A 57,671-nucleotide genomic window follows, 5' to 3' on the forward strand; every position below is an offset into this window, starting at 1 on the left:
AAAGTCACCTTTTAATATCTTAACCTCTCCAGTTATGACTTCTTGTACACGTTCTTGTGCTTTTTCCAACATCGGCTGACTTAAGTCAACCAAAGTACAGTCAAAACCGGACATCTTTTGCGCTAATTTAACAGGGTAATTACCCGCGCCACAACCAATATCTAGCACGTGATTTAATTCCGGATACACAGCGACAATACCATCTGTAATCAGTTCCATATTAAACAAAGCATCTAAAGTCGTCTGCTGTCCTGTGTCAAGATTTGAAAACCGTGTTACATCCTGGTCAAACCGTTCTTCAATTTCTTTTAGCGTTGATTTATATTCCATCTTTCTAATTTTTAATATTTTCAAATCTAAAACATTGAATAATACTTTAAAAATACTATTTTAGGCAATTATTAATACCTTTCAAGTATCGATGGAATTAAGACATTTACATTATTTTAAAGCAGTGGCAACGGAGTTACACTTCGGTCGTGCGGCAGAAAAATTGCATATTTCTCAACCGCCCTTAACCCGTCAGATTAAAGATCTGGAAAAAGAATTAGGGGTCATTTTATTTTACCGAAATAATAAACGCGTTGAATTAACAAATGCAGGACGTTATTTTTTACAGGAATGTGATCAACTGATGCAGCAGCTGGAAAAGGCTAAGCTCATGACCAAACAATTACATCAGGCTATTTCAGGAGATTTCAGACTCGGTTACATCAGTTCGACCCCAAAGAAAATGTTGGCTAAGATATTGAAACAAATCAAAAATGATTTTCCCTACTTGCATGTCTATCTGTATGAGACCTCTTCTCAGAAACAAAAAACGGCATTAGAAAATGGGAAACTTGATTTAGGAATACTACGAGCACCTATCTTTACAACTAATCTTCAGGTGTATTCTTTGTTTAAAGATTCCTTTTGCTTAGCAACGCCTAAAAAGTGGGGTAAGGACATTCATGCACTTACTTTAATGCAAGAAGATTTTATTTCGTACAATTCAAGTTATGCTGATGATTACCACAATCAGATCATAGCCTGTGCAAACCGGATCGGTTTCCATCCACAAATTGTACACGAATGTAACACCATGCATTCCATATTAGAATTGGTGGCGAATGGATTAGGTATAGCATTTGTTCCAACTTCGGTAGCAAAACAGAATACCGAATTGCCATTAGAATTTCATGCTTTAAAAGAACAGGATATTCAGACGGAGGTCATATTAGCTTATGACAACAAAAGTCAACATCCCGTTTTACAGCAATTTATTACATTAATTAAAAAATATTATACCGCTTAACGCATAGTTATAAGCTCTGAATTATAAAACAGATCAGTTGATCAAAGAAACATCTGATCTGTTTTTTTACAACTCACGTTCTACTCCCAGGCCAAATAAAGCAAAATCATATTTAACCGGATCCAGTGAATCTAACTTTCTCAAATTTTCAGTAAGCTCCAGCGCTGTTTTCCAGTTTACCTTATCCAAGGTTATTAATCCAAATTTACGAGCGACACGCTCGACATGAAGATCACATGGACAAATAAGATCCTTCTGATTTAAACGACTCCAAATCCCAAAATCTACTCCTTTATCATCATGACGTACCATCCACCGCAGAAACATATTAATCCTTTTAACAGTAGATTTCTGTATTGGAGAACTAATATGCTTTCTCGTTCTTAATGGATAATCAGGAAGAGAAAAAAAGTAATTTTTAAACTCATCTAAAGACTTTTCAAGTACAACTGTACCCGTATTTTCCTGTCCAATTAAAAATGCATCTTCCAAAGAGGAAAAATGATTATAATGATAACGAAAAAACTGAATAAAATACAGAAGATCAGTATCGTTAAAAGTACGATGCTTAAATCCGAGCAACTGCTTTAAATCAACCTCCTGATGATTCATGATGAAATCATGTGGACTTCCATCCATACGTTCAATCAACTCTGTGCATTTATTAATGATGGTCTTCCGTTGTCCCCAAGCTAATATTGCAGCAATAAACCCCATGATTTCCACATCCTCTTTCTTTTGAAAACGATGCGGAATACAAATCGGATCATTCGGAATGAAATTGGGTTGATTATACTGTTCGACTTTTTTATCCAAAAAATCTTTAATATTAAAATCTGCCATCTATTTAAATAAAAACCATCAGTTCCTCCCAATAAAATTATCAGAAGGAACTGACGGCTAAAACTTTTTAATCTATTATTAAACTAACGCTTGTTCCAGATCAGCAATCAAATCGTCAGCATCCTCGATCCCAACTGAGATTCGGATCAAATTATCGACCACACCTACTTTTTCACGTATTTCTTTTGGAATAGATCCGTGGGTCATTGTTGCTGGATGATTAATCAGAGACTCCACTCCTCCCAGTGACTCAGCAAGTGTAAACACTTTAAATTGCGAAGAAATGCGAAATGTTTCCTTTAGATCAGCACCTTTTAAAACAATAGATATCATACCGCCGAAATCACGCATTTGTTTTTTAGCAATATCATGTCCAGGATGATCTTCAAATCCTGGCCAATAAATTTTCTCCACTTTTGGATGATTCCTAAGATATTCAGCAACTTTACGTCCATTAGCACAATGTGCCTCCATACGTAAATGTAGTGTCTTGATGCCACGAAGCGCTAAAAATGAATCCTGTGGTCCAGGAGTTCCGCCTACGGCATTATAAAAAAAGAATAATTGTTTGTATAACTCGTCTGAATTCATAACTAGTGCCCCCATAACCACATCCGAGTGACCATTAATATATTTGGTAGCTGAGTGCATAACAATATCAGCACCAAGGTCCAAAGGATTTTGTAGGTATGGAGAAGCAAAAGTATTATCAACTACGTAAAGCACTTTCTTATCCTTAGCAACCTGGCCAATAGCCGCAACATCCGCAATCTTCAATGTCGGATTAGTCGGAGTTTCTACCCAGATTAACTTCGTTTTGTCCGTTATCGCTTCCCGTACAGCATCAGCATCTGAAGTATTTACAAATTTAAAAGTGATTCCATAGGCTTCATAAACTTTAGTAAAAATACGGTAGGAACCACCATATAAATCGTCTCCCGTAACTACTTCGTCTCCTGGTTTCAATAGACGCAAAACACAATCCGTAGCGGCCATACCACTTGAAAAGGCTAAACCATGCTGACCATTTTCTAAAGCAGCTAAACAGTCTTCTAAAGCTTTCCGTGTAGGGTTTGTTCCTCTTGAATATTCGTAACCTTTATGCTCACCTGGAGAAGCTTGTTGATAAGTAGAAGTCTGATATATAGGAGTCATCACTGCACCCGTTGTAGGGTCCGACTGTTGACCAGCATGAATCGCTTTGGTTGCAAATTTATATGCCATATTATTTAATATTTATATTAATTCTGAAAAAGTAAATTTATTAAAAATCTAACGGAGATTCATATTTAAAAGTATAATTCAAGTCATTTTGCAAACGATTTGACTTTACTATTTTCTGAAATGAATCACTATTATTAAAAGCAGTTGGTAGCTCAAAACCGTATTTCTGTGCTGATGCTTCGACAACAGCTTGCTTTAATGGATGATGAGGACATACCACGTTGTATATTTTATAGTTTAAAGGCTTTACAAAACCCTCACTTATCAGCGACGCAACATCTTTCAAATGAATAAAATTGGCAGGCTGTCCGCCTGTAGTGCATTCTTTCTGCTGAAAATATTTAGCAAAAATGCGATTTTGACCAAACAGGCCTCCTAAACGGTAGATATGCGTATTTGGAAATAAACCGATAGATTTTTCAGCAAGCAGTAATTTGGACTGTAGTTCATCTTCTTCAAAACTATTCTCATCTATTTCTTTCGAAACATCGGGATATATTCCAATCGAGCTTAAAAATATTAATTTACGATAGTGTAAACTGGATAGAAAGTTACTTACTCGAAGGAACCTTTTAGTCAGGTCTTCTATTGTTGATTTATTTGTTGCAGGAACACTCACCAAGATATAATCAAAGTCTTTTGGCAAATTAATAGCAGGAGTTAGTGGTTCGTCGAAATTTTGCTCAAATGCAAAAATACCATCGGTTAATAACCGATGGTATTTTTCTGCTGTAGTGGTAGATGCCCAGACTTCATGTCCTTCTTTCAACCATAAATTAGCGACAAACTCTCCTACCCATCCACAACCTAATATGAGATAACGCATGAGTGATTGATTATTGATTAATACGCTTTTGCGAATAAAACACGTTTTGTCGAAGGCTTACCTGTAAAAATACAAATACCAGCTTCCTCTTTCGCATCTAAAGGCACACAACGAATAGTTGCTTTTGTTTCTTCTTTCACTAGTTTTTCTGTCTCCACAGTGCCATCCCAGTGACAAGATATAAAACCAGCTTTCGTTTCCAAAACTTCTTTAAACTCATCGTATGAATTTACTTCAGTAATATGAGAATCTCTGTAATCCAAAGCCTTTTTAAAAATGTTTTCCTGAATTTCAATCAATAAACCTTCGATTCTATCTGCTAATCCAGCTTGTTCAACAGTCTCTTTGGTCTGTGTATCACGTCTTGCTAATTCAGCAGTTCCATTTTGCATATCACGTGCTCCAATAGCTAAGCGCAATGGTACACCTTTTAGTTCCCATTCTGCGAACTTGAATCCCGGTCTTTGCGTATCACGATCGTCATATTTCACTGAAATATTTTTACTTTTCAATTCGCCAGACAAAGCATCGATAAAAGTATCAATTGCTTGCTTCTCTTCTGCTGTTTTAAAGATTGGAACAACAACAACTTGGATTGGCGCTAACATTGGAGGCAATACCAGCCCCTGATCGTCTGAGTGTGCCATAACCAGAGCTCCCATCAAACGCGTCGAAACACCCCATGATGTTGCCCATACATGCTCCAATTTACCTTCTTTAGAAGTAAATTTCACATCAAAAGCTTTAGCAAAATTTTGACCAAGAAAATGTGAAGTACCTGCCTGCAGAGCTTTACCGTCCTGCATCAATGCTTCAATACAATACGTGTCTATCGCTCCAGCAAAACGCTCGTTTTCAGTTTTACGACCGCGGATAACCGGCACGCCCAAATATTTTTCAACAAAGTCACCATATACATGAAGCATTTTTTCGGTCTCTTCAATTGCTTCTTCCTGAGTCGCATGCGCCGTATGGCCTTCTTGCCACAAGAATTCAGTGGTACGCAAAAATAATCTGGTACGCATTTCCCAACGAACCACGTTAGCCCACTGGTTCACTAAAATTGGAAGATCCCGGTAAGATTCGATCCAGCCACGGTAAGTATTCCAAATAATCGTTTCTGATGTTGGCCTAACAATTAGCTCTTCTTCCAATTTAGCATCTTCATCAACAATAATATTTCCGTTACCATCATTTTTTAAACGGTAATGTGTCACTACTGCACACTCTGTTGCAAAACCTTCTACGTGTGATGCTTCTTTCGAGAAAAATGACTTGGGGATGAACAAAGGAAAATAAGCATTACTGTGACCAGTATCTTTAAACTTTTTATCCAAAACCGCTTGCATACGCTCCCAAATAGCATATCCGTATGGCTTTATAACCATACAACCTCTCACAGCAGCGTATTCTGCCAAGTCAGCCTTGATCACAAGGTCATTATACCATTGCGAATAGTCTTCTTCACGACTTGTTATACCTTTACCCATATTATTAATTCAAAAATTATTGTAACATTGTGATTAAGAATTCCGTCTAATAAAGGAATATAAGTTTTAAAAATAAATATTTATTATTTTTGAGAACACGATTAAACCCTTATCTGAAATTTGGGTCTAAGATAGTAAATTAGACTGTATTGTCGAACATAACGACTTAGTATATTATGAAAAAAAATAGTTTTTTACTCGGCGCTATTGTGATTTCAGGAGCCCTTACGCTGGGATCTTGTACTACTAGCAGACCAATCACTCATAGTGATGATGTCTATAATAATAATGCCCAGGCAAGACCAGCTTATCAAAGTCCGGATTACTACTATGCGGACGAAAGTGAAGCTGATCAAGTCCAAGATAACGGATATTATAGTGATGAATATTCTGATGCAGAATATGAAGAAGGAAAATACGAAGACTTAGAATATGCGAATCGAATTAATCGATTTTATTATTCTTCACCAGGTATGACCTACTTTGATCCATTCTTTGATCCTTGGTATGGTATGGGAATGGGATACGGAGGCTTTTATGGTCCTTCATTTGGTTTCGGATATGGTAATGGTTTTGGAGGTGGCAGATGGTCCATTGGCCTAGGTTTTGGTTTCGGCTATGGTTCTGGCTGGGGTTACAATCCATGGTACCCAGGATGGGGCTGGGGCGGTGGCTACGGTGGATATTGGGGTAATGGATATTGGGGAGGCGGCTACTGGGGTGGTGGCTATGGTGGCGGATACTGGGGTAACCACAGATCACGTGACTTAGCAGCACGTTCACCTTACCGTGATAACTACAACACACGCTCTAGATCAGGTACGCGTTACAGTGATGGTGGAAGAACTACTGGACGTACACGTTCGAATGCTGTCGTCTCTAGAGATGCGAACGGCAGAATTAGCAGTGTTGGAAGAACACGTTCATCCGCATCAAGCAATAATCCAAATGATACCAGAGCAGGAAGAACACGTATCGGTTCAAGCAATACCAACAGAGGTGATTATAATAATGGTGTTGGCAGAACACGTTCAACACGTTCCGATAATTACAACAACTCAAATGGTAATGTAGGCAGAACACGTTCTACAAGTTCAACAAGAGTACAACAATCAAACCCAGCGACAAGAAGTACAAGTAGAGATACTTATCAACCTTCAAGAACACGTTCTAGCGAACCGGTTCGTTCATCGCAACCAACGATGCGATCACAATCGAGCGGAAGCTTTAACAGTGGCGGTGGTGCCACTCGTTCATCAGGTGGTGGCGGAGGCGGTGGTGCTACACGCAGTGGTGGAGGCCGTACAAGATAAATATGATTCATAAGAAGAGTGGTTGATGAAAATTCAATCACTCTTTCATTACTACTATATATAAAACTATATGACTATTAAAAAAATACTTTTTGGGAGTGTACTAGCTATAGGTATGGTTGGCACCGCAAAGGCCCAGTCAATGACGGAAGATGTACTTTTGTTTTCTCAAGGAGACAATGGAGGAACAGCTCGTTTCAAGGCTATGGGAGGTGCTTCAACTGCATTAGGTGGTGATATTAGCGCTATAACTGGAAACCCTGCAGGTTTAGGTTTTTATAATCAGTCTGATGCTTCTGCAACTTTACGTTACCAATATGGGAAAAATAAGATGAATTATTTCGGTAACAAAACCAATAGCAAAACAGACAATTTTAACTTGGATAATGGTGGTGTTGTATTTCATTTACCGACCACACGTTACGGCGGAGACTTAACAAAAGGCTGGTTAAATTTTAATGTTGGTATTGCATACAATCGTACGAATCTTTTTAACAATAAATTAGACTATAGTGGCATGAATAGTGACAATTCGATCACACATGCCTATGCAGATCGAATGATTGATGAAGATGGAAAAGAATGGTCAAATGACATGAAATCATCCTTTATGTTTGATCAAGCATTTGATAAAGTTGGTAAATTTTATTTTCCAATAGCTGAAGATAAAGGAAGTGAACAATTGAATTCAGTATGGACCAAAGGTGGGAAATCTGAAACAGCATTATCTTTTGGCTCCAACTATAGCAATAAATTTTATATCGGAGCAACTTTCAGCCTAACAGACTTCCGTTATGAAAAATCTGCTGTTTTTACAGAATACGGCATAACAAAAGATGCAGCTGGTATTAAAGCATTGAATCCTGAATCAAACTATCTAAAGGCAGACAGAGAAGAGGCAAAGTTTGTTGATGTGGACTACGAACTATTTGACCATTACGGCCAAGTGACTCAAGGATCTGGTTTTGATTTTAAATTAGGTATGATCTATAAAGCCACACCTTCTTTAAGTTTAGGATTTACGGCTAAAACGCCTACATTTATGTCAATTACAGATGAATCGACCTCTTATACAGACATTAACTACTTTAAGCCAAATGCCGATAAGTCATTCCATAATTTTGCATCTAAATATTACGACACCTCTTACGACTATAACTTACAAACCCCCTATAAGCTTTCAGCTGGTCTTACACAATATTTTTCTGCCGGTCTATTAACTGCGGAAGTTGAATTTGTCGATTATGCAAGTATGCGCTATAGAGATGTTTATAATAATAATTCAAACGAGCAGCAGATGAATGCTAATATTAAAAACACATACCAGGCAGCCTTCAATGTACGCGTAGGTGGCGAGGTATTATTTAATCAAATATTAAGCGGAAGAGCTGGTTTCAATTATAATGGTAATCCGTACAAAGATGCTGAATATAAAACTTATGGCATTTCAGCTGGTCTAGGTGCTAAATTAGGCCGTGGAGTATATCTTGATCTAACAGGTGTTTATAATGCCAACAACTATAAAGAAAATCCTTATAGAATCACTTATGAAGGCGACTGGAATACGGTTAGTCCAAGTGTTGACGTTAAGAATAGCAGAACAAATGTAATGTTAACGATAGGATCAAAATTCTAGATCCTATTATACTAAAAAAGGCCTATTTCATATGAAATAGGCCTTTTTTAGTATAAGTTACCTTTAAGCCTTTTCTGCTTTTCGTCTTACAAATAAGTTGTAGTTCTCATGCTTATCTACATAGATCTCCTCCCCTTCTTCAATAAATCCATCCAAAGCCACAGCATCATACCAGACTCCCTCTATTTCAATCTTACCAGATGGGCGCAATACAGTCTTTGCTACTCCTTCCTTATTCAATAAATTGGACTTTAAAATAGAGGAGGTATATCCTTCTTCCGATTTTTGCTCTTCCTTTAAAACAAGCCTTCTAAAAACCGGAGCCTTTAATAGATTTTTTCCAAAGATAACCATCAATATGATCGACAGTATCATGGCTCCTACAACTAATAAAAATGAATTAAATAACATACCTGGATAAGCGAGTTTAAAATCTAAAAAATCATTGGCAACAAGACTAAAAGTCAGACCGCAAATAACGAAAATTATTCCTAATATACCGGCAATTCCAAAACCGGGAATAACAAAAACTTCTAAAAGAATTAATACAAGTCCTACTATAAAGACGGCGATTTCCCAATTTGCGGCTAAACCTTGAATATAGAGTGGTGCAAAGAAAAGTAATGCTGCTACAATCGCAACAGCAATAGCAAATCCTAAACCAGGAGCTTGCATTTCGGCATAAATACCACCAATTATTAACAAAATCAGCACCCCACTTACAGCTGGATTTATTAAAAAACTAATAATATGATCAATAGTGCCCTTACGATAAACCGTTTCTTGTACATTGACTATATTTAAGTCTTTATAGATCATATTACGATTGCTAACTTCACCCTTTGCCAATCCAAACTTAACAGCCTCACTGCTCGTTAGCGTCAACAATTGTCCATCTTGCTTTATCGACGGCAATGATACATTAGGATCAACAAAAGCTTCTGCCAATTTCGGATCACGATGTTTTACCTCTGCCGTTGCGCGCATCAGTCCTCGCATATAAGATTGGTACTTCTCCGGAAGTACTTCTCCATTAGCATTGACAACACTTGCTGCGCCTATACTTCCACCCGGATGGATATAAATATAGTCACTCGCCAAGGATATCAGTGCCCCTGCAGAAGCTGCATTATTATTAATATAAACAATCGTCTTAATCTTTGAGTCAAGCAATTTTGTCCGGATAGAGTCTGCAAAATTTAAGGCTCCTCCGTATGTATTCAATTCCATTAATACATAATCAACCTTTTTACTCTGTGCGCTGTCGTAAACTTGTTTTACTGTACGCCAGGCACTTGGCCCTATATCATCCTTTAATTCAAACACATATATCTTTTGGGCAAAACTTGATGTGAATAATACCAAGCTTAAAAAGACTGTTATTAAAAATGATTTACTAATTTTGCCTTCCATAAATAAGATTATTAAAAAAAATAAACAAGCGATTAATACATTTGCTATGTCTAAATATACTATTTCTAAAGCATTTTCTCAAACCTTCAGATTTCCGGTCTGGAAAATAGAAATAGATGAAATAAGCAGATTAATTGCTATTGAGTGCCGCGATCCTGAAAATACTATTCCTTACATCACAGTTCTGGATTTTAAAGGTATAGTGCATTTAGATCATTTTAGACTACCAGAAAAGGAATGGACTTTAGCGGCTATCCAAGATCAAGTTGTCGTTTTAAGGAAAGTTTCTGAAAATAGCCCTGTATCTCCAGGTGTTTGGATGCTATTTCATCAGAAACCAGATACTACTTATTTATACCATCAATTTCAATATCTTGGGATACTCAATGGTTATGTACATGTTCGTCCACAACATATCACTGCAGGTTTCGAACAGTATTTCTCATTTCTTTCAAAAGAAATTTTAACCACAGTACCTTCAGAAATTAAACCTTTTGAAAATGATATAGTCTTTCCTTTGGAATTTAATGCGCAAAAACCTTCATTTTTGCAGCATATTAAAAATAATGAAGATCTATGGATCAGTAAATGCAATGATCATTTTCTATGGTCTTATCATGAAAAACGGGACAAAAAATATACCATCAGATTGTTGCTTTCTGATAAAAAACAGGTTCTAGATGAAACGTTAATTATTAGCGATCTGGATTTAAAACTGGTGCAAATCTATTTTCAAATTGGGTGTCAGATTTTTCTTTTAACACACAATAAACAAGAATTTGTATCGTATTTAGTATAATTGTAAAACATGATGAACATTCTATCAAAATCTACCACATATAAAACACTAGCATTCTTATCATTAGCAATGTTAGCGATAAATCATAACAATGTGTCAGCGAGCACATTTACGGTTGCAGCAGCACCAGACTCCATCGGAGTTGAAAAAATTGATGGGCAAGAATATGTTCTTTTCAAAATTGAAAAAGGCGATAACTATTACCAGTTAAGCAAAAAATATAAAACTACTGTAGGTAAAATAACGGAATTAAATGGGAACAAAACTTTAGCTCTTGGCCAGATTGTCAAAATCCCGACCGGTCGCATGTTTTATGTAACTCCAAACAATTCAAAGAATTCGACAGTTAAAGGCTCCCAAAAAGAACTGATCGATTATAAAGTTGGTAACCAAGAGACTCTGTATGCTATTTCACGTAAATTTGACGTAACTGTTGAAGAAATAAAGAGGGCAAATAATCTGAGGTCAAACAGTATCAGCGGAGGCCAAATATTAAAAATCCCTAATAACAGTAACTTAAATATACCTCAAAAACCAGACACGCTATTTATCGGTCCAGATACCACTGCTATTGAAGAACCCGTTATTGCAGCTAACAAATATGGAATTCGTGAGAAAACGGAACGTGGAATTGGCGTTTGGATAGATGGGCTGAATGAAAATGGGACCAGTAATTTAGCATTACATAAAACTGCGGCGGTAGGTACCGTGCTTAAAATTACCAATCCGATGACAAGAAGCGTGACCTATGCTAAAGTGGTTGGTAAATTTAATGAAAATGCAGATACACACAATGCAATCGTCGTTTTATCAAAATCTGCAGCCGCTTACATAGGCGCTTTGGATAAGCGCTTTCAAGTCGAAATTACTTACGGAGTTCCTTTAGAGGATTAGTGCTGATCGATTCTTTTCGAATATTATATATTAAATGAATAAAAAACCATATGTCATTGGAATCGCAGGTAGTAGCGGTTCTGGTAAAACATTTTTTCTAAACTGTTTTTTGAAACACTTTAGTCCCGACGAAGTGACGCTTATTTCACAAGACGACTATTACATACCAGCAAATACAAAGACGCAGGAAGAAAATAAATTGTATAATTTTGATCTTCCAACTTCGATTGACCGGAATGCTTTTTATAAAGACATTAGTGATCTATTTGACGGAAAAACAATTTATAAAGAAGAATACACATTCAATAACCCTGCTATAAAACCAAAGATGCTGGAAATTAAACCAGCACCTATTTTGATTATTGAAGGACTGTTTATCTATCATTATACAGAAGTAAACAAATTAATCGATCATCGGATATTTTTAGATGCAAATCAAGATATCGCATTAGAACGCAGATTGCGACGAGATCTAATTGAGCGTGGTTATTTTGAAGATGATGTTCGCTATAAATGGGTTAATCATGTTTTACCGTCTTACAATGAATATTTATTGCCCTACAAAAATAGTTGTGATCAGGTTATAATCAATAATACGGACGATCCTGAACCGATCTGGAAGATCACAGATGATATCTGCGCGGATTTAAAAGATAAAATTTATAAATAACAATAAAAAGACTGTGTAGAACAGTCTTTTTTACTTTCAATCGTTCCTAAAGGGTTTGTGCATACTTATTATTTACCTATCTTTGCGCCAGCAAACAAATTATACTAATGAGCCATTCTGTAAAGATTAAAAATGCTTTAGTGTCTGTATATTATAAAGACAACTTAGCACCATTAATTCAATTATTAAACAAATACGGTGTTACCTTCTATTCTACAGGTGGCACAGAAGCTTTCATCAAAGATTTAGGTATTGATGTAGTTCCTGTAGAAGACCTAACGAGCTATCCTTCCATTTTAGGTGGCCGTGTAAAAACATTACACCCAAAAGTATTTGGTGGTATATTAGCGAGAAGACCTTTAGAAAGCGATCAACAGCAACTAGCACAGTACGAAATTCCGGAAATAGATTTAGTCATTGTTGATTTATATCCTTTTGAGGAAACAGTAGCTTCTGGAGCTTCTGAAGAAGACATTATTGAAAAAATTGATATCGGTGGCATTTCATTGATTCGTGCGGCTGCTAAAAACTTCAATGATGTTGTTATCCTATCTTCTAAAAATGATTATACAGCTTTAGAGGAAATGTTAGCAAATCAAGAAGGTACAACTACATTGGAGCAACGTAAAGAATTTGCTAAGCTTGCTTTCAATACTTCTTCACATTACGATACTGCTATTTTCAATTATTTCAATAAAGAAAATACGCTTGATGTATTCAAACAATCGGAACAAAAAGCTCAAGTATTACGTTACGGTGAAAATCCACATCAAAAAGGTGTTTTCTATGGTGATTTAGATGCTATGTTTACAAAACTGAACGGCAAAGAATTATCCTACAACAATTTGGTAGATGTAGATGCTGCAGTTGCTATCATTGATGAATTTACGGAGCCTACATTTGCAATTTTAAAACATACAAATGCATGTGGTGTAGCTTCACGTCCTACAATGAAACAAGCATGGGTGGATGCTTTAGCATGTGACCCTGTTTCTGCGTTCGGTGGTGTTTTAATCACTAATGGTGAAGTAGATGCTGAAACTGCCACTGAAATCAATAATTTATTTTTCGAGGTTCTTATTGCGCCTGCTTACTCAGAAGAAGCAATTGCAATTCTTACAGCAAAGAAAAATCGTATCATTCTAGTTCGTAAGGAGGTTGAATTACCATCACAACAATTCAAAACATTGTTAAATGGTGTTATACAACAAGATAAAGACAATACAGTTGAAGGACCTGAGCAAATGACTGCTGTTACTACAGTTGTCCCAACAGCGGCTCAATTAGAAGATTTATTTTTCGCAAACAAAATTGTTAAACATACCAAATCAAATACAATTGTATTTGCTAAAAATGGCACATTGATCACTTCAGGTGTTGGTCAGACATCACGAGTTGACTCATTAAAACAAGCTATTGAAAAAGCGAATGCTTTCGGATTTGACTTAAAAGGATGTTCAATGGCTTCTGATGCTTTCTTTCCTTTCCCTGACTGTGTTGAAATTGCAGCAGAAGCGGGTATTGCAGCAGTTCTTCAACCAGGAGGCTCAATCAAAGATCAATTATCAATCGACATGTGTAATGAAAAAGGATTAGCAATGGTGACGACAGGAGTGCGTCATTTCAAACACTAATCTTCCGATTGAATCATATAAAATAGAAGAGACTGTTACCTAATAAGGAGACAGTCTCTTTTTTGTTTATAAATAAAGTCAATCTGCAGAACGAAACATTTTCGACAATCTTTAAAAGTGTCATAAAATAGCATATAATAAATAAAGGCGACCTATGGTCGCCTTTATTTATTATATGCTATAGTAACAGCTTAAATGCTTGGTACGTTTACCAATTCATTTGTATCTGCATTATAGTCGATACCATCAAAATTAAAACCAAATAGGTTAAAGAATTCGTCACGGTAACCTTGAATGTCAGAAATTTCTGATAGGTTCTCTGTACAGGCTTTTTCCCAAAGTGCAGCTACTTCTGCTTGAACATCAGCTCTCATTTCCAAATCATCTACACGGATACGACCTTTTTCATCCAATTGAACTTTACCGTCAGCTGTGTAAAGACGCTCTGCAAATAAACGTTGCATCTGCTCAATTGTACCTTCGTGAATACCTTTTTCTTTCATCACTTTGTATAGTAAAGAAATATATAAAGGAACAACAGGAATTGCAGAACTTGATTGCGTTACCAAAGCTTTATTAACCGAAACGTACGAAATACCGTTAATATCTTTCAATAAATCATTTAAAGCAGGTACAGTACCTTCTAAATCATCCTTCGCACGGCCAATTGTACCGTTACGGTAAATCGGGAATGTTAACTCAGGACCGATATACGAATAAGCCACTGTTTTAACACCATCTGCTAATACACCAGCTTCTTTTAAATCTTCAATCCAGAATTTCCAATCTTCACCCCCCATTACTGCTACTGTATTCGCAATATCTTCTTCATTATCAATCGGATTAATTGTGATATCAGAAATCACACCAGTATGAAAATCCACTGTTTTATTTGTAAAAGGAACATCAATCGGTTTCAAAACAGAAGCATATGAAACACCTGTTTTTGGATGTGTCCGTCTCGGAGAAGCTAAACTATAGATTATTAAATCAACTTGACCTAAATCCTGCTTGATTAATGCTATAGTTTGTTTTTTGATTTCATCAGAAAAAGCATCACCATTGATACTTTTTGCATAAAGACCAGCCTCATGTGCTTCTTTTTCAAAAGCAGCAGTATTATACCAACCAGCTGTACCAGGTTTCCCTTCAGCTGCCGGTTTTTCAAAAAATACGCCAATTGTTGCTGCTCCAGAACCGAATGCTGCTGAAATACGAGATGCAATACCGAATCCTGTTGATGCACCAATGACCAAGACTTTCTTAGGGCCATTAGCAATTTCACCTTTAGATTTTACGTATTCAATCTGGTTTTTAATGTTTTTCGCAGTTCCTTCTGGATGCGAGGTTAAACAAATAAATCCTCTAGTTCTTGGTTGTATAATCATAATGATTAATTTTCTTACTCATGTTTTATTAAGGATGCAAAATAAACAAATTTTAGTAACAATTGATGCATAAATAAAGAATATCTTTTCAAGACATATCAGATAATCGGTCTTGACATTGTCCTATTCATTAATTACTTTAGAATTTACAAATCCTGATTCTTATATAAACATGCTCCTTACCACTAAATCAAAAGCACTTTCATTTGGTATATTAGCCTCATTATTTTTCGCCAGCACTTTTGTCCTCAACCGCATCATGGCAGTTTCGGGAGGTGGATGGCAGTGGTCTTCAGCTTTACGTTTTGTATGGATGCTACCGATATTGTTACTTATCGTTATTATACGTGGAAATTTAAAACAATTATTGATTGAAATGAAAAGAAATCTAGGGCAATGGTTGCTCTGGAGTACAATTGGATTTGGAATTTTCTATGCTCTATTGACATTTGGGGCAAGCTATGGTCCTTCCTGGTTAGTCGCAGGAACCTTTGAATTTACCATTATTGCCGGTATGTTTATAGGCCATTTCATGCAACGTAAAGAAATTCAACAGCCATTTTTCTAAAGCGACCTTATTTTTTTCCTGTATCATCTTTTTGGGTATCATTGTCATGCAAATTTCTGAGGCTAAATCTACTCCGTTGTCAACAATATTGCTCGGAACTATTCCTGTACTAGTAGCTGCAATTGCTTATCCTATTGGTAACCGTAAAATGATGGCCTTAACAAAAGGCTCTTTGGACACGTACCAGCGCACATTGGGTATGACGCTCGCAAGCATGCCATTCTGGATTATTCTGATGTTCTTTGGCTTTCAGGAGCATGGACTTCCCGATCAAAGTCAATTGTTACAGACCTTATTAATAGCCTTATTTTCTGGTGTTATCGCAACGCTACTTTTTTTTAAAGGGACAGAATTAGTGCAACATGACCATAAAGCACTTGCCGCAGTTGAGGCAACACAGGCTATGGAAGTGATTTTCACATTAATAGGGGAAATTATCATATTGCAAACTGCTTTCCCAAACAACTTGGCTACAACCGGTATTTTACTTGTAGTAGTAGGAATGTATCTGCACAGCAAAAATCATTAATGATTTAATGTTTTACTAATTTTATCCAAATTAAGACTATTAGCCATAGCAGAAAAGATCTTATAATAAGTGCCACGATGATCGTATAAATCTTCATGAATGCCCTTCTCGACTACCCTACCCTTTTCCATCACCACTATTTCATTGGAATCTATAATTTGGGAAATACTATGAGAAATAATAATAACCGTCCGATCCTTTTTTATAGCATCCAAACTATTTTTTATTTGTTCAGTAGCAATGGCATCCAAATTTGCAGTAGGTTCATCTAGAAAAATAATCGGAGGATTTTTCAAAAACAAGCGGGCAATCGCTATTCGTTGCTGTTGCCCCCCTGAAAGCAAATGGGCTCCAGAATCGTAACCTTGAGGCAACTCCATAATCTGTTCGTGAATGTAAGCTTCTTTAGCTGCCTTAACGATTTCCTCTTTACTACTCCCTATCTTTCCATATTCAATATTTTCAAAAATCGATCCTTTAAAAATATGGTTGCGCTGAAGAACCATACCGATATTTTTTCTTAAAAATTTAGTATCATAGTTTCTAAGATCAACTCCATCTAATAAAATCCGACCAGCTGTAGGTTCATAAAATTTATCTAAAAGATTTATAACTGTACTTTTCCCTGCACCGCTTAATCCAACAAGCGCTGTGATCTGATTTGGTTTGATTTGAAAAGAAATATCTCTTAGTGCATGGGTGCCGTTAGGATATTCAAATGATACGTCTTCAATCACAATATGGCCTTTTATCTTATCTGGTATAAAAGTACCGCTTCCCTCAATCAAATCATCTGACTCCAATATTTCGAAAAAAGATTCCGAGTAGATTAAAGCATCATTTACCTCATCATAGATACGATGCAGTTGACGAATCGGAGCCGAAACATTTGAAAATAACATAATATGAAACATAATCGCTCCAATTGTAATCTGATTGTCCAGCACCAGAAAAGCAGTTAAAACAATAATTGCAACAACTGCTATCTGCTCAATAAAATTCTTCAGACTATCAAAAATGAAACTTGTCTTTCGTGTTTGCATCTGATTTTCCGTCATTTCAAATTGAATCTTCTCATGACGGTCTGCTTCTTCAGGTTCACGTACAAAAGATTTTATGACCAATATAGAGTCAATTAAATTAATGATTCTATTATTCTTGGATTCTCTATATTTTCGCATCTGCCGTCTAAATCCACTGAGTTTTCCAGCTTGTGTTTGACTGATGTAGAAATAAATTGGTATCACTGCGAGCCCAACCAATCCGACGTACACATTAGCCATAAACATACATACGAGCGCCACGATGGCATTCGCAAATAAAGGAAGGATATCGATAAAGAAATTCTGAACTAAACGTGTCAGCGAGCTAATTCCCGAATCAATCCGTGTCTGCAATTTTCCGCTTTCATTTTCTTCTGACGTATAAAAAGCCATTTTATACGTCAATATTTTTTCTACAATCTGTTGTGAAAAATCTCTTGCAATAAATATACGTAGTTTTTCACCGTAGAATTTCTGTCCAAACTGAATAAAGGAATAGACAATCTCTTTTACCAAAAGAACAGCAGAGATAATCCCTATCAAATGCATACCTCTAGACAGCGGTTCTTTAGCGACCATCAAGTCACTGATAGTATCTACCGTATATTTCAAGATGAAGGCATTAATCTGCGCGGCAAAAGATCCGACCAAGGTTAAAACTAAGGTATAAAAGATGAGGTTTTTATAGGGCTTGGCAAATGGTGTTATCTTCTTGAACAGTAGTGATATGGTCATATATTAAGGCGTAAAAATAAAAACGACAAGAAAATTCGTTATATTAATCTGACAACAACAATAATACCGAAAATAAAAAAGGGAAATGAATACATTCATTTCCCTTTTTTATTTTATAAGACTAATGATTAACCAAAAACATCATTCAAGATTTTTGCCAAACGCAAACCACCTCTAAGCATACAATTTTCTGCTTTATAAATGTTGTTGTAGATATAGCTATAAGACAAGTTTGCGTTAAGCTCAACATCTGCGTAGATTTTATCTGAAAGCTGATTTGACTCATACAACCAGCTCGCTAGTGTACCACCTTGTACTTGCTTAACTTCATTTTTACTCAAAATATCCAATACCGTTGCATATTCGGTATAGCTATACTTTTCACCATCGATCAAATCTGAATCCCATACGCGGTGTATATTAGATTTTTTTCCGAACCAACTCACCTCAATTTTATTTCCACCTTGATCTTCGGCTCTACTTACGTGCATCGGCTGATGCGCATCACCGATTAAATGGATCAGCATGTATAGATTTTGTTTCTTTTTTTCAAGCGATAGCTCTTTTTCTGCAAATGATTTTTCCAAGCGCAACACCGTCTTGTATAAATTTTCTTCACTGGAATTTTCCATTGCTAACTGAAAATCAGCCCAAGGTAAGTGTGGATTAGTATTTATAAAATGAGAATTCCCTAATTTTTTAAATTCATCATGCGGATCAGACTTTATAAAATCCCCCCAGTTGGCCCAATAAGCTAGTTTCTGATTGCCAATTATTTTTTGAATATTCTTTTTTGCTTTTTTTGTCAGATGACGTTCTGCGACCTCAGCAACGACACGATGTCCAGTAGATCCCCATGCGAATACGGAAGAAATCTGCAAAGTCATTGCGAGTACAATTAGACTTTTTAGTATATTTTTCATAAACAATACAATTTTAGCGCAAAGGTAAAAATTACATCCTCAAATAAAACCCTATTGACGTAATAAATTAACTTTTGAAAATTTCAAACCCATATTGAGCATCACACCAAAACTCATCGAGAGCAATTAATCTTGGTTTGAAAAATGATATCAGATCGGGCCAGTCTTCTTGTTTAAAAATACTTTTTCCCTCCATAGTCATATAGATCATACTTACAGATTTCCCTTGTTCATCTTCCATCTCCAGATCCCAGATCCATTCCTCTCCTAGTATAGCTGTTAGAATGGTTTTGTACTCTTCAAACTGCTCCATCATAAGTTTACGCATTGATAGGTCACGATGACTCCACTCAATTGCTATTAAAGAAAGGCGTTTATCTGCCTCCATCTTAAAGCGTAGATTTTTAATACCGGTTCTATAGTTTACCCAATTAATTTTCTCTCCATCAGCAGAGTTATTTAAAGCCATATACTGTCCAAATCGGGTCCAAAAAGTCTCCTTCAACTGTTTTACTTCTTCTCTTGAATACATGGTACTAAATTTTAAAATGACGAAAATACTACTTTTATTTTCATAAATGACTAAACATTCGTCTCCACTTTGGCGTTTTTATTGCATGTACCCATAGGAACAGCTCACAGATTTATGAACAAATCATCATTATTATGGATAAGAAAAAATCACTTTTCATACTCGCCGCTACCGCTGCCGTCACGTTCGCTTACAATGCGTTAAAACCAGTAAAATCCAAAGTCAAAGTCATCGAACCTTTTGACATAGATCGTTACTTAGGCAAGTGGTATGAAATAGCACGGCTAGATTTTAAATGGGAAAAAGGTCTGTCACAGGTTACTGCTACTTATAACAAAAATAATGATGGTAGCATTGCGGTAAATAATCAGGGATTTCATGACCAAAAAAATAAATGGAAACAGTCAATCGGTAAAGCAAAGCCTATTGATTCATCAAAAAAAGCAGCTTTAAAGGTATCCTTTTTCGGTCCATTTTACAGTGGTTATCATGTAGTGAAAATTGATCAAGATTATCAATATGCACTTATTTTTGGAGACAATTTGGATTATATGTGGATATTATCCAGAGAAAAAACAATACCTGAAGCTATTAAATTAGCCTATTTGGAATATGCGCGTAAATCTGGTTATGCCATCGAAAACCTGGTTTGGACCAAACAAGATTAGCCAAAAATAGGTTTTAATACACCATAGTCAAGAGTTGGGTCTTGAGCAAAAACTCGAGCCAGCTCTTCACGATCTTCCTCCGTGATAATCCCACCAAGTCCCTTATTGTATAATTCAAGCAAATACAAGGAAGCCTCAAGCTTGTTTTCATAGGTTAAAATTGCACTTCCCACATAAAAATTTAATACCGATACTGCATATTCACCGAAAATGTCAAATCCAAATCCTGCGCCCGAATGTACTGCAAAACGCATATATTTTTCAAAGTCAGATTTTAAAATTTCCTTTAGCTTGTTTTCCATATCCGCAAAAATGCAATATTATAGTGAAATAAAAAAAAGAGATGAACTTCGTTCACCTCCTTTTTCTGTTCCAATTGGACCTATCGTACGCTTATAGCAACGATACGATCCAATACGCGTTCCGCTTCAGGTGCATCAGCTGCTGCTTTTGCAAACTCAGAACCATAACCTTCAGCGCCAATAACCTGACTACTAGGACCTTTTCCAATCAAATATACTTTAACTACCTCAGCGCGATCTGTAGATAATTTCTTATTAAAATCCTCATTTCCAGTTTTATCTGTATACCCGCCAATCTTTACAGTTGCTGCAGGGAAAGCTTTTAGAATTGCCGCTATGTTTTCTAATTGAACTTGACTTTCAGGAAGCACTTTAGCCGTACCTGTTTCAAAATTTAAATTATCAAAATTAAACCACTTATCTTTCAGTTCATCCTCGCTCAGCGCTTTGTAGTCTGTTTTTAGAAACTGCACCAACTGATCTTCAATACCACCTTTATATGCTTTTAACTTTACACCATCCGGCAAAATCACCTCTAAACTTTCGCGAACTACCGGAGTAACAGCAACAACAGTCAAACTTGTGTCTACAGCTGCTGTATTCATGCTATCGGTAACAACTACCTGATCTTTCTCCCCTTTACAACCTTTCCCAAATAAGAACCAAAGAACAGCAATAATTACGATGGGTATTAAAATTTTCCAAATTCCTCCACCGCCAGAAGACGGGGTTTCTGTATGTAATGGATCAACAATAGGGCCTGAAGGAGGAGGTGGGATAATAGGCACATGATCTATAGGAGGTACAATCGGAGGTGCTACACCCACGGGGGTATCATGATGCACAGGTGGCGGTGGAACAAGCGGAGGCGTTTCAATAGATAGCTCCTCATCTTTGGAAACAGCTTCATTTGTGACCTCTTCTGGGTGAGTTACTTTAGGTTCCTCTTTTGTAACTGGCACTGATACCAATATTGCTTCTACAGGCTTATCCGTAATACTGCTATCGTGTAATTCACTATCAGTAGAAGAGGATCTAATTTGATCGGTCTGAGCAAAAGAAGTTCCAAATGCAGCTAATCCAAATCCTGAAGGCAATGCGGCTGTAAAATTATCCTTATTTTCATTTAATAATCGACCGATTGCACTTACATCCCAATTTGTTCCATTTTGTGTTAAACCCGAGAATACAGCAGGTAATGAAACACTTAATAACTTTTCTACAGTGGATTCATTGCCTCCAACAAGGCTGCCTAAACTCGAAATAATTGAATTAAACTTGTCTCCAAAGATAGATTGTAAAAGGTCATTGTGATGAGGTTCAATAGGCTCTGCATCTACCAATCCATTAATACGTCCTGTTTCAGTATTGGTTTTTAAAAAGTCACCAAAATTAAAATCTCCATAATATTGTTTAGCTTTCTCTACAATTGCAGCTAAGCCAGTTCCTGACTCTTTTTGCAACCCTAAGAAAACAATAGGAACAATTGCTCCAATAGCTGATTTCACTTTTTCTTTATCTTCCCCTACGGAATTACCGAGCTTAGATAAGACTTCATCATTAAAAAATTCTTTAGCAGAATTTAAAAGGTTAATTTCCATAATGTTCAAATTTTAGTTTATCCGTTACTTTAAGTTACACTTCACGATCAAGTGCTATGCTACAATTTCACCTTGTTGTAACAATTACATACCAAGAATTGTTTTAACACAATATATAATGCTGAATTTTAAAACTTAACATTAAACAAATATGGGTTTGTTATATTAGCCCTGATATTAAGACTATAAATACCAACATCAACTATTATTAAACATGATCAAACGTACACTCGCAACGACATTTTTCTATTTAGCATCACTATCTATTTTATTTGCTCAAAATAAACCTAAATATATATTCTATATGATCGGTGATGGTATGGGACTCAATCAGGTCAATTCTACAGAAGTCTATTTGGCAGACCTTGAAAATAGAATCGGTTTGAAACCTTTAGTATTTTCGCTTTTTCCTGTCGCTACTTTTGCCTCCACATACTCCCTATCCAATGGCATTACCGATTCGGCTGCTGGTGGAACTGCACTTGCTGTAGGGTCAAAAACTAAAAATGGTGTTATTGGAATGGACTCAACACAAACAAAACCTTTAAAAAGCATCGCTTATGCGGCTAAAGAAAAAGGCTTAAAAGTTGGCATCACCACGAGTGTGAGTATTGATCACGCTACCCCTGCATCATTCTATGCACATCAAACAAGTAGAAACAAATATTATGAAATAGCAACCGATATCACCAAATCAAATTTTGATTTTTTTGGGGGGTCTGGCTTTTTAAATCATAATACGACAGCTTCTAAAGAAACTGCTACCCCTATTTTTACTTTATTTGAGCAATCAGGTTATACTTTGGCTTTCGGAAAATCGGATTATAATCGACTAAAAACAAAAGCTGATAAAATCATCTTAATGAACAATAAAGATACTGATCCTGAATCTTTAAAATTTGCAATTGATCAAAAAGATGGAGATCTCAATCTTAAAGAAATTACTGAAGTCGCAATTGAGTCGCTGACAAAAAATAACGATAAAGGATTTTTCTTAATGGTCGAGGGTGGTAAGATTGATTGGTCCAGCCACAGCAATGATGCGGCAACTACACTGCATGAAGTAGTCGATTTCAATAACTCGGTACAGGCTGCTTATGATTTTTACTTAAAACATCCGGAAGAAACATTGATCATTATTACCGCAGACCACGAAACAGGTGGTATGACTTTAGGAAATGGAAGTAGCAATTTAAACTTCAAAGCCCTCGTAAATCAAAAAGTTTCTCAGGGAGAACTTTCTAAAATAATTACTAAAATACGTATAGAACAACCTAAGACAACCTGGGAGCAAATCAAAAATATACTAGCGGAAAATCTTGGTTTATGGACAAAAATTAAAGTCAATGAACGTCAAGAAAAAGCTATGTTCCAGGCTTATGAAAATAGTTTTATCAAACATGTAAACGCAACAGAAAAAAGCCTGTATGCGAATGATGAAAAACTAGTAGCTGAAGCTGTCAAAACATTAAATGAAGCCGCTAATATTTCATGGGCTTCTGGTAATCACTCTGCAGGTTACGTTCCTGTTTATGCAATCGGAGCTGGTTCTGAACTGTTTACTCACAAAATGGAAAACACGGATATTCCTAAGAAAATCGCACAGGCTGCGGAATTAAGCTTATAATAAGCAATAAAAATGCGGGGGTAATCAAAAATGATTACCCCCGCATTTTTATTTTAAATCTTCATCTATTTATCATGCTGTTTATGCATCTGTTTTTTCTCGCTTTTAATATTTAAAAATTCGACTAAAACAGAGAAAGCCATTGCAAAATAAATATATCCTTTTGGAATATGCTGATCAAATGCTTCTGCTGTCAGCGACACCCCGATCAAAAGCAGGAAAGACAAAGCTAGCATTTTCACGGAAGGATAATTATTGACGAACTTACTGATCTGCTCGGAAGATAGTAACATAATAACAACAGCAATAATTACTGCCGCAACCATCACACCTATTTGATCAACCATACCCACCGCAGTGATTACAGAGTCTAATGAAAAAACAATATCTAAGATTAATATCTGAAAAATTGTACTTAAAAAAGTTGCGCCCTTTTTATTGACTTTATGTTCTTCTGTATGCCCGTCCATTTTATGATGTATCTCGGTCGTACTTTTATAAATTAAAAATAGACCTCCAATAAATAGAATCAGATCCCTACCTGACAATTCGAGATAACGAGACCAGTCCGGATTGTTGATACCAAAAGTAGTTGCAAGATTAATAAATGGTTCCGTCAAAGACATGATCCATTTAATTGAAAATAACAGAAGCACACGAGTTACTAATGCCAACATCAAACCTAACTGACGGGCCTTTTTTTGCTGTTCGGCAGGGAGTTTACCGCTAAGAATAGAGATAAAAACAATATTATCTATTCCGAGCACGACTTCCAGTACTGTCAATGTCAGTAGTGAAATCCAAATCTGTGGGTCTGAGATCCATTCCATAAAATATGTTGAGGGTTTTTATAAATTAAATTATTTATAATGTGCTAATGAAAAAACATGGGGACTAAACCGGGTTAATCTTCCCTGGCTATTTAAAAAATCTAGGCTTATGACAAAACAATATCCAGCGATTTCACCACCTAATTTTTCAATCAATTTACTTGCAGCCACTACAGTGCCACCTGTAGCCAGCAAGTCATCATGGATCAGGATCCTACTACCTTTTGGAAAGGCATCTTCATGCATTTCTATAGTCGCCTGCCCATATTCAAGAGCATAAGACTCTGAAATTGTATGAAAGGGTAATTTGCCCTGCTTACGGATGGGAACAAAAGGAATCTTCAAACGATTAGCCAACATCATTCCAAACAGAAAACCTCTGCTCTCAATACCAGCAACAGCATCAAGTTTACAATCCTTTACCTGTTCTACAAAAGCATCGACCATCTCTTCACACAACTGCGCATTTTGCAGTAACGATGTAATATCCTTAAAAACTATTCCAGGTTTAGGGAAATCATATACATCCCGAATAATATGTTTTAATTTTTCTTCAAGCATCTTTAAAAGATTAAATACGGAGCAAGTTTACGCAAAAAATCATCATCTAATAAGATGACCTTTTTTAAATCTTCCAAATTACGAAAATGACCATGTTGATTTCTGTAATTGACGATTGCAGTACTTTGCTTAAAACTAATATAAGGATGTTTAGACAAAGACTTTACATCCAGCTCGTTAATTGTTAATTTTGAAACTGCATGATGAGAACTAATCTTTAAAAAAGGAAGTATAGCCTCAAATGTTTCAACAGGTAGCCCATAAATCTCTTTAATCTGATCAACAGATATAAAGCCCCCCAGAGACTCTCTATATTTCACAATCCTTTTGGCAAAAGTTGAACCGATACCTCTTAGCGCTATGAAAGCAGTAGTATCTGCATTGTTTATGTCAACCTCTAAAGGTTTTAATTTATTTTCAGCATTATTCGTAAACCAACCTGCACTATTTTTTTCTATACTTTGAACCTGATTTTTAACTGTCGTTGGTGCAATTTCAATATAATTTTCCAATTGCTTAAATTTAGTCGGAGAGATAGAATAGATCTTAGCTAAATCTTCCTTTTTATAAAACCGGCCACCTTTTTCTCTATAATTGAGTATAACTTGAACCTGCTTCTCTTTAAGTCCCAGTTTTAGCCAACCTGCTTGATCCAAACGATTGGGATCAAATCGAAATAAACTACCTTTAACCTTTTTATCATAAGGATCTTTATCCTTATAATCCCCTAAAGACCGATAATCATTCGATTGACCAACACCTGTTGTATCATTTTCAACAGATGTAAAAGCCTGAATATTGTAACTTTCTAAATTTAAATCGGATTTGTTAAAAAAATTAGCTACAAAAGGAAAACTGAACAGGAATAGCATCAATATACTCAGTACAAAGAATCCATTCTGTTCAGTTCTTGAGAACTTGAAGTATTTAAAAAACTGACGTAGCACAATAATTTAGTTTTCATTTAAAATACATAAAATTTAAATAAAACAAAACTAAATAATCTGAAAACCAGATAAATACTACATCAAAATACGTTATAAACTATTTTTATCTACTTTTTCTACTTTACTATCGTTCTTTAAAGTTTTAGAAATAGCATCAAATGGCCTTGAGACAACCTCATCACCTTTTTTAAGACCCGATAAAATTATAATATTTTTATCGTCCTGAATGCCTGTTTTCACAACGGTTTGTTTAACCAGTCCATTGTTAAAGACAAATACATATTCTTTCAAACTGTCTGTGCTTAAACTATCTGCTCCTGTACCATTTCTTATGGTAACAGATTGTATCGGAATAGCCAACCCCTTCTGATGTTTAGTAAAGATCTGTACTGTTGCAGATAAACCTGGTTTAAAAGGAGAGGCACTATTCTCCTTAATTAAATCCTCATAAGAGCTCAATTGTATACGCACTTTGACATTAAAGTTTGTAACCTGCTCGGTTGATGAACCAGCAGTCACTGTAGCAATATTTTTAGATGAAGAAGCAATTTCAGTAACGATACCTTTAAATTTACGATCTTGATAAGCGTCAACTTCAATCTCTGCTTCGTTTCCTACACGGACACGATTAATATCATTTTCATTCACATCTACATTGACCTCCATAGCGTCCATATTGGCAATACGCATGATTTCTGTACCCGCCATCTGTGCCGTTCCAACAACACGCTCGCCTAACTCAATAGATAATAATGACACGACACCGTCACTTGGCGAATAAATTGTAGTACGATCTAAATTATCTTTTGCTTCTTTGACAGTTGCCTGAGATTGGTCTATACCAAATTTCGTAGATAATACAGTCTGTCTTTGTGCTTCAATAGCTGCTAAAGTTGAGTAGTATTCTGCCGAGCTTTTGTCCATTTCAGCTGCTGAGATTACTCTTTTGTTAAACAATTCAAGATTTCTCTTGTAAGTTGCTTCAACATTACTAAAATTAGCTTGTTGCTGTTTTAATTGTTGTTGTGCAGCTGCCAGATTTGCTTTCTGAGAATTCAAAGTAGCAATAGACCGTTCATAACCCGATTGCAAGATATCAGGTTTTATACGACAGAGAACTTGTCCCTTTTTCACTAAATCACCTTCTTTAATATTTAGTTCCACAACTTCACCAGATACCTCAGAACTCAATTTAACTTCAAATTCTGGTTGAATTTTACCACTTGCAGAAACCAGCTCATTGATATTCATTTCCTTTACAGGATCTACAGCAACTTTAACGATATCCCCTTTTCCGAACCATCCCAATTTGCTGCCAACTAAAACCAATATTAATATAACGACTGCACTTATTAATATGATTTTTGGTAATTTACTTTTCTTTTTAGCCATTTCAGATTTTCATTAAGGGGTTATTTAACATCAAATTTAATTGGATTTCCAACATAATAATCAATTATTTTATCTTTAAAGATCATATTATACTTTGCTTGGATTAAATCAAATTCAGCTTTATTTCTATTTGTTTGTGCGGTAAACAGTTCAATACCATTTGCCATACCTATATCATAGCGTTCCTTGATCACTTGAAATGCATCTGTCGCACTACTAAAAGCCGCTAAACTAGATTGATAACGCTGTGCTGCGGCAGAAAGGTCTAAAACAGCCTGATTAACGGTTTTATTTAAATTTGTTTCTAAAAGCTGTTGACTGGTTTCTGCCAATTCTAGATTAATCTTAGCTTTTGATACATTTATTCGGTTCTTATTATTATCAAAAATTGGTACCGACAAAGTCAGTCCTGCCCCAAATGATTTATTTTGATTAAACTGGTCACCAAAAGGAAGATAATCTCCGGTAATTAAATTTCTTCCTTTGGAAGAATAATTGGTACCATAACTCACTCCTAATGAAAGAGAAGGATAATAGCCTCCTTTGGCAATATCAATTTGTTTTAATGCTACTTCCTTATCTAATTGAGCCTTCTTTACCTCTGGATTGAAACTTTTAGCTTTTTCGAAGACATTAACTGCCGAATATTGACCGAGCACATAATCCACCGCTTCTACTTCCGGTTTAACCAATTTCAATTCTGCTTGTGGAGACATCTCCATCAATTGTTTTAATGTCAATAAAGAAGATTCATAGGCATTTCTAGCATTTACCAAATTAAGCTCATCCGTGGCAACTTGATTTTTAGATTGAGAAAGATCAGCCAAAGTTTTATTACCTACTTGAAATTGGATGGAATCATTTTTCACCTGTTCTTTAGATAAAAGAATCTGCTGTTGGCTCGCAATCGTCAATTCACTGTTTGTGATTGCTTCCAAATAATTAACCAATACAGATAACATCAAATCATATTTTATCTTTTCGATTTGCGTAGCGGATGACTCTAATAGTAATTTATTAGCTTTAATCTGGTTGATCTTCTGAAAACCTTGAAAAATGGTTACATTAGAACTCACAGAAGCGCTTGATGTCCTCGTCCATTCATTTCCCGTGATCACGGTACCCGATACCTGGTCAAATGCAAATCCATTATTAAATCGCTGATTTACACCTATGCTCAAATCGGGATATAAATTAGATTTTGCCTGATAGACGTCCTGCGCCGCTAAATCTTTATTTAAAGTAGCCTGCTTAACCTGCAGGTTTCTTTCTAAAGTAATTCGAATAGCTTCTTCTACGGTTATTTGTCCTTGTCCAAACCCCGCATACCCCATCAAGGAAAACATGATGGTCATAAAAGCCATTTTCTTATAATTTTTTCTATCGTCCATAGTAAGAACCTAATAGTTTTAATATTTTTGCTAAAATAAAAAAGTATGTATCTTGTTAAAGCACCTTTCTTTCTTAAATTATTATATCCAAAATCAATCTGGAATAAATCAAGGAAAGAAAACAAAATTTACCTCACTTTTGATGATGGTCCTATTCCGGAATTAACTCCATTTGTTTTAGATACTTTAAAACAGTACAACATCAAAGCGACTTTTTTTTGCGTAGGTGAAAATATTAAAAAAAATCCACATTTATTCGAAAGAATTTTGTCTGAAGGCCATCAAGTCGGAAATCATACTTACAATCATTTAAAAGGCTGGAAAACTGACGATGCTAAGTATCTCGAAAACATCCAACAGTGTCAAGAGCTTACCAAAAGTAAGCTATTTCGCCCTCCATATGGAAGAGCTAAAAAATCTCAATTAAAAGAACTCTATTCTGCATATGAAATTATCATGTGGGATGTTCTAACCGGTGATTTTGACCTTTCACTTTCCCCTGACCAGTGTTTAAAAAATGCAATCAGAAATACCGAAAATGGATCAATTATCGTTTTTCATGACAATATTAAAGCAATACCTCGTGTAGAATATGCACTTCCTAAAACTATAGCTTATTTATTAGAGAAAAACTACCGATTCGAAGTATTATGATTTGCTTTTTCAAGTACTTTCAGTTCATAGTATTGCGCACTACTAACACTAAAATATCCAAGTGCCCCATTAGATATATTGGATATCGGATTAGAGGGAGCTGCAGAACCTGGGTTTAACCCTTTAACATTGGACCAGTATGTGTATACATCCTTGGCGATACATTGTCTCAAAACTTGAATTTCGTCTCCAACTTTTATGTCTTCATCTTCATTACTTATTTCATGCTCAACAAATAATCCATCATTAAATTTATCACTAAATACATCGCTAAATTTAAATTCCTCATCATTCAATTTCAACTTATACTTGTAATAGTTATCTTGATTAGCTGGATCATTAAAACCAAATGAAGCATATATATATTCATCATTAAATCTTTTTTTACGAACTAAACCGATGGAATCTACTGCTACATATTTAGGCATGATACAGGTTGACTCAAAATGGCTTCCATCAGACATTGTAACTGATAAGGCATATCGATCACCTTCTTTGAAAGTCATTCTATCAATAACATAGCTACCATTATTCCTATCAGCAAATTGATAAGAACGGCCACTACTCATATTTGTCACTTGCACATAAGCGCCTAACACCGGATCGTTGGGTGATGTATTCGAAAAGTCGACAACACGGTTAATGGAGATTGTTTGAGACACATTTGCATTATGCAGATCTCCGACAATAACATATTTACCTACTACAGCATCTAACTCTAAATCTATTTTATCTTCACATGAACTTAAAAATACGGCCGTTACCAACACGATACAATTAAAAACAGTTTTTATATTCATCACAATAATTTATTTATTCATTAATAATCAATTCTTATAGATCATCACGCTAATGCTTGTTTTGATGATTTAACTTCTTGAATACCTATCGGTACCTTACTTTTAAAATCATTAAAATTTAAAATTCCAGGTCACAGAAGGAATTATACCGAATAAAGCGATACGGTAAGCCTCCGTAATATTAGCATTATCCTCATTCTCTCTAAAATCAATTAAGTACGCATTTTTTCTGTTGTATGCATTATAAAGCCCAAAAGACCACGATGAGGAATACCTTTTATTGAGCTTGGCACCTGGATCGTAAGTTGCAGATACATCAAGACGGTGATAATTAGGCATCCGATAACTATTGCGATCTGTATAATAAAACAAGGTTTTACCGTCTACCTGATATTTTCCAGAAGGAAAAGTAACCGCATCACCTGTGTAGTAAACAAATGTAGAGCCCAAAGTCCATTTATCTGTCAGCTTATACATCGCTACTAAAGCGACATTATGAGTTTTATCTTGTCTGGCATTGAACCATGCTCCATTATTAATCTGATCAAATTGACGCTCACTTTTCGATAGCGTATAGCTCAACCATCCTGTTAATTTTCCTTTATTTTTTTTCAAAAACCATTCTACGCCATAAGCTCTTCCTTTACCGAATAATAATTCTCCATCCAACATTTCGTTTGCCTGTAAGTCAGCACCATTCTTAAAATCAATCTGGTTTTGCAGATCTTTGTAATAGGCTTCTACCGAAGCTTCATATTTTGCATTTTCAAAATTCTGAAAATAGCCTAGTGATACTTGATTTGCTAACTGTGGTTTGATGTTATTGGAACTTAAAACAAATTGATCTGTTGGAAGGCTTGATGTCGTATTCGTGAGCTGATGCAAGTTTTGAGAATTACGATTTAAGGATGCCTTTATACTTTGATTGTCATTGAACATATAATTTAATGACAATCTTGGTTCTACAGTGAGATAATTTTGAATTATCTGATTTTTCTCATAAATAGTTTTCTCTGTGGCATTTCCATCAGCATCAAAACTATAGATGGTACCTGGCCCTAACATACTATAGTTATTAACGCGTATACCGTACAATGCTTTAAATTTATCTGATATAGACCATTCATCTGACACGTAAACAGCCGTCTCCAATCCTTTTCTTGGTTCGATCTCAATTGTGTTTACTGCAGATCCCTCTCCCCCAAAAAGACTGGCAGGACGAATTGTCTGAACAGATGCTTGAACTCCAAACCGGATCTGATGATCATTATTAGGATAATATTGAAAATCTTGTTTAAAATTCAAATTTTCAATCTTTGAAGTGATTTTGAAGTTTGAATTATCTTCAATATTCACGTTGTAATTAAAATCGCTGTAGATAAATGTTGTGTTACTAAAGAGCTTATTAGTCCAAACGTGATTCCAGCGTATCGTACCAGTCGCATTACCCCAATTAAAATCAAACAAATCACTATAGGCCATGGCATCTTTTCCAAAATAACCAGATAGAAACAAGGAATTCTTATTATCAAAACGATAATTTACTTTAGCATTCAGGTCATAGAAAAACAATTTGCTTTTGTTTACATCTTCATCCTTCGATAATTTAAGAAATAAATCGGCATAAGTTCTACGTCCACTAATCATAAAAGACCCTTTGTCTTTTACTATAGGTCCTTCCACTTTAAGTCTAGATGCGATTAAGCCCACACCTCCTTCTACACCAAGCTCTTTGTTATTTCCATCAATCATACTGATGTCCATAACGGAGGAAACCTTACCTCCAAAATGTGCCGGCATACCACCTTTATAAAAATTCACATCTTTAATCGCATCAGAATTAAATGTAGAGAAAAAACCAAATAAATGTGACGCATTATATACCGCTGCTTCATCTAGTAATATTAAATTCTGATCACCCCCACCACCACGCACATAAAAAGAACTACTGCCTTCTCCTCCACTTGTCACACCTGGTAGCAATTGAATTGTTTTTAAAACGTCTTGCTCTCCAAAAACAACGGGAATATTTTTAATATCTTTTATTTCTAATTTAACCAAACCGGTTTGCACACCAGATACATTACCGATCTTCCGTCTTCCTGACACCACAACTTCTTCAAGCTTTCTTCCTCCAGGGGTCATATCAACATTGAGTACACTATCTCGATCAATCACAACATTGAAAACTTGCTCATCAAATCCAACATAAGATACAGCAATAGATTGATTTCCGGCAGGCAACTGAATGGAATAGAATCCATAATTATTTGTTCTTGCAATCTGACTAGAATTCAAATCCCGAATTACTGCTCCAATTAGAGTTTCACCATTAGTTGCGTTTTTAATGTATCCAGAATATTGGAATTTGCCCTGAGCAAAAATTTGAGAAAAAAATAAAAAGAACAAGACAAAAAAGATAGGTCTAAGAGATCGTAACATTATTTTGATTTAGTGTTTACCAAAGATAAAAAAAGCCTTGTGGTTAGCAAGGCTTTGTGTCATAAGTTTATAATTAATTAATAAAGATTTTGGAAAAACAAAAATAAATCATTTATTCATAATAGCCAATTATTTATTAATTTTTTACAAAAGTATCTTTTTTTATAAAGAACTCATTGAAAAATGCCATCTGATAAATGATTGATTTAGACCAATAATCCCAGTTATGAGCACCTGACCGGGTAATAAATGTATGTGGAATATTGTTATAATCTAATTTATCATGAATTGCTACATTTACTTTATAGAAAAAATCTTCCTTCCCACAATCTATGATCAAATCCAATTTGTTGGGTTCAAGCAAATGCACTTGATTGATAACTGATTTATTCTCCCATTCAACAGGATGAGCCGTATAGGTTCCGATTCTACTTTTGATATTCCAATTCATAGGAAAAGGACGAATATCCAATCCACCAGAGGTACTTCCGGCGGCACCGTATATATCCTGATGATTAAGCGCTAATGTCATGGCTCCATGTCCTCCCATGCTCAATCCTGTTATTGCTCGTCCTGATCGATCTTTCTTTGTTGAATAATTAGCATCAATGTGAGTTATTAATTCTTGACTAACAAAAGTATCATACTGATAATTTTGATCACCTTTTACGTCCCAATACCAGCTATCAAATCCTCCATCAGGACAGACAACTATGTATTGATAGTTATCAACAAGCTTTTTTACAGCAGGAACATTATTTACCCAATTATCATAACGTCCACCAAAACCATGAAGTAGATAAAGCACGGGATATTGATTTTTCTTATCGTATTTTTCAGGTAGAATTACAACAGCCTTTATCCCTTTAAGCATACTTTTACTATTGATTGTTAATGTATCTACAGTAGCGGCATGACCTTTAATGAGAAATAAAAAAAATAGTGCCACTAACCAATATTTGAGTTTCATGTTCATTGTATTATTGTTTTTCAAAAAAATAAAGTGATGATTTAAGTCCAAACGGACGTTCACTGATGGTATAAAATCCTTCTCCGTTTAATCCAAAAGTAATAGCTTCCCCTTGCGGTTCAACCTGATAAGGAATTAATGTTGGTTTCCTAGACAGAGCCTGTTCAATAGAATCGTTCCTATTTCTAGTCCAATAAAATATTTGCGTTAAGTTCTTAATTATTATCGCACTACCTGTAGGACTAATATTTGCGGAAGTTGTAAAAGTAAATGGCAATGTTTGAACGGGTGTCAATAGGCTGAAATTCTTTTTCACATTATTAAATATTGTAGCCTTGTAAACTGTTGATTGAAAATCTCTTTTCGAAATAACATAAAGCTGACGATCGACGGGATCAACAAATAAAGCTTCTGCATCCCGAGGACCATTCTTATATCGCAACGTAACGGTACGGATTACTTTCTTCGGAATATGAATTAGCGTATCACCATGCTGATATGTTGGCTCAGGAAATATGTGAAGTTTTATATTTTCACGTTTCGAATTATTATCTCCAATATCTGCTAAAATTAAAAATGAATTTCCATTGATGATTACGCGCGCGATATCTTCACAGTCCTTCACAACAATGGATTCTAGTTCATATGTACATAGCAAACTACATTTCTTATCGATCAAATAAACCCGAGCCTTATCTCCACTATCATTGTGCACCCAAAAACAGGATGATTGTTTCGCACTGATAATTCCGGACAATTCATTTAATTTCCTATCAGAAATCTCACCTAAGGCCACCTGCGATTTAAAGAGCTGTTTGCTGGTTTGGGTAAATGCGATATGAAATTGTAAAAACAAAAAGGAAAAAACAATAACTTTGTTTAATAGGTTCATGCGTTAAAAATACAATATTTTTTAATCAAACAACGTTTTCTATTTACAAATGAAGCATATGATCAAATTTTCATCTCTAATATTTTTACCTCTTACAGCATTTAGTTTAACATCTTTGGCGCAAACAAATGATTTTACCATTAAAATGAAAAGCGGTATCCAGAAAGAGCAGGCATTGCAGGTAAAATATTATAATAGTGCAGATTGGGAACCTTTTTATGCTAAAATAGAATCTTTCACTTACGATCCTAATTATAATTATGAACTGCGAATTAGAAGAACAAAAGTAGCGAATTCACTACCTAATAAATCTAGTTATCGTTATACTCTGCTAAAAACAGTACAAAAATCTGAGGTCAACTCGGATAAAATGACCTTAGAAATCAATGATAAATGGGTAGATTGTCAGGGCGTAGGGCAAATGAAATGCTTACAGGTAAGATCTACTCCCAAAGATGATTGGGAATATTTTTACAGTCATATAAACGGATTTGATTACGAAGAAGGTTATATTTATAAATTAATAGTGAAGCGTACCAAAATCGAAAATCCTCCGCAAGATGCTTCAGCTTATCAGTATGATCTTGTAAAAATTGTGACAAAAACAGCAAGTAAAAACAAAAGATCTTTACCAACAGCCGCAGTATTCTTATCTAGACATAAGTGGAAATTGATTAGTTTAAATGGAAAAGACGTAGCGAAATATAATGCTTACCTACTTTTTGACGCTGAAAAGGGCCGGATATCAGGAAACTCGAGCTGTAATAATTTCTTTGGACCCTTTATCATTACTAGTAATACGATTGAGTTTCCAAATATAGGAACAACGATGCGGGCATGTATGGGTGATAATATTGAATCTGACTTATATCAAATCCTTGAAAACAGAGAACTTCATTATGATATAGCGGAGCAGACTTTTAATCTTTATATTAAAAATAAACACGTTGCAATTTTCGGTCTTACAGAAAAATAAGTCTTCAATAATGCTTTTTACAAAAACAAATATGTAGGATGATGTGTTTTACAATAAAAAGATCGTAATTATGTCATATACAAAATTCACAAAACTGCATCAGCAGAGTAGCTTGCTGATTTTAGGAAATGTCTGGGATGCACAAAGTGCTAAAATAGCGGCATCTGCCGGATTTCAGGCTTTAGGGACCTCCAGTCATGCAATTGCTAATTCACTTGGCTATGCCGATGGAGAGCAAATACCTGTGAATGAGTTATTATTTGTAGTCGAAAGAATAGTGAAATCCGTAAAAATACCTGTTTCTGTCGATTTTGAATCTGGTTATTCGGACAACCCATTTGAAGTTGCTAAATATGTAACACAGCTTTCTGAAATGGGCGTTGTAGGAATCAATTTGGAGGACGGAAAGGTGGTTAAGTCTGGACGCAAGCTTGGTAAAACAGGTATTTTAACAGAAAAGATTGAGGCAATTAAATCGACTACTAAGAATATATTTATTAATGCTAGAATTGATACCTTTACCACTAAACATGAAAATGCGCTCGAAGAAACTATTAAAAGAGCGAAAATTTATGAAGAAGCAGGTGCTGATGGTTTATTTGTACCACTAGCAGAAACTAAAACAGATATCGAAAAAATTGTTAATTCAACACGTTTACCGCTTAATTTATTTCTAACAGATAAACTCGCAAAACCCGCTGTATTAGCAGAACTAGGTGTGAAAAGACTGAGTCATGGGGCAAAAATTTACGAATATTTAGTCGCTCAAAACACAAAACTATTTCATGATTTTTTGGCAAATCCAAAACTTCCTAAATAATATTTTATAACAGCTATTTTATTAATTTAAATGGCTGTTATAATTTTATTCCTCACTCAACTGCTGTAGTGCTTCTTTAAATTTAGTTGACTTAAAGTTCATTCCCCCTACATGTTTATTTACCAGTACCCCTTTTCTATCCAGAATAATTGTTGTTGGTATAGATTTCGTTTGCAAATCCACCGGTAGCTCTGTTTTAATACGATATACTGGAATACTATACTTTCTTTTTTTCATAAAATGCTCCCCTTTAACTGCATTGCCGTCCATATCTACTGCCATGAAAATGATATTCCTATTTTCTCTCATGTCGAGATAAAGTTGATTCAGTCCCGGCATCTCAGCTAGACAGGGCATACACCATTTTGCCCAATAGTTGATCACAACAACCTTTCCTTTCAGATTGCTTAAATTGATATCCTCACCATTACTATTTTCAAATAAAACATCATAATCTTGTTGCAATCTTGATGAATACTCTTTTATATTTATGGAAACAATAAAGGAGGAACAGATAAATCCAATCATCAAAATTAACCATCCTACATTTTTTTGGTATACGCGCATAACATTATTTATAGTCTAATGTCAAAAATAGAGTTTTTCATCAACTTTTATAATAGCATTAACTAAACACCGACCTCACAATCAAAAGATTAAAGAAATAAAAGATAACCTTTTGCTGTATTCCTTAAAATGGTAATCTTATTTTAATATATAATCGCTATATTCATTTAAACAAACTGATACATGATCAAAAATAATCAGCTTACAACTAACATATCAAAGAAATATGCTTACAATAAACAATTACGAAGATTATAAATCCTATGAAGGAAAGCTTTTGGGATTATCAGAATGGCACAAAATTGATCAGAAACAGATCAATAGTTTTGCAGATGCTACTCTAGACCATCAATGGATTCATGTCGATAAAGAAAAAGCTGAGTCCGAAGGACCTTTCAAATCTACTATTGCGCATGGATACTTAACACTCTCACTCATCCCCTACCTTTGGAAGCAGATCGCCGAGGTTAGAAATGTGAAAATGGAGATTAATTACGGTATTGAAAATCTAAAATTTGGCCAAGCTGTTTTAGTTAATAGTGAAGTTCAGTTGCAAGCAAAAGTAAAATCTGTCACCAATTTAAGAGGTGTTATAAAAGTTATTATTGAAGCTACATTATTGATTAAGGACAATGCTAAACCTGCATATGTAGGTGATGTTATATTCCTTTATCACTTCATGTAGTAAATATACAAAGCATCCATGTTCATATAATTGGACATGGATGCTTCGTATATTTAACAAAAGCTAAGCGGGAGATACCATATTCCGCTTAAGTTTTTTATACATACTTTTAAGCGATGGTGATAAAAAAATAACAATCAGAATACCAATGCTGATGAGTGACATCAATTCATAATAATCCATTGCAAAACGTACAAAAGCCTGATTTTTGACACGTTCTGTCACCAATTTGACCGCTGTTGCATGTTCATGAAACTGAAGACCATTTTTCAGCAACGTTGCACTTTCTTTTTCAAAATAACGCTGTAAAATGATATTATTCTGCTGCAGATAGTCTTGAAAAACCATCTGATGTTGATTGGTGTCAAATAATTTGAAGAAATTTTGTAAACCGATACTACTGGTATAGCCCAAATACCGTATAGCCAGACAAACCGCCGCCGCAGAAACGGCCAAATGTGACTTCACACTCGCTATTGTAAATAAAATAGTAGGCACCATGATCAATCCAACCCCAAATCCGTGGAGCCATAAAGGAATCCAGAAATAATAATCGTTCCCTTCGCTTTCAAAAGAAAAAAACATCACCTGATGGAAACTCAATAAAAAACAATAACCTAATATCCAGATCCACTTGACTGCTTTATGGGCAACAATCCAGTACATGGAAAATAATACCCCCATTATAATTCCTAAAATATTAAACCACTGCACATAGGATAAATGGATCGGATCTAGTTTTAAAACCTGAGAAAAATATTGATTGGACACGGAAAGTGAAAATCGTTCGATATACATCATAAAAAGGATCAATAAGCCTAAAAATAAGCGTCGATTTTTAAAGATGGAAATATCAACATACACGCGTTTTAAAATCATCTGACGAATAATAAAGCAAATTAACAAAGCAATCCCCAGTAACAATGCAACCTGCATATGCTGATCCGAAAACCAGTACACTTCTTGTCCATACACCATAATATAACCAAAGGCAATGATGACACCACTAAAATAGATACTACTTGGCCAGTCTAGTGAAAACAAAGGATAAGGTCTAATATGACGTATTGATTTCATTGAAATCAATACCAGTAATAAGCCCGGCATAAAAGCTAACGCAGCATAAAGATATAGTACATCGAAATTAAAGGAATCAATAAACTCTGCAGTAACAAAACTGTTAAAAGGAGAGCTGCAGAGCAACATTCCGAAAAAGATAGAATAGGTTACCTCCTTGGCTCGCTCACTATTTAATCTTGAAAAAATCATCGATATGGATAGGTTGACCGCACTTGCAAATAACATTCCCTGTAGAAAGCGCAAAGCATAGACCCAGGTAATATCCGTAATCCAGTACATCAGAAAACAATTAAATATCTGTAATAAGTTGAATATAACATAATATTGCTTTACTGGAAAAAAGAGGAAAAAACGTCTTTCTAAAATATAAAAGCCAACAAATCCGGCATAGAACAGAATTATCAAAAACTGAACATCGCTGGGCTGACTGCCATAATAACCTGCAGTAACTTGAATATTGGCTCCGGGCAAAAAGAATAATACCATACTCGGCATTAAGCAACTGAATAATATTAGCTTAATCAGCCATTCCGGAACCCATTCCTTAAATATCTCTTTCACTACTTTTTATTTTTAACAACCGATACATTGACATTCATGCCTGAGCGCAAGATTTGTTCACCCTGCTTTTTATCCAATTCAATTCGCACTGGAACACGTTGTACTATTTTAACAAAATTTCCAGTTGCATTATCAGGAGGTAACAACGAAAAAGAAGAGCCTGTAGCAGGGGAAATTGAAATAATTTTCCCTTTAAAGACTTGATCGGGATAAGCATCAGCGATCACCTCTACCGAATCATGAATACGCAGATAGCGCAATTGGGTTTCTTTAAAATTTGCAGTCACCCAAGTCGGTGTCTCAGCATTAACAATAAATCCCAATACTTCACCAGCATTAACCATCTGACCTTCTTCTATACTCCGTTTGCCAATCATACCGTCATAAGGAGCACGAACCACTGTGTATCCAACATCCAGATGTTTTCTTCCTGCCGCAGCAGCCAGTCTATTCTTTTCTGCACTGACTACTGTTTTTTGCACTTCGACATCTCTGACACGCTCTTGCGAAGCTTCCAATTTATGCTGAAGTGCGGCCAATTCACTTTTATACACGTCTAATGTCGCTTTCACATCTTCCATTTGCTGGGCTGTGGCAGATTTTTCTTCATAAAGAAATTTATACCGATCATACTCTAGTTGTTGCTTCGTTACCCTAGCCTCATTTGCATCAATAGATTTCTTTAATGATTCATGCTCCTCCATTAGGATCTGCTTTTGACTGCTCAACACATTCATTTCAGCATGCTCTTTGTATACAGAAGCATTAGCTTGATCGGCCTCGTATCTATATTCACGTTGATCAATAATCAGCAACGTATCACCGCGTTTTACAAATTGGTGATCATGGTAATGCACAGAGACAATGTACCCTCCCACTCTGGAGATAATGGGATTGATATACTGAGTTACCTGGGCATCATTTGTGTAAGCATAGTTTAACCGAATCCATAATGTGCGTCCTCCCCAGAACAATAATGCACATAATACAAGAGCTGCGATCCAGTTCGTTAATTTTGTCAACTTAGCATCGGTCAATAACCAACGAGATTTAGGTTTCATTAAATAGTACCTTTTAAGAATTCAATAAAATAATAGTGTTTCTGTATTGCTATTTTAGCAGTTTCGAGTTCAAATAACGTTTTTAGATGCTCCATGTCTGCGTCTAACAGATCTGTGACAAGAGCTGATGCTTTAAAATAACGGTTTTTGATAATACGAGCATTTTCTTTGGCAAGACCCACATTCTTCAAGCACACATCTCGTTGTACACAAGCTAATTTATAATCCAGATGTGCTTGCAAAAGTTGACGTTGCATATGCTCTTCTTCTAGATGATGCTTTACTTCTTCTCTATCCAATGCAACTTTCGCGACTCTAACGAGATTTTTATTGCGATAAACAGCTGAAATTGGAACCTTCAATTTGAGGCCCACGATTCCTAAATTATACCAACTATCATTATATGGATATAGAAATATTTGTGGATTGGCAAAAGTAAAATTACCAGCAATACCAAGTTCTGGTAGATAATTTGCTTTAGATTGCTTAATTGCCAGCTGTTTTATTTTCACTTCCTGTTCAGATTGCTGCAACACAAAAGCATGGTGTTTAGCAAAAGCCCAAGATTCATCATAACTTTCAACCCTTACCATAAAATCATGCGGTATTGGAACGATTGTGGCATCGCCACCAATAATGAAATTTAATCTCTGATTGAATGCTTGAATATCATGGTCAATTTGAACCAGCAACAGTTCGCGTTTAGAAAGTTCCAGTTCCATACGCAATACATCACTGTGGAGTAAAACACCCGAAGTATATAAATTTTTTATCTCTTTTAACTGTGCTTTCTGATCGACAATATCTGATTCAATTAGGGTTTTATCCATATAAGATCTTTCTAGATCTAAAAAGAGATTACAGACATCCAATTTAATACGTGCTTTATCATTTGCCCAAGCAATAGAAGCAAGCTCCTGTTCCAGTTTTCGGGATTCGATTTTCATTAAATCTTTATGCCCATTGTAAAGATTTAGATAAAAGTCAATTCCCGTATCATATAAATAATGAATGACATCGTGTTGACTTGGTTTGTTAAATAGTCCATGATCATAAACGGGCATATTAGTTGCATAACTGGCAGCACCGTGTAACGAAATTTCGGGGAGTAATTCCATTCGCTGTTGCTGGATCGCCAATTTACTTTCTTCAATCCGCAAATAGGACGTTTCTATTTGCTTGGAATTCAGCAATGCCTTACTGATTATATCTTCTAAAGATGTTCGTAACGTATCAGAAGCCTGTACTTCTGAAATAGCAGATAACAACAACCCAATTGTTAGCACCCGCTTTACCATGCTGGTAATAGATATCACTTTCGTTTTTATAAAAATTTTGCGTTGCAAACATAGAGACTATTTGGATAAATAATTTCTTCACAATTGCCAATATATTATGCATAAAAGACAAAATCAAATAAATGATACACCAAACAACTCAATTAAGACACGTTATAAAAACGTAATAATTCTCTTAATGAAAATTAAATTCCACAATAGAAATATACTTACCATTCATGCTGTGTTTTTTTCTAATATAAAGCCCATATGACGTAAAAAAGGTCTATTGAATTACGGGAATGTATTCAGCAGACCTTTTCCTTATGGTATCATATATTTTTTAGCTAGACCAAACCATAAAAACCTAACTTATTCCTTGGCAGGCTATAATAAAACAGTTATAATTTAAGAACAGATTTTAATCAAAATCAAAGAAATCTGAAAGAAATGATTTCTTCTTTTTAGGATATTGTTGATGTTTATTATGGTCATCACGATGACCCTCGCGGTAATGTTCACGATAATCGGATCTTTCCCTATTGCTATGCTCTGTACGGAGCGATCGATCTTCATAAGTATTTGAAGATACTTTGTTTTGCTCAGCGGCATAAGACATCAGCTTATCAAGTTCTCCTTTATCCAACCAGACACCTCTACAAATAGGGCAATAATCAATTTCAACCTGATGACGCTCTGTCATCAATAAAGTTTCGTTGCAATTTGGACATTTCATATTTTTCTATTTCTAATTTTTCAATTAATTAAATAGCAATTTACTGAAATTAAGGTTGTGTTCTAGCAACGATGTCCCACATTTCACATTATTTAACAGGATATTTCATTTTGATATAAAAATAGTAGTTATCCGTTGCATTTAGTGTCATTGATATTTTTATATCGTTATCAAAATATCAAGAATAACATGTCTTTTACTTTACAATACCTTTAAAAATGTTCTAAAAAAAGAGAGAAATAAAGCATATCTTTGCAACATGATTAATGTATCCAATCTTTCTCTTCGCTACGGTAAACGCGTATTGTTCGAAGATGTCAATCTAAAATTCACGCCTGGTAACTGTTACGGTATTATTGGTGCCAATGGAGCTGGAAAATCGACTTTCTTGAAAATTGTTTCTGGAGAAATTGATCCTTCTACAGGTTCCGTTGCTTTTACACCTGGCGATAGGATGTCGGTATTAAGCCAAGATCACTATGCTTTTGACGAATTTACAGTTTTGGAAACCGTAATGATGGGTAATCATGAGCTGTACAAAATCATGAAAGAGAAAGATGCGATCTATATGAAAGAAGATTTCTCTGATGCTGACGGCGAACGCGCTGGTGAATTAGAAAGCTTATTTGCTGAAATGGACGGCTGGAATGCTGAATCAAATGCCGCAACACTCTTAAGTAGTTTAGGTATTAAAGAAGAATTCCATTATAAATTAGTTTCAGAAATTGACGGTAATCAAAAAGTACGTGTCTTATTGGCGCAGGCTTTATTTGGTAAACCAGATATTTTGATTCTCGATGAGCCTACCAACGATCTTGATATTAATACAATTGCATGGTTAGAAGATTTCTTAGCTTCTTATGAAGCTATCGTATTAGTTGTATCCCATGATCGTCACTTCTTAGATGCTGTATGTACGCATACAGTAGATATTGATTTTGGTAAAATGACCATCTATACCGGTAACTACTCTTTCTGGTACGAGTCTTCTCAATTAGCGTTGAAACAACGTACTGATCAGAATAAGAAAACTGAAGATAAGGTTAAAGAATTGCAGGAATTTATTCGTCGCTTCTCGGCCAATGCATCAAAATCAAAACAAGCAACTTCACGTAAGAAAGCTTTAGATAAGATCAACATTGATGAAATTAAGCCTTCTAACCGTAAATATCCTGCGATCATGTTTAATACCATGAACAGAGAACCAGGAGATCAAACTTTACAGGTAGAAGGATTGAGCAAAACAGTTAACGGCGAAGTTTTCTTCAAAGACATCACCTTCATGATTAACAAAGGTGATAAAATTGCAGTATTAGGTGCAAATTCATTGATTACTTCGGCATTCTATGATATCCTTACAGGACGTGACAAAGATTTCAAAGGAGATATTAAATGGGGTATTACGATCACTCCTGCAGATATGCCAATGGATAATTCACCTTTCTTCGAAGGTAGAACAGAAAATCTGGTTGATTGGCTAAGAGATTACACAACAAACCCTGATGCTGATGAGCAATTTATTCGCGGTTTCTTAGGTAAGATGTTGTTCTCTGGAGAAGAAGTCTTGAAAAAATGTTCAGTACTTTCCGGAGGTGAGAAGATGCGCTGTATGTTCTCCAGAATGATGCTTCAAGGTGCAAACTTCTTAATCTTTGATGAGCCAACGAATCACTTGGACTTAGAATCCATTACTGCTTTGAACAACGGTATGGTAGATTTTAAAGGTTCCATGTTATTCACTTCTCGTGACCACGAATTAACTGAAACGGTAGCAAACCGTATTATTGAATTAACGCCAAAAGGTATCATCGACAAGTTGATGACTTACGATGAGTATATTAATAGTGAAGTTGTACAGGCACAGCGTGCTGAAATGTATAAATAAGAATTATTATCTATAAAAAAGAGAGGCCTTGATTGTTATAATCAAGGCCTCTCTTTTTTATAATCTATATTAATTTGAATAAACTCCAAAATCAGCTAAATGTGAATAGAAGAAATTACCCCACGAACTTGTCGACTCTATTTTTAGATACTGTGTATTTAGTACCGATGTAAAATCTACATTGATCCAACTTCCTGACACTTGTATCAATTGAGCTGTTTTTACCAACGACCAGCTAGTACCATTTGTACTTGAGTAAATATTAATATCCTTCATCGCCCCGTTTAGGTTATCCCGATTTCTAAAAGCGACTCCTTTTACAGATCTCAAAGCCCCCATATTCACAGAAAAATAATGCGGCTGTGGCGTTTGAGCTGACGACCAAGGCGTATGCCATATTGTACTTCTATTTTTATCTAAAACGTTGCTTGCAGGCGCACCATTTTCTTGACTATCAGCTGCTATGATTGACCAGCCTGTTGTCGGTAACAAGTTGTGAACAACAACTTTAGACAAATCAGGAAGATTATTGACAAAACTATATAAGTAACTATAAGTCGACCGGCTACCGTTCTCATGCATAAAACCAATACGAAGCTGATAGTCTCCAGTTAAATCGTAAAAATCCGCCAATGGGCACTCAAATCTAAAGCTGTCAACGCCAATCACTTTAGTCGACCATTGCACAGCATCATAATCCTGATTGCCACCATATGGACTTCTATCATGCCAAATCACGACATCTTTCACCGGCTTAGTCGCTGTAAACTTACCTGAAACAATAATTTTATTGCTAGCTACAGAAGCTGATAATGATGTAATATCTACAGAGGCTGCTTGGTACCAATCTGTACGTGTTACTGTACTGAATACTTGACTATTATTAAATGTTGCTGTAGTAGCTTGTGTCAGCGAAGTTGTAGAGATGCCATAAGTCGAATTACCACTTCCCATCAATGCCGTACCTAAAGTAGGAGCCAATGTTTTATTCATGCGGTTATGGCTAGCGTTAAGACCATGACCTAGCTCATGAATCATTCCTCCAATCCATACTGTTGCTTTCCATCCGATATCGCCACCTATTCCTAAATTTTTAGCGTCTAAATTCACATAGTCCAGCGCATAACATGTGGTACCCGTTCCATAAAATGGCGGACCTCCTGGATTCGCCGGATCACTATTGTAAGTAGGAATGACAATCAGATTATGCTCACTTTTCTTTGCAGAAGGATTTAAAGCATAGTAAGCATCCACTTCCGATTTCACTGCGCCACTCCCCCCCTCATAAGGATAAGTTGCTTTTCCAAAATTACCTGAAACGTAGATAATGTTAATTAAAGAATCGTTGATCAGATCCAAACCAAAAGATTTACGACCAAAACCTTCGCGGTCCATGTTCGAAGCAAACATTTCCTGCGCATCGAGTAATATCTTACTCAAGCGCTTTCTGAAATTTGGTATAGAATCCAAATCATTCGGCACAAAGTAAACAACATTTAATTTGTAGGGATTGTTGCGCCATTCATTAGTCAAATTAAGCGCTTGCTTTTTTCCTAGACCGGATTCATCCTTGTCATAATTACTCAAATCCTGTGTAATGTCTTTACAAGAGAATACAGTAAGTAGCACTATACTACAGAGTACGTAAAAAGATTTATTCTTCATATTTTATGTTATAATGGTGTTAACCGAATTTATAAAAGACAAATCATTTTAAAAAAAATTATTTAAAAAATATAATATTTTACTTAACGCAAACGATTGTTTTTCGCAATCAACTATACTATTTGTAACAAAAGCATAGTAAAAACTATTTCACAACCAAAATATTAATTACTATTAAAGAAAAATTACAAGCAAATTGATCAACGATGAGGTCATAAAACTGATTTTTCTTATAGTGAATGTGGCTTATAATTCATTTAGGCAAGTAAACATAGAATAGATTTAAATTTCTAGTAGAGGTGTTCAAAACCTGAATCATTAATAGCTAGATTGTTTTTTATTCCAGCCTCCTACTTACATCCAAAAAAATTATTGTGATTCTTTTTATCTTTCTTATATAGCGGAAAGATGTTAATGATATAATCAAACGAAAATAATTACTGCAGGTAGCTTTTATACGAAAAAAATCATAAATTTTTAACAGATCAAGATTGAATATTTTATATTGATTTTTAAAAAAAAACCTTTCTAAACGTAACTTTAAACAACATTCACATTAAATTATAAGCACTCAATTACAGATAGTTAAAAACTAATAATTACTATTATTTAAAAATAAATGCTGTAATATGAAAACTAAAAAATATATTTGTCTACCAAATCGATAGATTTAATATTAAATATGAAAAGAACATTACTAAATTTTATTATCATCGCGATTATTGGGGTGGCCAAAACTACTCCATCTTTTGCTCAAGGGTCCAATATTATTGAACTCACCGGTCATATTATTGACCAGAACACAAAAGAACCTTTGCCCGGAATTACCATTACAATTCAAGGAACTGTAAACGGAACATCAACGAATAACAAAGGTGATTTTAAACTCAACACAAAGGCAAAATATCCTTTTACATTAAAAGTATCTGGAGTTGGTTTTGAAACAAAAACTTACGAAGTAACAGGTCCAGAATCCAACTTAAATTTAGCATTATTGACGCAAACGATTCTCGGAAAAGAAGTGGTAGTCACGGCATCACGAACACAGGAAAGTATCTTAAAATCTCCTGTTTCAATTGAAAAATTAGATATCAGAGCTATTAGAGAATCACCTGCCCCTAGTTTTTATGATGCACTAGAAAATGTTAAGGGTGTTCAAATGACCACTTCAAGCATTACTTTCAAAATTCCAAATACTAGAGGTTTCAATATCCCTAACAACTTTAGATTTGTTCAGTTAGCTGATGGTGTAGATATGCAAGCGGCGACATTAGGTGTTCCATTAGGTAATGCCATAGGTCCCACAGAATTGGATATTGCAAGTATAGAAATAACTCCTGGCGCTTCTTCCGCTCTTTATGGTATGAATGCCATTAATGGGATGGCTAATCTATTGACCAAAAATCCGTTTTTATACGAAGGATTAAGCGTTTACTCCAAAAATGGGCTAAATCATACCGGCGGTACTGGTCGAGAATTGAGTAATTTGACAGAGAATGCCGTCCGTTTTGCCAAATCTTTCAATAATAAATTTGCATTCAAAGTCAATCTTAGCTATTTAAGAGGAACAGACTGGTTGTCTAATTCTTATCAGGATCAAAATCCAAACACATTAAACACAGCAAACCCTAGCTTCCCAGAACTTTCGGGAAGTAACAACCCCGCCTACGATGGCTGGAATATTTATGGTGACGAAAATAATAATGCTGTGACCCTTTCGGGTTTGAACATTAATGGTAAAGCAAATCAATCTCTAATTGTGAGACGTACAGGTTACAAAGAGGAAGATCTTTCAAAGCCTACAGTTGAAAATTTAAAATTTGATGCCGCATTACATTATCGCCTTACTGAAAATGCGGAATTATCTTATAGCTACCGATTTGGTCAAATGGATGGCGTCTTTCAAAGAGGAAATAAAATTCAATTGGATAATGTAAAGGTTCAAAATCATAAATTAGAATTAAAAGGAAATGACTATTCTATAAAAACCTACCTTTCTACTGAAAACACGGGTGACTCCTACAATATTAAACCTTTGGCAGACAATTTAGACCTGACTCATTTATCTAATAATGCATGGCGAGATCTTTATAAAAACTCATTGCAAACACAGTTAAATGAAGGAATATCTTTAACAGATGCTTTAAGAAATGCTAGAATAGTAGCTGACAAAGGTCGTGTAGAACCTGGTACAAAAGATTTTGATGAACTAAAAAATACCATTACTAAAATCAATAATTGGGATCATTTGAATGCAGGTGTTAAAACCGGTACCGCAACAGGTGGTGCTCAATTGAAACAAATGAGCAGAACTTACCACGTTAATGCACAATGGGATTTAAGCCGACACATCAATATTTTCAACTTATTAATAGGCGGTGATGCGACTATTTATGAAGTGGTTCCTGACGGAAACAACTTTGTGGATTTTAAAAGACCTATAGCAGACAGGAGTCAGCCTTTGTCAAATGGTTCTTTTGGTGAAAATGTCTATTACAAAAAAGTTGGGGGTTTTGGACAGATTACAAAATCTCTTCTGGATGAGAAATTAAAACTTTTTGGATCATTACGGGTTGATTATAATCCTGAATTCTCAGCTAAAATTAATCCTAGGATTGCAGCAGTATATACCCTAAAGGAAAAACATAACCTAAGAGCATCTTTTCAAAATGGATATCGCTTTCCTGCTCTATTTGAAGCACTATCATTTGTCAATAACGGAAATGTACGTCGCGTAGGAGGCTTGTCCTATATCAATGAAGGACTTGGATACTTAGATAATTCATATACCCTTCAATCCGTAAATAGTTTTAATGCAGCGGTAAACAAGGATGTCGCAACTGGATTGACAGCTAATGATGCAGCACTTAAAAACCGGGGACTTTTAGCTGTTACAAATTTAAAGGCAACAGAGCCAGAAAGTATCAAGTCTTTCGAAATTGGCTATAAAGCGGTATTGTTTCAAAACAAACTAGCTATTGACTGGGATCTTTACAGCAATGTCTATAATGGATTTTTAGGTCAGGTAGAAGTCGCCGTCCCATCTACAGATAAGATCACAACAGATGCATCTGTTATTGATATGTTAGCTAGTAATAGATCCAAACAAACCCGTTACCGTGTTTATACGAATGCTAAAAACAGTTACAACAATTATGGAAGTTCTCTTGGTATTACTTATAACTTCAGTGGTAACTATACAGTATCCGGCAATATTAACTACAGTGATATTACTAAAAATAAAGAATCTGATTTATTTGTTACCGGATTCAATACTCCTAAGTGGGCATCTAATCTATCTTTCGGAAATAGACAGATTCTGCCAAACGTAGGTTTTAATCTTGTTTGGAAATGGCAGGATGCATTTGACTGGGAAAGCCCGCTTGTTAATGCCCGTGTCTCCGCTTATAATAATATCGATGCACAGGTTAGTTACAAGATGCCTAAAACAACTATTAAACTTGGTGGAAGTAATATATTAAACAATCATTATATACAATATGCAGGTGGACCGACACTTGGCGCTTTATACTATATGGCTATCACTTTTGATAACATCTTAACGAAATAATATTCCCTCCCCCCTTCTATTATAATTGGTTTAATCCTCCTCATCTCTCGATGACGGAGGATTTTTTTAAACTTTATTTTAAGTAAAGCCCAAAATACCATACCCATGCTATTAAAATAAGCTGCATCGGAAGTCTTTGTGCATATAAATAATTCATCCCCGGCCCCGTATAATCGGCTTTAAAAATATTGATCATCTTTCTCGAAGAATTAACATTTGCAATGAAGACGACAACAAAAAAGATAATGAGCAATATTGCAGTGGTTGCTCTTAATGAGGGTATCATCAATCCGATTCCAGCGGCAATTTCGAGTACTCCCGTTAAGTATACTAAAAATAATTTTGCAGGAATAAAATCTGGCATCATCATCACCATACCTTTTTGAAATCTAAAATGCGACAAACCAGTGAAAATGATAAAAACAGTCATACCAAGATTACCTGCAAATAAAAAATCCCAAAAACCATAGACTAATTTTGTGCCTATCAGGGCAAGAAAAAAAGCTGTAAAAAGAATAATTAATAATTTCATAAGTCGATCATTAGTTTGTCCTAATCTAAATCTTGTTTTAAGTTTACAAGTGCATCACTTGAGAAACAAATAAATTAACGATTTGTTACAATCAAAATGATCTGGTAAATTCAGTTCTTTTCATTAGCACTATTTTTCAGATAAACTTTTATCTGTTTTTTTACATTAATCCGAAATTATTCACAAAAAAAACAGCCGTATATATATTTACGGCTGTTTCTATTCTTTTAAGTTTTTATCTTATTTAGTGTAAGCTTGATGTATCCACTTTGTTCTTACCTTGTTTGATCATCAGCACGAATGGTACACAGGCTATGAATAATATCCCGATGTATAAAAACACATCCATATAAGATAAAACAGTAGCCTGCTTCATGACTGAACCTTCTAATAATTGATAAGCTTTTCCTAAGGCTTCATTCGGGGTAAATCCTTTAGCTATAAAACTAGCCTGCATCTGATTGATACGTTGCTGTACCTCAAAATCAGTTGGATCTAAATTAGCTAATAAATTAACCCGATGGCTTTGACTAAAGCGAGAAATAAATGTCGTAATCAAAGCAATACCAAATGAACCACCCAATTGACGCATCATCCCCGTAAACGCCGCTCCTTCACCAATACTTTTACCCGATAAGGTCGACAATGATAAAGTCATTACTGGCACAAACAAGAGACCTAAGCCCACGCCTCTAAATATTAAAGGCCAAAACATGTGTTCCGCTCCCGTATCATTCGTCAGACGGCTGTACATCACAAATGAAAAACCAAAGAATACACATAAACCTATCGCGACCATATATTTCTGAGGAACCCCATTCTGAATCATCTTACCGATAAAAGGCATCATGAAACCAGTCATCAGCGAACTCGGAATAAGCAGTAAACCTGCATCTGTTGCTGTCCATCCCAAAATAGACTGGGTGTAAATCGGAATAACAAATGTCGAACCGAACAAGCCGAAACCGAGTATAAAGCTCATCACGACACCAACCTGTAGATTTTTATCCTTTAAAACCCGCAAATTAACAATCGGCCGATCATAGGTCAGCTCTCTCCAGACGAAAAACAGTAATCCTAAAACTGATGTAACCGAAAGGATAACAATTGTACTATTGGAGAACCAATCATCCTGCTGTCCATGTTCCAGTACAAACTGTAAAGAACCAATAAACATAATCAAGAAAACCACACCCCACCAATCCACATCTTTAGCAGCTTGTTTTTCACCATATTTAGGACTCTTAACAAATGTAAGCGTCAAAAGAACAGCAATAATACCTAAAGGAACATTGATATAAAAAATATAAGGCCAAGAGAAATGATCTACGATATAACCACCTAGAGGAGGACCTAGCGTTGGTCCAACAATAACCCCCATTCCATATATGGCCTGCGCCATACTTCTCTTTGCCGGAGGATAACTTTCGGTAATAATAGTCTGAGCAGTAACTAATAATGCTCCACCACCCATTCCCTGTATAAATCTAAAAAATACCAGTTCCCAAATATTGGTTGAATTGCCACATAAAAACGAAGCAACCGTAAAAATAATAATAGAGGCTGCAAAATAATTTCTGCGCCCAAACTGTTGCGATAGCCAACTTGTCATGGGGATCACGATCACATTCGCGATTGCATATGCTGTAATGACCCAAGCGATATCCGTTAACGTCGCACCCAATGTTCCTTTCATATCATTGAGAGCAACATTGACGATGGTGGTATCCACAATCTCCAATAAAGCACAAAGAACTGCTATAATGGTGATGATGACACGCCGATACCCATATTCAATGAGACTATCCTGATCAAGTGTAGCTGTCATAATCTTATTTTAAGTGAACGTCAACGTCAGCGTTCATTCCTGGACGCAATAAAGCAATATGATCAGCTGTGTTAGCTTTCGTTAATAATATCTTCACAGGAAGACGCTGTACTGTTTTCACAAAGTTACCAGTAGCATTATCCGGAGGAAGTAAAGAAAATTTAGAACCTGTTGCCGGTGAAAATGAATTCACTTCACCTTCAAATTCGATGTTTGGATACGCATCAACAGTAACTGCTACCTTTTGTCCAATTCGAATATCATTCATCTGTGTTTCTTTGAAATTAGCAACAACCCAGGTCTCATGATTATCAACAATGTAAAATAATGCTGCTCCAGGATTAACCATTTGTCCAGGTCTTATTTTTACATTAGAAATCTGACCGTCTACAGAAGCAGTAACTACTGTATACGAAAGATTCAATTTAGCGGCGTCAACAGCTGCTTTAGCGCGTTCAATATTAGCCTGTGCTACTGCTGTTTGTTTACTTGCGACATTTGTTTTACTCAGCACAGCCTGACGTTGTGAATTTGACGCATTTCGCTGTTGTTTTAAAATCTCAACTTGCTTCTCCGCCTCTAGCTTAGTTGTTAAAGCCTGTTCATATTGCTGTTTTGTAATTGAATGGTTATTATAAAGATTCGAATACCGGTTGAAATCATTTTGAGCTTGTTCTGCACGAATTTGCGCAACATCAATACTTCCAATATTAGAACGAACCGTCGCATCAGAAATCGCTACATTAGCAGAAGTGGCATTTACATCAGCTTTCGATACTTCAAAAGATCCCTCTGCGCCCAACAAAGCAGCTTCAGCTTCTTTTACCTTTATCAGATAATCCTGTGTATCAATCGTAAATAATGTATCTCCCTTTTTAACAATATCATTATCCTTTACATATACTTGTGCAATATAACCACCTACTTTAGGAATGATCGGGTTCATATTTTTATCAACCTGTGCGTCATCTGTTGTTTCATGCGACTGACTGTGAATGTATTTATAACCACCATACCCTCCTCCAACTAAGATAAGAGCAATAAGAATGAAGACAAATTTCTTATTTGATGGTTTCTTTTCTTCTTGATTTTCCATTGATATTTATAATTATTTTGTTGTTAATTGACCATTTACTAAAAGTAAATCATAATATTTCTCTACAGTATTAGCTTTAGAAATCGCTAAATTAATTTTTGATTGTAGCTGTTGAACATCCGCTTCTAATAAATCATCTGTATCCGCTACACCATTATCATATTTATCCTTTACAATACGATAATTTTCATTCGCTTGATTTACGGCCTCTGTATACAATTGATTTTGAGAAATCATTAGGTGATAATTTTCATTCGCCTGTTGTACCTGAACTTTAATTTTGTCGTTCATAATAACTACATTTTCATCCACTTGACTTACTTGATTACGGGCGATATTGACATTCTTCTTATTTTTATAAAGTGATCCAATATCGTAAGAAACTCCTACACCAACATTCACCGCATTTTTCACTGTTACCAAATTATGTACATCCAGTGCAGCATACCCACCCGTTAATGCTATTTTTGGCAAAGCATTAGATTTCTCAATATTAACTTTATTCAAAGCAATATCATGTTGTGCCTGTAAAGCTTTCAATTCATTTCTATTGGCCAACGCGGTTTGAACATCAGAAAAATCTCCTACTACAGGTGCCTCATCCAGATTGATCGCAGAAACTTGAGTTGCCTCATCTAATTTTAAAAAATTAACCAACTGGTAATTTAAAACATTCGCATTTTTTTTTGCTTCCTGAAGAGAAACCTTATAATTAGACAATTGCAATTCAGCTTTTAAAAGATCATTTCGTGGAATGATCCCATTCGCCTCCATCGCTTTAAAATCTGTCACACGCTGCTCAGATCTTTTAATATTTTCTTCCATTAAAAGTGCAGTCTGTTGCGCTTTATACAAATTGATATACAAGCTAATACCTTGTTCTGCCAATTGATCTTTTAACGCTAAAGCCGAGAACTCCTCCATCTTCACAGCATTGCCAGCTGCTGCGATACTATTTTTAATTTTTCCACCTGTATAGATGGGCATACTTACAGAAGCCTGTCCCAGCATTAACTGATTAGCTTTAATATCCATCGGATCTGAAGATGATGATACAGGTATCCGAAGTTTAACATCCGGAGAAGTCATTGCTAAATATTGTCCGCTCAACTTAGCGTCAGGAAGTAAACTATTCTTTGAAGCATCCAGCTCCAATTTTCTTCCTTTAATTTTTGTTTCTGAAGCTTTTGCTTCTAGACTTTGTGTCTGAGCAAGACGGATTACTTCTTGCAAAGTGAGTGGATCACCCTGTTGCGCAAATGCCCCCCCCTGTAGACAGAAAAGTAAGAGTGCCAACTTCCCTATTTTAATATTCATATGTTAATAAAGCTTTAATCGTTCTTTGTAAGTGGATTACTAAAGTTGACTCCATATATTGACTATACTCCTCATCAGTAGTAAGATTTAATTCTGATTTTAGAAAAGATCTGTTCATCTGAAAATTCATGAACGTCCCCATCATTGTGGCATGTATCAAGATTGGATCATTACCTGATCGAAACTCGCCAGCATCTACTCCTTTTTGAAGAATACTTGAAATGACATTTAAATTGTGCTTTTTTAAATTTTTATAGGAGTCGGAAAGCATCAACCTTTTTTTCACTCCAGCTTCTATTGCCAAAATATGATAGATCGCCAGACTAGAATTCATATATTTAATATAAGATTTCACCATCTCGTCAAGGATATCCATCACAGGAATAGTTAATTGTAAAATACTCTCATCCATCTTGAATTTTTCAACCCGGTAGGTAAAAAGATCATCTAACAATTTATCCTTAGAACCAAAATAATAATTGATCATCGCGACATTGACCTGGGCTTCATGTGCTATATCACGTACAGATGTACCATCAAATCCACTTGTAGCAAAAAGCTTTTCTGCGACATGCAATATTTCTAATTGTTTTTCACTGAATTCCATTATTGGGATTTTAAAAACCGTGTGCAAATTTAAACAAGCGTTTAATTTAAACAAGCGTTTAATTTAAAATTTACAAAAAGATAACATTAATTCGATATCATTGTAAATAAGATAAATAACATTGATTTACATTAGTTTTTCCATAAAAAAAACCTTCCTCAAACAAATGAGAAAGGTTTTTTATAAAAATATTGAATCGATTTAAATCGTTATTTCCTGTAAAATTTGCTAATTGAGTATTGTAAAAATCAATTCTGTCAGGATATCTTTAGTACTCGTATTACCGCCTACATTCATTCCTTTTGATTTTAAATCTGCATCTTTTAATGCTTCGATGATTGTAAATGTTTTTCTTCTATTGTAGTTACGTGCTGCAAGTTCATATTCTTTCATAAAAAAAGGATGAACACCCAACTCTTTAGCGGCTGTGCTTTTATCAATAATATAATGATATTTTAAGACCTTCGTAAAATATCCAGCTATATTACCTAGAACTAACACTAAAGGATTACTTTTTGGATTTGCGGCAAAATAATCTATAATCTGATATGCTTTAAATGCGTTACGTTTCGCTAAAGCAGTATTCAGTTCAAAAACATTAAAATCTTTTGAAATACCAATATTTTGTTCAATATCTGACACAACAATTTCTCTTTCCTTTGGTACATTGAGCATCAGTTTATTCAGCTCATTGACAATTTTAGAAAGTTCAGTACCTAAATATTCTGACAGTAGAGCAGCTGCTTGAGGGTGTATATTCCATCCCTGTTCTTTGATATAAGAAATAACCCATGCGGCTACTTTATCATCATAAAGTTTGTTTGATTCTACGACAAGGCCTTTTTTTTCAATGGCTTTGTATAATTTTTTACGTTTGTCAAACTTGCCATATTTATAATCAAACACCAAAACCGTACTCACTGTACATTGCTCTACATATTTGAGAAGCAATTCGTCATCCTTCCATTTCAGATCCTGAGCCTCTTTAATAATAATCAACTGGTGATCACTCATCATTGGATAACGCTTGGCAGCATTCACAATTGTCGAGAAATCAGTATCCTTTCCGTAAAGTACAGTTTGATCAAAACCTTTCTGAGCATCATTAAGAACCGTATGCTCTAATGCATCACTTATGACATCTATAAAATAGCTTTCCTCTCCGTGCAATAAATAGACCGGCTGAAATTTACGTTTTTTAATGTCTGTTAAAATAGGACTGATATTCATGATGCCACTAAATTACAACTAAAATGACGAACCGTAAAATTTGAATAACCGAATCCTATATCTCATCTATTTTGAATAATTCAAAAATTAGTATCTTTGTCCTATGTTTAACCCAATTCCGTTAAATTTACCGCCATATCCAGCGAAATTGACAAAAGAAAATGAAACCATTTTCATTTTTGACGATTTACGAAAAAAGAAGCTTGTTTTAACGCCGGAGGAATGGGTTCGCCAGCATTGGGTCCACTTTCTCCATATCAACAAAAAGTATCCTAAGTCCTTAATGAAGATAGAAGGTGGCTTACGACTAAATGACCTTCAAAAACGAAGTGATTTAATCATCTTTAATAATCAAGGAGAAAAGATAGTACTAGCTGAATTTAAGGCGCCACATATAAAAATTACACAGGCGACCTTCGAACAGATCGCTAATTACAATTCTATCCATAAAATCCCGTTACTCTTAGTAAGCAATGGATTGCAGCATTACTATTGTAAAATTGATTTTGAAAACAAATCATTTGCCTTTATAAAAGAGCTGCCGAGTTATGATCAACTTTAAGAGAATTGTAACTCATGTGTAAAACAAATGGCATATAGTATTTATTATTTAAAATATAGTTTTATATTAGTCTTATAAATTTGAATCACAAAGAATATGAATATAGATAAAAACGAATTCAGAAAATATGCAATCAAGCATCACAGAATTGGAAGTCAACATGTTGATGGATTTATTGCACGTGCGCAAGTAAACACACCTACAAACTTGACTCCATACATCGTAGAAGAGCGTCAATTAAACGTTGCTCAAATGGATGTATTTTCACGTTTAATGATGGATCGTATCATTTTCTTAGGTGATGGTATCAACGATCAGGTAGCAAATATCATTCAGGCACAATTGTTGTTTTTACAATCAACAGATTCCCAAAGAGATATTCAGATCTACATCAATTCACCAGGTGGTAGTGTTTACGCAGGTTTAGGTATTTATGACACGATGCAATATATCGCACCAGATGTTGCTACAATCTGTACAGGTATTGCAGCTTCTATGGGTGCTGTATTATTGGTTGCCGGAGCAAAAGGTAAACGTGCTGCATTGAGACATTCACGTGTTATGATCCACCAACCTTCCGGCGGTGCTCAAGGTGTTGCTTCAGATATGGAAATCAATCTTCGTGAGATGATGAAATTGAAAGAAGAACTTTACACTATTATTGCTGACCACTCAGGACAAACTTACGAATGGGTAGAAAAATCTTCTGACCGTGATTACTGGATGAAGGCTTCCGAAGCAAAAGACTTTGGAATGATTGACGAGATTTTACTTCCTAAAA

Annotated in this window: 50 protein-coding genes and 1 pseudogene (2 of these 51 running past the window's edge); 18 read left to right on the forward strand and 33 right to left on the reverse strand. The window is 35.3% G+C overall.

Going from position 1 to position 57,671, the window contains the following annotated elements; translation table 11 throughout:
* Window positions 1–330, reverse strand: partial view of a class I SAM-dependent methyltransferase gene (locus ACFS6I_RS02655; protein ID WP_380918002.1) — the 5' end (the start) only. It extends 402 nt beyond the left edge of the window; only the first 330 of its 732 coding nucleotides appear in the window; the start codon lies at window positions 328–330; its stop codon lies beyond the left edge, outside the window.
* A gap of 91 nt (window positions 331–421) precedes the next feature.
* On the opposite strand from ACFS6I_RS02655, the gene ACFS6I_RS02660 reads away from it, so the two are divergent.
* The gene (locus ACFS6I_RS02660; protein ID WP_132772892.1) at window positions 422–1,297 is read left to right on the forward strand and encodes a LysR family transcriptional regulator; all 876 of its coding nucleotides are present in this window, start codon (window positions 422–424) and stop codon (window positions 1,295–1,297) included.
* 66 nt (window positions 1,298–1,363) lie between these two features.
* Here ACFS6I_RS02660 and ACFS6I_RS02665 read toward each other — a convergent pair whose 3' ends face one another.
* From ACFS6I_RS02665 to proS, 4 genes are all read right to left on the reverse strand, one after another.
* Window positions 1,364–2,140: a TIGR02757 family protein gene (locus tag ACFS6I_RS02665; protein WP_380918005.1), complete on the reverse strand. Its 777-nt coding sequence runs from the start codon at window positions 2,138–2,140 to the stop codon at window positions 1,364–1,366.
* 78 nt (window positions 2,141–2,218) lie between these two features.
* Entirely contained in the window at window positions 2,219–3,364 is a 1,146-nt protein-coding gene (locus ACFS6I_RS02670; RefSeq protein WP_380918007.1) for a cystathionine gamma-synthase, read from the reverse strand.
* Between the two features lie 40 nt (window positions 3,365–3,404).
* Window positions 3,405–4,190 (reverse strand): GDP-L-fucose synthase, encoded by a 786-nt coding sequence (locus ACFS6I_RS02675; RefSeq protein WP_380918009.1) that lies wholly within the window; start codon window positions 4,188–4,190, stop codon window positions 3,405–3,407.
* A gap of 17 nt (window positions 4,191–4,207) precedes the next feature.
* A complete protein-coding gene (gene proS / locus ACFS6I_RS02680; protein ID WP_380918011.1) occupies window positions 4,208–5,680 on the reverse strand; it encodes a proline--tRNA ligase in 1,473 nt (490 codons plus the stop codon).
* A gap of 176 nt (window positions 5,681–5,856) precedes the next feature.
* Here proS and ACFS6I_RS02685 point away from each other — a divergent pair, with 176 nt between their 5' ends.
* Both ACFS6I_RS02685 and ACFS6I_RS02690 read left to right on the forward strand, forming a co-directional pair.
* Complete coding sequence (locus ACFS6I_RS02685; RefSeq protein ID WP_132843363.1) at window positions 5,857–6,993, forward strand: outer membrane protein assembly factor BamD; 1,137 nt, start codon at window positions 5,857–5,859, stop codon at window positions 6,991–6,993.
* A 70-nt stretch (window positions 6,994–7,063) separates the two neighbouring features.
* Window positions 7,064–8,629 (forward strand): OmpP1/FadL family transporter, encoded by a 1,566-nt coding sequence (locus tag ACFS6I_RS02690; RefSeq protein ID WP_380918013.1) that lies wholly within the window; start codon window positions 7,064–7,066, stop codon window positions 8,627–8,629.
* Window positions 8,630–8,692: 63 nt separating this feature from the next.
* On the opposite strand, the gene ACFS6I_RS02695 is transcribed toward ACFS6I_RS02690, so the two are convergent.
* Window positions 8,693–10,042, reverse strand: coding sequence for an NfeD family protein (locus ACFS6I_RS02695; RefSeq protein ID WP_380918015.1), 1,350 nt, complete (start codon window positions 10,040–10,042; stop codon window positions 8,693–8,695).
* Between the two features lie 46 nt (window positions 10,043–10,088).
* Here ACFS6I_RS02695 and ACFS6I_RS02700 point away from each other — a divergent pair, with 46 nt between their 5' ends.
* From ACFS6I_RS02700 to purH, 4 genes are all read left to right on the forward strand, one after another.
* Window positions 10,089–10,841: a hypothetical protein gene (locus ACFS6I_RS02700; RefSeq protein WP_380918017.1), complete on the forward strand. Its 753-nt coding sequence runs from the start codon at window positions 10,089–10,091 to the stop codon at window positions 10,839–10,841.
* 9 nt (window positions 10,842–10,850) lie between these two features.
* Complete coding sequence (locus ACFS6I_RS02705; RefSeq protein ID WP_380918019.1) at window positions 10,851–11,735, forward strand: LysM peptidoglycan-binding domain-containing protein; 885 nt, start codon at window positions 10,851–10,853, stop codon at window positions 11,733–11,735.
* 34 nt (window positions 11,736–11,769) lie between these two features.
* Window positions 11,770–12,405, forward strand: coding sequence for a uridine kinase family protein (locus ACFS6I_RS02710; RefSeq protein ID WP_021188441.1), 636 nt, complete (start codon window positions 11,770–11,772; stop codon window positions 12,403–12,405).
* Between the two features lie 107 nt (window positions 12,406–12,512).
* Window positions 12,513–14,039: a bifunctional phosphoribosylaminoimidazolecarboxamide formyltransferase/IMP cyclohydrolase gene (purH, locus tag ACFS6I_RS02715; RefSeq protein WP_380918022.1), complete on the forward strand. Its 1,527-nt coding sequence runs from the start codon at window positions 12,513–12,515 to the stop codon at window positions 14,037–14,039.
* Window positions 14,040–14,230: 191 nt separating this feature from the next.
* On the opposite strand, the gene fabV is transcribed toward purH, so the two are convergent.
* Window positions 14,231–15,427 carry an enoyl-ACP reductase FabV gene (gene fabV / locus ACFS6I_RS02720; protein WP_021188442.1) on the reverse strand — a complete coding sequence of 399 codons (1,197 nt, stop codon included), beginning with the start codon at window positions 15,425–15,427 and terminating at the stop codon, window positions 14,231–14,233.
* A gap of 313 nt (window positions 15,428–15,740) precedes the next feature.
* Here fabV and ACFS6I_RS02725 point away from each other — a divergent pair.
* Window positions 15,741–16,524, forward strand: a pseudogene (locus tag ACFS6I_RS02725) (DMT family transporter).
* Here the strand turns inward: ACFS6I_RS02725 and ACFS6I_RS02730 are convergent.
* The 3 genes from ACFS6I_RS02730 to ACFS6I_RS02740 form a co-directional block, all read right to left on the reverse strand.
* Window positions 16,521–18,302 (reverse strand): ABC transporter ATP-binding protein, encoded by a 1,782-nt coding sequence (locus tag ACFS6I_RS02730; protein WP_380918024.1) that lies wholly within the window; start codon window positions 18,300–18,302, stop codon window positions 16,521–16,523. The pseudogene ACFS6I_RS02725 and the gene ACFS6I_RS02730 sit on opposite strands and share 4 nt — an antisense overlap.
* A gap of 128 nt (window positions 18,303–18,430) precedes the next feature.
* A complete protein-coding gene (locus ACFS6I_RS02735; RefSeq protein ID WP_132772911.1) occupies window positions 18,431–19,225 on the reverse strand; it encodes a S1/P1 nuclease in 795 nt (264 codons plus the stop codon).
* 67 nt (window positions 19,226–19,292) lie between these two features.
* A complete protein-coding gene (locus tag ACFS6I_RS02740) occupies window positions 19,293–19,757 on the reverse strand; it encodes a DUF4268 domain-containing protein (RefSeq protein WP_380918026.1) in 465 nt (154 codons plus the stop codon).
* Between the two features lie 134 nt (window positions 19,758–19,891).
* Between ACFS6I_RS02740 and ACFS6I_RS02745 the strand changes: the two genes are divergently transcribed.
* The gene (locus ACFS6I_RS02745) at window positions 19,892–20,425 is read left to right on the forward strand and encodes a lipocalin family protein (RefSeq protein ID WP_380918028.1); all 534 of its coding nucleotides are present in this window, start codon (window positions 19,892–19,894) and stop codon (window positions 20,423–20,425) included.
* On the opposite strand, the gene ACFS6I_RS02750 is transcribed toward ACFS6I_RS02745, so the two are convergent.
* Window positions 20,422–20,727, reverse strand: coding sequence for a hypothetical protein (locus ACFS6I_RS02750; RefSeq protein ID WP_380918030.1), 306 nt, complete (start codon window positions 20,725–20,727; stop codon window positions 20,422–20,424). The two genes, ACFS6I_RS02745 and ACFS6I_RS02750, sit on opposite strands and share 4 nt — an antisense overlap.
* Before the next feature lie 80 nt (window positions 20,728–20,807).
* Entirely contained in the window at window positions 20,808–22,328 is a 1,521-nt protein-coding gene (locus ACFS6I_RS02755; RefSeq protein WP_380918032.1) for an OmpA family protein, read from the reverse strand.
* Between the two features lie 214 nt (window positions 22,329–22,542).
* On the opposite strand from ACFS6I_RS02755, the gene ACFS6I_RS02760 reads away from it, so the two are divergent.
* Complete coding sequence (locus ACFS6I_RS02760) at window positions 22,543–23,955, forward strand: alkaline phosphatase (protein WP_380918034.1); 1,413 nt, start codon at window positions 22,543–22,545, stop codon at window positions 23,953–23,955.
* Window positions 23,956–24,020: 65 nt separating this feature from the next.
* Here the strand turns inward: ACFS6I_RS02760 and ACFS6I_RS02765 are convergent, their stop codons facing one another.
* From ACFS6I_RS02765 to ACFS6I_RS02785, 5 genes are all read right to left on the reverse strand, one after another.
* Window positions 24,021–24,785, reverse strand: a complete 765-nt coding sequence (locus ACFS6I_RS02765) for a TerC family protein (RefSeq protein ID WP_380918036.1) — start codon at window positions 24,783–24,785, stop codon at window positions 24,021–24,023.
* A 30-nt stretch (window positions 24,786–24,815) separates the two neighbouring features.
* Window positions 24,816–25,346: an adenine phosphoribosyltransferase gene (locus ACFS6I_RS02770; RefSeq protein WP_380918038.1), complete on the reverse strand. Its 531-nt coding sequence runs from the start codon at window positions 25,344–25,346 to the stop codon at window positions 24,816–24,818.
* Window positions 25,347–25,348: 2 nt separating this feature from the next.
* Entirely contained in the window at window positions 25,349–26,293 is a 945-nt protein-coding gene (locus tag ACFS6I_RS02775; RefSeq protein WP_380918040.1) for a ComEA family DNA-binding protein, read from the reverse strand.
* A gap of 90 nt (window positions 26,294–26,383) precedes the next feature.
* Complete coding sequence (locus ACFS6I_RS02780; protein ID WP_132772927.1) at window positions 26,384–27,685, reverse strand: efflux RND transporter periplasmic adaptor subunit; 1,302 nt, start codon at window positions 27,683–27,685, stop codon at window positions 26,384–26,386.
* Window positions 27,686–27,705: 20 nt separating this feature from the next.
* On the reverse strand, window positions 27,706–29,076 hold the full coding sequence (locus ACFS6I_RS02785; RefSeq protein ID WP_132772929.1) for a TolC family protein: 1,371 nt from the start codon (window positions 29,074–29,076) through the stop codon (window positions 27,706–27,708).
* A gap of 45 nt (window positions 29,077–29,121) precedes the next feature.
* Between ACFS6I_RS02785 and ACFS6I_RS02790 the strand changes: the two genes are divergently transcribed.
* Window positions 29,122–29,730 (forward strand): polysaccharide deacetylase family protein, encoded by a 609-nt coding sequence (locus ACFS6I_RS02790; RefSeq protein ID WP_132843338.1) that lies wholly within the window; start codon window positions 29,122–29,124, stop codon window positions 29,728–29,730.
* On the opposite strand, the gene ACFS6I_RS02795 is transcribed toward ACFS6I_RS02790, so the two are convergent.
* From ACFS6I_RS02795 to ACFS6I_RS02810, 4 genes are all read right to left on the reverse strand, one after another.
* Complete coding sequence (locus ACFS6I_RS02795) at window positions 29,709–30,530, reverse strand: DUF4249 domain-containing protein (RefSeq protein WP_132772932.1); 822 nt, start codon at window positions 30,528–30,530, stop codon at window positions 29,709–29,711. The genes ACFS6I_RS02790 and ACFS6I_RS02795 overlap by 22 nt on opposite strands.
* A gap of 111 nt (window positions 30,531–30,641) precedes the next feature.
* A complete protein-coding gene (locus ACFS6I_RS02800; RefSeq protein WP_380918043.1) occupies window positions 30,642–32,972 on the reverse strand; it encodes a TonB-dependent receptor in 2,331 nt (776 codons plus the stop codon).
* 136 nt (window positions 32,973–33,108) lie between these two features.
* The gene (locus tag ACFS6I_RS02805) at window positions 33,109–33,948 is read right to left on the reverse strand and encodes an alpha/beta hydrolase (RefSeq protein ID WP_132843334.1); all 840 of its coding nucleotides are present in this window, start codon (window positions 33,946–33,948) and stop codon (window positions 33,109–33,111) included.
* A gap of 4 nt (window positions 33,949–33,952) precedes the next feature.
* Window positions 33,953–34,834, reverse strand: a complete 882-nt coding sequence (locus tag ACFS6I_RS02810) for a hypothetical protein (protein ID WP_380918045.1) — start codon at window positions 34,832–34,834, stop codon at window positions 33,953–33,955.
* A gap of 58 nt (window positions 34,835–34,892) precedes the next feature.
* Here ACFS6I_RS02810 and ACFS6I_RS02815 point away from each other — a divergent pair, with 58 nt between their 5' ends.
* Window positions 34,893–35,810, forward strand: coding sequence for a DUF4377 domain-containing protein (locus ACFS6I_RS02815; RefSeq protein ID WP_165902446.1), 918 nt, complete (start codon window positions 34,893–34,895; stop codon window positions 35,808–35,810).
* Between the two features lie 70 nt (window positions 35,811–35,880).
* Window positions 35,881–36,630 (forward strand): isocitrate lyase/PEP mutase family protein, encoded by a 750-nt coding sequence (locus ACFS6I_RS02820; RefSeq protein WP_132843329.1) that lies wholly within the window; start codon window positions 35,881–35,883, stop codon window positions 36,628–36,630.
* A 45-nt stretch (window positions 36,631–36,675) separates the two neighbouring features.
* Here the strand turns inward: ACFS6I_RS02820 and ACFS6I_RS02825 are convergent, their stop codons facing one another.
* Window positions 36,676–37,197, reverse strand: coding sequence for a TlpA family protein disulfide reductase (locus ACFS6I_RS02825; protein WP_380918048.1), 522 nt, complete (start codon window positions 37,195–37,197; stop codon window positions 36,676–36,678).
* A gap of 226 nt (window positions 37,198–37,423) precedes the next feature.
* Between ACFS6I_RS02825 and ACFS6I_RS02830 the strand changes: the two genes are divergently transcribed.
* Window positions 37,424–37,882 carry a MaoC family dehydratase gene (locus ACFS6I_RS02830; protein WP_132843326.1) on the forward strand — a complete coding sequence of 153 codons (459 nt, stop codon included), beginning with the start codon at window positions 37,424–37,426 and terminating at the stop codon, window positions 37,880–37,882.
* A gap of 63 nt (window positions 37,883–37,945) precedes the next feature.
* Here the strand turns inward: ACFS6I_RS02830 and ACFS6I_RS02835 are convergent, their stop codons facing one another.
* The 4 genes from ACFS6I_RS02835 to ACFS6I_RS02850 all read right to left on the reverse strand — a co-directional run bounded on the left by ACFS6I_RS02835 (window position 37,946) and on the right by ACFS6I_RS02850 (window position 42,597).
* Window positions 37,946–39,523: a hypothetical protein gene (locus ACFS6I_RS02835; protein ID WP_380918050.1), complete on the reverse strand. Its 1,578-nt coding sequence runs from the start codon at window positions 39,521–39,523 to the stop codon at window positions 37,946–37,948.
* Window positions 39,523–40,584 (reverse strand): HlyD family secretion protein, encoded by a 1,062-nt coding sequence (locus ACFS6I_RS02840; RefSeq protein ID WP_380918052.1) that lies wholly within the window; start codon window positions 40,582–40,584, stop codon window positions 39,523–39,525. Before ACFS6I_RS02840 ends, ACFS6I_RS02835 begins: the two co-directional genes overlap by 1 nt.
* Window positions 40,584–41,882 (reverse strand): TolC family protein, encoded by a 1,299-nt coding sequence (locus ACFS6I_RS02845; protein WP_380918054.1) that lies wholly within the window; start codon window positions 41,880–41,882, stop codon window positions 40,584–40,586. Before ACFS6I_RS02845 ends, ACFS6I_RS02840 begins: the two co-directional genes overlap by 1 nt.
* A 400-nt stretch (window positions 41,883–42,282) precedes the next feature.
* A complete protein-coding gene (locus ACFS6I_RS02850) occupies window positions 42,283–42,597 on the reverse strand; it encodes a TFIIB-type zinc ribbon-containing protein (RefSeq protein WP_132843318.1) in 315 nt (104 codons plus the stop codon).
* Between the two features lie 259 nt (window positions 42,598–42,856).
* Between ACFS6I_RS02850 and ACFS6I_RS02855 the strand changes: the two genes are divergently transcribed.
* Window positions 42,857–44,482, forward strand: a complete 1,626-nt coding sequence (locus ACFS6I_RS02855) for an ABC-F family ATP-binding cassette domain-containing protein (RefSeq protein ID WP_132773672.1) — start codon at window positions 42,857–42,859, stop codon at window positions 44,480–44,482.
* A gap of 69 nt (window positions 44,483–44,551) precedes the next feature.
* Here the strand turns inward: ACFS6I_RS02855 and ACFS6I_RS02860 are convergent, their stop codons facing one another.
* A complete protein-coding gene (locus ACFS6I_RS02860) occupies window positions 44,552–46,147 on the reverse strand; it encodes a discoidin domain-containing protein (protein ID WP_380918057.1) in 1,596 nt (531 codons plus the stop codon).
* A 682-nt stretch (window positions 46,148–46,829) separates the two neighbouring features.
* Here ACFS6I_RS02860 and ACFS6I_RS02865 point away from each other — a divergent pair.
* Window positions 46,830–49,718, forward strand: coding sequence for a TonB-dependent receptor (locus ACFS6I_RS02865; RefSeq protein ID WP_380918059.1), 2,889 nt, complete (start codon window positions 46,830–46,832; stop codon window positions 49,716–49,718).
* A 73-nt stretch (window positions 49,719–49,791) separates the two neighbouring features.
* Here the strand turns inward: ACFS6I_RS02865 and ACFS6I_RS02870 are convergent, their stop codons facing one another.
* The 6 genes from ACFS6I_RS02870 to holA form a co-directional block, all read right to left on the reverse strand.
* Window positions 49,792–50,250, reverse strand: coding sequence for a DoxX family protein (locus tag ACFS6I_RS02870; RefSeq protein ID WP_380918061.1), 459 nt, complete (start codon window positions 50,248–50,250; stop codon window positions 49,792–49,794).
* 244 nt (window positions 50,251–50,494) lie between these two features.
* The gene (locus tag ACFS6I_RS02875; RefSeq protein WP_021188462.1) at window positions 50,495–52,078 is read right to left on the reverse strand and encodes an MDR family MFS transporter; all 1,584 of its coding nucleotides are present in this window, start codon (window positions 52,076–52,078) and stop codon (window positions 50,495–50,497) included.
* Window positions 52,079–52,082: 4 nt separating this feature from the next.
* Complete coding sequence (locus ACFS6I_RS02880; protein ID WP_380918063.1) at window positions 52,083–53,174, reverse strand: HlyD family secretion protein; 1,092 nt, start codon at window positions 53,172–53,174, stop codon at window positions 52,083–52,085.
* Between the two features lie 12 nt (window positions 53,175–53,186).
* A complete protein-coding gene (locus tag ACFS6I_RS02885; RefSeq protein WP_380918065.1) occupies window positions 53,187–54,491 on the reverse strand; it encodes a TolC family protein in 1,305 nt (434 codons plus the stop codon).
* Window positions 54,481–55,098 carry a TetR family transcriptional regulator gene (locus ACFS6I_RS02890; protein WP_132843309.1) on the reverse strand — a complete coding sequence of 206 codons (618 nt, stop codon included), beginning with the start codon at window positions 55,096–55,098 and terminating at the stop codon, window positions 54,481–54,483. The genes ACFS6I_RS02885 and ACFS6I_RS02890 overlap by 11 nt, the downstream gene beginning before the upstream one ends.
* Window positions 55,099–55,326: 228 nt before the next feature.
* On the reverse strand, window positions 55,327–56,328 hold the full coding sequence (gene holA, locus ACFS6I_RS02895; RefSeq protein WP_380918068.1) for a DNA polymerase III subunit delta: 1,002 nt from the start codon (window positions 56,326–56,328) through the stop codon (window positions 55,327–55,329).
* 103 nt (window positions 56,329–56,431) lie between these two features.
* Here holA and ACFS6I_RS02900 point away from each other — a divergent pair, with 103 nt between their 5' ends.
* Entirely contained in the window at window positions 56,432–56,890 is a 459-nt protein-coding gene (locus ACFS6I_RS02900) for a type I restriction enzyme HsdR N-terminal domain-containing protein (RefSeq protein ID WP_380918070.1), read from the forward strand.
* Between the two features lie 96 nt (window positions 56,891–56,986).
* Window positions 56,987–57,671, forward strand: the 5' portion of a protein-coding gene (clpP, locus tag ACFS6I_RS02905) for an ATP-dependent Clp endopeptidase proteolytic subunit ClpP (RefSeq protein WP_132773685.1). It continues 17 nt past the right edge of the window; only the first 685 of its 702 coding nucleotides appear in the window; the start codon lies at window positions 56,987–56,989; the stop codon falls past the right edge of the window.

This window comes from Sphingobacterium anhuiense (assembly GCF_042686355.1).
Classification (GTDB): domain Bacteria; phylum Bacteroidota; class Bacteroidia; order Sphingobacteriales; family Sphingobacteriaceae; genus Sphingobacterium; species Sphingobacterium anhuiense.

Coding starts and splice junctions, on each gene's coding strand:
- ACFS6I_RS02730 (WP_380918024.1), bottom strand. CDS start 18,302: ATGACCATATCACTACTGTTCAAGAAGATAACACCATTTGCCAAGCCC.
- ACFS6I_RS02890 (WP_132843309.1), bottom strand. CDS start 55,098: ATGGAATTCAGTGAAAAACAATTAGAAATATTGCATGTCGCAGAAAAG.
- ACFS6I_RS02875 (WP_021188462.1), bottom strand. CDS start 52,078: ATGACAGCTACACTTGATCAGGATAGTCTCATTGAATATGGGTATCGG.
- ACFS6I_RS02660 (WP_132772892.1), top strand. CDS start 422: ATGGAATTAAGACATTTACATTATTTTAAAGCAGTGGCAACGGAGTTA.
- ACFS6I_RS02705 (WP_380918019.1), top strand. CDS start 10,851: ATGATGAACATTCTATCAAAATCTACCACATATAAAACACTAGCATTC.
- ACFS6I_RS02780 (WP_132772927.1), bottom strand. CDS start 27,685: ATGGCTAAAAAGAAAAGTAAATTACCAAAAATCATATTAATAAGTGCA.
- ACFS6I_RS02765 (WP_380918036.1), bottom strand. CDS start 24,785: ATGGAATGGATCTCAGACCCACAGATTTGGATTTCACTACTGACATTG.
- ACFS6I_RS02665 (WP_380918005.1), bottom strand. CDS start 2,140: ATGGCAGATTTTAATATTAAAGATTTTTTGGATAAAAAAGTCGAACAG.
- ACFS6I_RS02850 (WP_132843318.1), bottom strand. CDS start 42,597: ATGAAATGTCCAAATTGCAACGAAACTTTATTGATGACAGAGCGTCAT.
- ACFS6I_RS02685 (WP_132843363.1), top strand. CDS start 5,857: ATGAAAAAAAATAGTTTTTTACTCGGCGCTATTGTGATTTCAGGAGCC.
- ACFS6I_RS02825 (WP_380918048.1), bottom strand. CDS start 37,197: ATGCGCGTATACCAAAAAAATGTAGGATGGTTAATTTTGATGATTGGA.
- ACFS6I_RS02830 (WP_132843326.1), top strand. CDS start 37,424: ATGCTTACAATAAACAATTACGAAGATTATAAATCCTATGAAGGAAAG.
- ACFS6I_RS02740 (WP_380918026.1), bottom strand. CDS start 19,757: ATGTATTCAAGAGAAGAAGTAAAACAGTTGAAGGAGACTTTTTGGACC.
- ACFS6I_RS02790 (WP_132843338.1), top strand. CDS start 29,122: ATGTATCTTGTTAAAGCACCTTTCTTTCTTAAATTATTATATCCAAAA.
- ACFS6I_RS02785 (WP_132772929.1), bottom strand. CDS start 29,076: ATGGACGATAGAAAAAATTATAAGAAAATGGCTTTTATGACCATCATG.
- ACFS6I_RS02750 (WP_380918030.1), bottom strand. CDS start 20,727: ATGGAAAACAAGCTAAAGGAAATTTTAAAATCTGACTTTGAAAAATAT.
- ACFS6I_RS02760 (WP_380918034.1), top strand. CDS start 22,543: ATGATCAAACGTACACTCGCAACGACATTTTTCTATTTAGCATCACTA.
- ACFS6I_RS02745 (WP_380918028.1), top strand. CDS start 19,892: ATGGATAAGAAAAAATCACTTTTCATACTCGCCGCTACCGCTGCCGTC.
- ACFS6I_RS02795 (WP_132772932.1), bottom strand. CDS start 30,530: ATGAATATAAAAACTGTTTTTAATTGTATCGTGTTGGTAACGGCCGTA.
- ACFS6I_RS02690 (WP_380918013.1), top strand. CDS start 7,064: ATGACTATTAAAAAAATACTTTTTGGGAGTGTACTAGCTATAGGTATG.
- ACFS6I_RS02805 (WP_132843334.1), bottom strand. CDS start 33,948: ATGAACATGAAACTCAAATATTGGTTAGTGGCACTATTTTTTTTATTT.
- ACFS6I_RS02855 (WP_132773672.1), top strand. CDS start 42,857: ATGATTAATGTATCCAATCTTTCTCTTCGCTACGGTAAACGCGTATTG.
- ACFS6I_RS02870 (WP_380918061.1), bottom strand. CDS start 50,250: ATGAAATTATTAATTATTCTTTTTACAGCTTTTTTTCTTGCCCTGATA.
- ACFS6I_RS02675 (WP_380918009.1), bottom strand. CDS start 4,190: ATGCGTTATCTCATATTAGGTTGTGGATGGGTAGGAGAGTTTGTCGCT.
- ACFS6I_RS02900 (WP_380918070.1), top strand. CDS start 56,432: ATGTTTAACCCAATTCCGTTAAATTTACCGCCATATCCAGCGAAATTG.
- proS (WP_380918011.1), bottom strand. CDS start 5,680: ATGGGTAAAGGTATAACAAGTCGTGAAGAAGACTATTCGCAATGGTAT.
- ACFS6I_RS02860 (WP_380918057.1), bottom strand. CDS start 46,147: ATGAAGAATAAATCTTTTTACGTACTCTGTAGTATAGTGCTACTTACT.
- ACFS6I_RS02810 (WP_380918045.1), bottom strand. CDS start 34,834: ATGAACCTATTAAACAAAGTTATTGTTTTTTCCTTTTTGTTTTTACAA.
- ACFS6I_RS02840 (WP_380918052.1), bottom strand. CDS start 40,584: ATGAAACCTAAATCTCGTTGGTTATTGACCGATGCTAAGTTGACAAAA.
- ACFS6I_RS02670 (WP_380918007.1), bottom strand. CDS start 3,364: ATGGCATATAAATTTGCAACCAAAGCGATTCATGCTGGTCAACAGTCG.
- ACFS6I_RS02735 (WP_132772911.1), bottom strand. CDS start 19,225: ATGAAAAATATACTAAAAAGTCTAATTGTACTCGCAATGACTTTGCAG.
- ACFS6I_RS02700 (WP_380918017.1), top strand. CDS start 10,089: ATGTCTAAATATACTATTTCTAAAGCATTTTCTCAAACCTTCAGATTT.
- holA (WP_380918068.1), bottom strand. CDS start 56,328: ATGAATATCAGTCCTATTTTAACAGACATTAAAAAACGTAAATTTCAG.
- ACFS6I_RS02845 (WP_380918054.1), bottom strand. CDS start 41,882: ATGGTAAAGCGGGTGCTAACAATTGGGTTGTTGTTATCTGCTATTTCA.
- ACFS6I_RS02865 (WP_380918059.1), top strand. CDS start 46,830: ATGAAAAGAACATTACTAAATTTTATTATCATCGCGATTATTGGGGTG.
- ACFS6I_RS02820 (WP_132843329.1), top strand. CDS start 35,881: ATGTCATATACAAAATTCACAAAACTGCATCAGCAGAGTAGCTTGCTG.
- ACFS6I_RS02770 (WP_380918038.1), bottom strand. CDS start 25,346: ATGCTTGAAGAAAAATTAAAACATATTATTCGGGATGTATATGATTTC.
- ACFS6I_RS02710 (WP_021188441.1), top strand. CDS start 11,770: ATGAATAAAAAACCATATGTCATTGGAATCGCAGGTAGTAGCGGTTCT.
- purH (WP_380918022.1), top strand. CDS start 12,513: ATGAGCCATTCTGTAAAGATTAAAAATGCTTTAGTGTCTGTATATTAT.
- ACFS6I_RS02880 (WP_380918063.1), bottom strand. CDS start 53,174: ATGGAAAATCAAGAAGAAAAGAAACCATCAAATAAGAAATTTGTCTTC.
- ACFS6I_RS02885 (WP_380918065.1), bottom strand. CDS start 54,491: ATGAATATTAAAATAGGGAAGTTGGCACTCTTACTTTTCTGTCTACAG.
- fabV (WP_021188442.1), bottom strand. CDS start 15,427: ATGATTATACAACCAAGAACTAGAGGATTTATTTGTTTAACCTCGCAT.
- ACFS6I_RS02755 (WP_380918032.1), bottom strand. CDS start 22,328: ATGGAAATTAACCTTTTAAATTCTGCTAAAGAATTTTTTAATGATGAA.
- ACFS6I_RS02800 (WP_380918043.1), bottom strand. CDS start 32,972: ATGTTACGATCTCTTAGACCTATCTTTTTTGTCTTGTTCTTTTTATTT.
- ACFS6I_RS02815 (WP_165902446.1), top strand. CDS start 34,893: ATGATCAAATTTTCATCTCTAATATTTTTACCTCTTACAGCATTTAGT.
- ACFS6I_RS02695 (WP_380918015.1), bottom strand. CDS start 10,042: ATGGAAGGCAAAATTAGTAAATCATTTTTAATAACAGTCTTTTTAAGC.